Origin of the sequence: Microcoleus sp. D3_18a_C4 (genome assembly GCF_036702415.1) — a bacterium.
In the GTDB taxonomy this organism is placed as follows: domain Bacteria; phylum Cyanobacteriota; class Cyanobacteriia; order Cyanobacteriales; family Microcoleaceae; genus Microcoleus.
Window position 1 is genome coordinate 57,672 of record NZ_JAUBTI010000017.1, and the last position, 42,316, is coordinate 99,987.

36 protein-coding genes and 1 tRNA gene are annotated in these 42,316 nt (G+C 44.8%); 15 read left to right on the top strand and 22 right to left on the bottom strand.

All coding sequences use genetic code 11. The features are described from left to right. Positions 1-248 precede the first annotated feature (248 nt). Positions 249-554, bottom strand: coding sequence for a DUF3007 family protein (locus QUB16_RS11065; RefSeq protein ID WP_333104690.1), 306 nt, complete (start codon positions 552-554; stop codon positions 249-251). Then, positions 555-770, bottom strand: coding sequence for an NAD(P)H-quinone oxidoreductase subunit L (gene ndhL / locus QUB16_RS11070; RefSeq protein ID WP_193972727.1), 216 nt, complete (start codon positions 768-770; stop codon positions 555-557). A 197-nt stretch (positions 771-967) separates the two neighbouring features. Between ndhL and QUB16_RS11075 the strand changes: the two genes are divergently transcribed. Continuing rightward, positions 968-1,052 (top strand) — tRNA-Leu (locus tag QUB16_RS11075). A 282-nt stretch (positions 1,053-1,334) separates the two neighbouring features. Here the strand turns inward: QUB16_RS11075 and QUB16_RS11080 are convergent. The 4 genes from QUB16_RS11080 to QUB16_RS33560 form a co-directional block, all read right to left on the bottom strand. Then, complete coding sequence (locus tag QUB16_RS11080; protein WP_333315983.1) at positions 1,335-3,242, bottom strand: ATP-binding protein; 1,908 nt, start codon at positions 3,240-3,242, stop codon at positions 1,335-1,337. 146 nt (positions 3,243-3,388) lie between these two features. Next, positions 3,389-4,279 (bottom strand): phosphate/phosphite/phosphonate ABC transporter substrate-binding protein, encoded by an 891-nt coding sequence (locus QUB16_RS11085; RefSeq protein ID WP_333315984.1) that lies wholly within the window; start codon positions 4,277-4,279, stop codon positions 3,389-3,391. A gap of 134 nt (positions 4,280-4,413) precedes the next feature. After that, on the bottom strand, positions 4,414-4,647 hold the full coding sequence (locus QUB16_RS33555; protein WP_445251112.1) for a 7-cyano-7-deazaguanine synthase: 234 nt from the start codon (positions 4,645-4,647) through the stop codon (positions 4,414-4,416). Beyond that, a complete protein-coding gene (locus QUB16_RS33560; protein WP_445251113.1) occupies positions 4,607-4,804 on the bottom strand; it encodes a 7-cyano-7-deazaguanine synthase in 198 nt (65 codons plus the stop codon). Before QUB16_RS33560 ends, QUB16_RS33555 begins: the two co-directional genes overlap by 41 nt. A gap of 25 nt (positions 4,805-4,829) precedes the next feature. Here QUB16_RS33560 and QUB16_RS11095 point away from each other — a divergent pair, with 25 nt between their 5' ends. Next, positions 4,830-4,985 carry a hypothetical protein gene (locus QUB16_RS11095; RefSeq protein WP_333316009.1) on the top strand — a complete coding sequence of 52 codons (156 nt, stop codon included), beginning with the start codon at positions 4,830-4,832 and terminating at the stop codon, positions 4,983-4,985. A gap of 42 nt (positions 4,986-5,027) precedes the next feature. Here QUB16_RS11095 and QUB16_RS11100 read toward each other — a convergent pair whose 3' ends face one another. The 4 genes from QUB16_RS11100 to fmdA all read right to left on the bottom strand — a co-directional run bounded on the left by QUB16_RS11100 (position 5,028) and on the right by fmdA (position 9,483). Next, a complete protein-coding gene (locus tag QUB16_RS11100; RefSeq protein WP_333315985.1) occupies positions 5,028-6,803 on the bottom strand; it encodes an ATP-binding protein in 1,776 nt (591 codons plus the stop codon). Between the two features lie 250 nt (positions 6,804-7,053). Beyond that, positions 7,054-7,281, bottom strand: coding sequence for a hypothetical protein (locus QUB16_RS11105; protein WP_333315986.1), 228 nt, complete (start codon positions 7,279-7,281; stop codon positions 7,054-7,056). A 472-nt stretch (positions 7,282-7,753) separates the two neighbouring features. Further along, entirely contained in the window at positions 7,754-8,017 is a 264-nt protein-coding gene (locus tag QUB16_RS11110) for a zinc ribbon domain-containing protein (RefSeq protein ID WP_333204560.1), read from the bottom strand. A gap of 290 nt (positions 8,018-8,307) precedes the next feature. Next, positions 8,308-9,483 carry a formamidase gene (gene fmdA / locus QUB16_RS11115; RefSeq protein ID WP_333315987.1) on the bottom strand — a complete coding sequence of 392 codons (1,176 nt, stop codon included), beginning with the start codon at positions 9,481-9,483 and terminating at the stop codon, positions 8,308-8,310. Positions 9,484-9,686: 203 nt separating this feature from the next. Here fmdA and QUB16_RS11120 point away from each other — a divergent pair, with 203 nt between their 5' ends. From QUB16_RS11120 to ureC, 5 genes are all read left to right on the top strand, one after another. After that, positions 9,687-10,562 (top strand): urease accessory protein UreD, encoded by an 876-nt coding sequence (locus QUB16_RS11120; protein ID WP_333315988.1) that lies wholly within the window; start codon positions 9,687-9,689, stop codon positions 10,560-10,562. Between the two features lie 173 nt (positions 10,563-10,735). After that, on the top strand, positions 10,736-11,038 hold the full coding sequence (gene ureA / locus QUB16_RS11125; protein ID WP_015179363.1) for an urease subunit gamma: 303 nt from the start codon (positions 10,736-10,738) through the stop codon (positions 11,036-11,038). Between the two features lie 33 nt (positions 11,039-11,071). Continuing rightward, positions 11,072-11,383, top strand: coding sequence for an urease subunit beta (locus QUB16_RS11130; RefSeq protein WP_333315989.1), 312 nt, complete (start codon positions 11,072-11,074; stop codon positions 11,381-11,383). A gap of 67 nt (positions 11,384-11,450) precedes the next feature. Beyond that, positions 11,451-12,455 carry a DUF91 domain-containing protein gene (locus QUB16_RS11135; protein WP_333315990.1) on the top strand — a complete coding sequence of 335 codons (1,005 nt, stop codon included), beginning with the start codon at positions 11,451-11,453 and terminating at the stop codon, positions 12,453-12,455. Positions 12,456-12,460: 5 nt separating this feature from the next. Then, positions 12,461-14,251 (top strand): urease subunit alpha, encoded by a 1,791-nt coding sequence (gene ureC, locus QUB16_RS11140; RefSeq protein WP_333315991.1) that lies wholly within the window; start codon positions 12,461-12,463, stop codon positions 14,249-14,251. 232 nt (positions 14,252-14,483) lie between these two features. Here the strand turns inward: ureC and QUB16_RS11145 are convergent, their stop codons facing one another. The 9 genes from QUB16_RS11145 to QUB16_RS11185 all read right to left on the bottom strand — a co-directional run bounded on the left by QUB16_RS11145 (position 14,484) and on the right by QUB16_RS11185 (position 22,084). Continuing rightward, the gene (locus QUB16_RS11145; protein WP_333315992.1) at positions 14,484-14,762 is read right to left on the bottom strand and encodes a hypothetical protein; all 279 of its coding nucleotides are present in this window, start codon (positions 14,760-14,762) and stop codon (positions 14,484-14,486) included. A gap of 198 nt (positions 14,763-14,960) precedes the next feature. Next, complete coding sequence (crn3, locus tag QUB16_RS11150) at positions 14,961-15,293, bottom strand: CRISPR-associated ring nuclease Crn3/Csx3 (protein ID WP_190741266.1); 333 nt, start codon at positions 15,291-15,293, stop codon at positions 14,961-14,963. A 171-nt stretch (positions 15,294-15,464) separates the two neighbouring features. Then, positions 15,465-16,391 (bottom strand): DUF192 domain-containing protein, encoded by a 927-nt coding sequence (locus QUB16_RS11155; protein ID WP_333315993.1) that lies wholly within the window; start codon positions 16,389-16,391, stop codon positions 15,465-15,467. Positions 16,392-16,410: 19 nt separating this feature from the next. Next, entirely contained in the window at positions 16,411-18,267 is a 1,857-nt protein-coding gene (locus QUB16_RS11160) for an NAD+ synthase (protein ID WP_333315994.1), read from the bottom strand. Positions 18,268-18,354: 87 nt separating this feature from the next. Further along, on the bottom strand, positions 18,355-18,648 hold the full coding sequence (locus QUB16_RS11165; protein ID WP_333105335.1) for an isochorismate lyase: 294 nt from the start codon (positions 18,646-18,648) through the stop codon (positions 18,355-18,357). A gap of 70 nt (positions 18,649-18,718) precedes the next feature. After that, positions 18,719-19,468 carry an NrtR DNA-binding winged helix domain-containing protein gene (locus QUB16_RS11170; protein WP_333315995.1) on the bottom strand — a complete coding sequence of 250 codons (750 nt, stop codon included), beginning with the start codon at positions 19,466-19,468 and terminating at the stop codon, positions 18,719-18,721. Continuing rightward, entirely contained in the window at positions 19,429-20,028 is a 600-nt protein-coding gene (locus QUB16_RS11175) for a nicotinate-nucleotide adenylyltransferase (protein WP_333286505.1), read from the bottom strand. Before QUB16_RS11175 ends, QUB16_RS11170 begins: the two co-directional genes overlap by 40 nt. A gap of 280 nt (positions 20,029-20,308) precedes the next feature. Beyond that, positions 20,309-21,712 (bottom strand): nicotinate phosphoribosyltransferase, encoded by a 1,404-nt coding sequence (locus QUB16_RS11180; protein WP_333315996.1) that lies wholly within the window; start codon positions 21,710-21,712, stop codon positions 20,309-20,311. Between the two features lie 195 nt (positions 21,713-21,907). Next, positions 21,908-22,084 (bottom strand): hypothetical protein, encoded by a 177-nt coding sequence (locus QUB16_RS11185; RefSeq protein ID WP_333315997.1) that lies wholly within the window; start codon positions 22,082-22,084, stop codon positions 21,908-21,910. 126 nt (positions 22,085-22,210) lie between these two features. On the opposite strand from QUB16_RS11185, the gene QUB16_RS11190 reads away from it, so the two are divergent. The 4 genes from QUB16_RS11190 (at position 22,211) to QUB16_RS11205 (ending at position 30,996) form a co-directional block, all read left to right on the top strand. Next, complete coding sequence (locus QUB16_RS11190) at positions 22,211-22,360, top strand: isochorismate synthase (RefSeq protein ID WP_333143642.1); 150 nt, start codon at positions 22,211-22,213, stop codon at positions 22,358-22,360. Between the two features lie 1,017 nt (positions 22,361-23,377). Further along, entirely contained in the window at positions 23,378-25,165 is a 1,788-nt protein-coding gene (locus QUB16_RS11195; protein WP_333315998.1) for an NHLP bacteriocin system secretion protein, read from the top strand. A gap of 224 nt (positions 25,166-25,389) precedes the next feature. Then, positions 25,390-27,600, top strand: coding sequence for an NHLP family bacteriocin export ABC transporter peptidase/permease/ATPase subunit (locus QUB16_RS11200; RefSeq protein ID WP_333315999.1), 2,211 nt, complete (start codon positions 25,390-25,392; stop codon positions 27,598-27,600). 426 nt (positions 27,601-28,026) lie between these two features. Beyond that, positions 28,027-30,996 carry an NHLP bacteriocin export ABC transporter permease/ATPase subunit gene (locus QUB16_RS11205; protein ID WP_333316000.1) on the top strand — a complete coding sequence of 990 codons (2,970 nt, stop codon included), beginning with the start codon at positions 28,027-28,029 and terminating at the stop codon, positions 30,994-30,996. An 862-nt stretch (positions 30,997-31,858) separates the two neighbouring features. On the opposite strand, the gene QUB16_RS11210 is transcribed toward QUB16_RS11205, so the two are convergent. The 3 genes from QUB16_RS11210 to QUB16_RS11220 all read right to left on the bottom strand — a co-directional run bounded on the left by QUB16_RS11210 (position 31,859) and on the right by QUB16_RS11220 (position 32,831). Further along, entirely contained in the window at positions 31,859-32,086 is a 228-nt protein-coding gene (locus tag QUB16_RS11210; protein ID WP_333316001.1) for a hypothetical protein, read from the bottom strand. Between the two features lie 75 nt (positions 32,087-32,161). After that, positions 32,162-32,374 (bottom strand): hypothetical protein, encoded by a 213-nt coding sequence (locus QUB16_RS11215; RefSeq protein WP_333316002.1) that lies wholly within the window; start codon positions 32,372-32,374, stop codon positions 32,162-32,164. 46 nt (positions 32,375-32,420) lie between these two features. Then, the gene (locus QUB16_RS11220; RefSeq protein ID WP_333316003.1) at positions 32,421-32,831 is read right to left on the bottom strand and encodes a Nif11-like leader peptide family natural product precursor; all 411 of its coding nucleotides are present in this window, start codon (positions 32,829-32,831) and stop codon (positions 32,421-32,423) included. Between the two features lie 365 nt (positions 32,832-33,196). Between QUB16_RS11220 and QUB16_RS11225 the strand changes: the two genes are divergently transcribed. The 4 genes from QUB16_RS11225 (at position 33,197) to QUB16_RS11240 (ending at position 42,235) form a co-directional block, all read left to right on the top strand. Further along, entirely contained in the window at positions 33,197-33,820 is a 624-nt protein-coding gene (locus tag QUB16_RS11225) for a sulfotransferase (protein WP_333316004.1), read from the top strand. A 36-nt stretch (positions 33,821-33,856) separates the two neighbouring features. Then, positions 33,857-34,294, top strand: a complete 438-nt coding sequence (locus tag QUB16_RS11230; protein ID WP_333316005.1) for a hypothetical protein — start codon at positions 33,857-33,859, stop codon at positions 34,292-34,294. Between the two features lie 202 nt (positions 34,295-34,496). Next, positions 34,497-41,210: an AAA family ATPase gene (locus QUB16_RS11235; RefSeq protein ID WP_333316008.1), complete on the top strand. Its 6,714-nt coding sequence runs from the start codon at positions 34,497-34,499 to the stop codon at positions 41,208-41,210. Next, on the top strand, positions 41,207-42,235 hold the full coding sequence (locus QUB16_RS11240) for a response regulator (RefSeq protein WP_333316006.1): 1,029 nt from the start codon (positions 41,207-41,209) through the stop codon (positions 42,233-42,235). Before QUB16_RS11235 ends, QUB16_RS11240 begins: the two co-directional genes overlap by 4 nt. The last annotated feature ends 81 nt before the right edge of the window (positions 42,236-42,316 follow it).

Consider the following 42,316-nt stretch of genomic DNA (forward strand, 5'->3'; position numbering starts at 1 on the left):
AGCATCTCAGTTTTGTAAAAAGCATTTTTTTTATTGTAGTGCGAGCGTCCCCGCTCGCGTATTGTACAATACGCGAGCGGGGACGCTCGCACTGTAAATGCAAAACTGAGATGCTCCCATTAGTCATTAGTCAGCAATCATTACTTGGCGGTCTATATTCATCTTCCTTAGCTTTTAGTCGGCAGTCATTATTTCACCGTTTATTGCTAATAACTAATAACTAATGACTAATGACTAATGACTAATGACTAATTATCTTTTTCCTGCTCAATTTCGGCTTGAAGTTTGGCTAATTCTTCAGGAGTGAGTGCATCTAGCTGCTTCTGCAAGACAGCTTCTTTGTAGTCTTGCAATTGCTGGCTGTAGGTCATATTTTGAGTCAGTGCTCGAAATAAATAAGTCACCAGCCAGCCAATCAAGCCGGCGACCAAAAACAACTGACTCCAAATCCCTGCATTCATGCTGTCGAGTCCGGCAAATTGCAGTAGCAAGTAGACAAACCCACCTGCTACAAAAAAGCCGACACTGATTCCAATTACGTCAATACGTCGCATTTAGGCTTCTATCTGCCGCCGTTTGGGCCGAAAATTCAAAAATGGAGCTAGGAGAAACATACCTGGGAAGAAGAAGAACATCAAGAAGTACATGAAGCCGCGCTCAAAAGAGGTAGCGACGTACCAGCGGCTGTTCAGGTAAGCGTAGGTGGCGGCGGGTACTACCAGGAGGTAGGCTCCTGCCAAGACGGCGTAAAGCAGTAAGGTAATATACATAGATTTGCTTTAGGGGAATAATAACACGGGTAGTCGGTTGACACGCTCCGTTAGCTGGTTAACTATTGTACCGCTTGCGGAGATCCAGCGCGACTTTTGGGAATTTTTTGATTAGGGGTTGCGTAAATTGGGGTTTTGCCTGTAGAATAAAAGGCTGTTGCTGTTAGTGGCTCAAAACCACAGCAGCTTGACCAAAGGGGGGCGTGGCGGAATGGTAGACGCTACGGACTTAAAATCCGTTGACCCGAAACGGTCGTGTGGGTTCAAGTCCCTCCGCCCCCATCCATTTCAATCATTTGTGATTCAACGGTTTCAGATTTATTGTCCCAGCCAGAGTTCTGTTTTCCGCTCAATTTTCGCGCTAATGGTTTTTTACTATGTCCAAAAGCGCCTCTATATCTGCCCAGTTCGCCCCGGACTTTTTACGTCGGGTCTTCAACTGGTTGAGCAAGTCGGCTGTTTCTGGAAATTGGGCGGCTGTCGGAGCTGAGTTTAAATAGTCGAATAACAAATTATGTGTCGTCGTTAACACATTAATGTCCTCATAATAGACAATATTTAGCTTCAAGTTTGAGATGAGGCGGGGAGTGCGATCGCAAACTCTGCTCCCCCTCCCAAAGCTGAAATTACCTCTATTTTCCCCCGATGTTTTTCCACAATCTGGTAGCAAATTGCTAGTCCGATGCCAGTGCCTTTTCCCGGTGCTTTAGTTGTGAAAAATGGGTCAAAAAGCTTAGTGTGGATTGCGGGTGAAATGCCAGGGCCGTTATCGCAAATTCGCACCATAATTTGGCTACTGTCCAACTTTTGCGTCTGAATTAAAATCTGACGACTTTTACCTTTTTTAGAGTTATCCCATGACTCTTCTAGTGCATCTATCGCATTTAGTATAATATTCATAAATACTTGATTTAGCTGCGCTGGATAACACTCTATTGCGGGCAATTCTCCATAGTTTTTGACAACTTCAATTCCCTGCTTGAGCCGACTGTTCAAAATCAACAGTGTATTGTCAATGCCTTCATGGATATCAACTAATTTCATTTGAGCTTCATCTAAGCGAGAGAAGTTTCGCAAAGACAAAACTATTTGCCGGATGCGTTCTGAACCTATTTTCATAGATTCCAGCAGTTTTAGTAAATCTTCTCTGAGAAAGTCTAGTTCTATCTCTGCGATTTCTTCTGCGATCGCCTCTGTGGGTTGCGGGTATTCCTGCTGATAGAGACGAAGTAAATTCAGCAAGTCTATAATATACTCGTTGGCGTATTCTAGGTTGCCGTGAATAAAGTTAATAGGGTTGTTTATTTCATGGGCGACGCCTGCCACCATCTGCCCTAAACTGGACATTTTTTCGGTTTGGATTAACTGGGTTTGGGTGTGTTTAAGTTGGTGAAGCGCTGCTGTAAGTTCTTCTGTTCTTTCTTGTACTCGCTCTTCCAAAGTTTGGCGAGCCAGCTCTAATTCATCGGTGTATTCTGCTACCCATTGAACTAATTGATTGATGGATTTTGCTAAGGTTCCTACTTCATCTTCTGTGGTGACAGGTGCTTGCAAATCAAAATTTGCTTGTTGAGTAATAGTTTTAGCAACGCTGGTTACAGCTTGGATAGGAATGGCGATCGCGCGGCTGGTACAGATGGCTAGAAAAGTAGCGATCACAACTGACACTAACATACTCACTACGATGATTTGCACTCGCAATTTCTCAGCTATATTAAAATTAATGTAGGCTTGTGTTTGCTGTGCCTTAGCTACTTCTGTCATCAAGCTCAAACTCTCTGACAGCCGCTCAAACTTAACATCGAGCTTAACTGCTCTATCCCCTCTGATTAAATCCAATACCTGCTGCTGTGCCTCTTTAACTTCCTCTGGTTTTAGTGAGGAGGGAGCTATTTCTGGCCAAAAAGATTTGAGCAATTGAGAATACGAATCTGTCGCAGTTGCGTAACCGTTTAACAATTCCTTTAATTCAGCAGAATTTACTGCTAATTCTGGGGAATGTTCTTCCGTAAATAAAGCTAAATCAGCAATATTTTTTTTTACTACATCAACATGTTTCAAGAACTTAGCAGTTTCATATTCAAACCAGATTGAATCTCCCAAGACAGAGATTAGCCGTTTGGGATGTGACTGCACTGCCTGCACGGAATATTCTAAATCACTGAGCAAATGTTGTTGCTCGTCGGCCAAGGTTAAAGCTTGGAAAGCTTGCTTTTGGTAATAGTCTCCACAGATCATTCCCCCTGTGGTTCCTAGTACGGCTATGCCAATTGCTAGGGAGTAGCCCGAATTAATTTTTTGGGCAATGCTTAAGCGAGAAATGAAACGGTTAATTGCAGTTAAGGGAGTTTTTTTGAGAGGATTTTTGATGTCGCGAGATCCTTCAGTGACAGCGACATTATTTTTTCGTCTATTTAGGATAAGGTTGTTGAACCTCACAGCCCCATTCTCTCCCTGTTCAAACTTTTGCATACTGGCAACCTGAGCTAAATTTTAACAAGTTTATTAGTAAATGCACATAAATAAAGTCTCTGATTCGTAGTAGGCAATATTACCTAAATTTTATGAATTAAGGGCTAAAGCTCTACTACAAACTCAGCATTAGATAAAATTTAACCTTAAAAGACATTCCCCTGACCAATGGCTTTATAAACTTCACGAATCATGTTATAATCACTGTCGTTAGCTGGCACCAGTTTAGCTCCTTTATACTTGGCATTAACTTTGCCCACCACCAGCGCTTCAATCAGTTTATCTTGATTTTTTACGAGGCGATCGCGCATTTCTTCAACAACAACAATAGGCAGATTGCTACTAGCTACAAACAAATCATTAGGCAAGGGTTCCCCTGTGGCGATTAGCCGAAACTCACTTTCAGATAAACCCTCGCTCTTGAGCAAGTCTTTATATCTTGTATAACCGATGGCTAAGGCATCAACTTCACCCTTTTTGAGAGCTTGTAAACCTTTTTTACCCAACATTGAGATTTTTAATTCAGATTGGGGATTTAATCCAGCATCGAGGAGAATTTTAATCGGGCCTAGATGACCGCTAGTTGCACCTATTTTCCACATAGCTATTGTTTTACCTTTCAATTGTGCTGGTGACTTAATCTCACTATTGGCACGAACAAGAATAAGTGAGTGATACTCCGGGCGAGTGATGGCAATGATGGGAACAGCATTTGTCCGGGCCCGCATAATCACATATTCAGATGGCCCTGTTAGAGCTAATTTTAGCTGACCCGACTGGAGAGCTACGGCTGCTGCTATATAGTTATCTACTGGGAACAATTCAATTTTTTTCTCCAAAACTTCTCCCAACACAGTCCGAAAGGTTTGATAATTTTGCTGCAACTCTTCTGCCCCCTGAACATCAGTTACAGCAAATTCAAGCGTTTCTGGTTCACTTACTGCCAAATTGGAAGAAGTTCGATTAGATTGATTTACTGTTGTAGAACAGCTTGCTACAAACAATAGCGATAACCCAACAAAATGCCGCCGCTTCATGATTTTTAGGAGTTTTAGTGACGGTTGAAATTTGCATAACTATTATAAGCTATTTGGAATAAACTTTCATTAAAATAGATTATCCGTTGGTTAAGCTTCAGTGAACTGTTGTAGCCAAATTATTAAGAAAATTTTTAGCGCTCTGTTTTATGGTTGGGAGCATAAGGCAGCGGCTCTTGTAAACCGAACTCATTAAACGCTGCCAGCATTAACTCACAGGAATCGCAAACGCCGCCAGCAACTTCACCGCCGGCGTAACAAGACCAAGTTTTTTCGCAAGGCACTCCCCAATTATTGCCTAATTTAATGATTTTTGTCTTTTTTAGCTCACTCAGCGGTATTAAAATAGAGAGTGCATCGCGTTCTATCCCCTATTTTGCCCCTAGCCGAAATACTTCTTGCATGGCTTGAATTATAATGGGGGCGACAGTGCCGATAGCCGGAATAATCTAAAGCGTTGAGGCTAATGTAAACGCGATCGGCGTTGAGAGTTTCGGCCCCGGCGAGACCAAAACTTAGAAAAATTGTATTGCGATCGAGAACTTAGCTGATGGGGATGCTTTCGGACATTCGATCGAGGGTGCGATCGCGCTCAAGCGTCTGGCTATCCTGCAACGGCTTTGAAGGGAGCGATCGCCTCAACGGAGCTCGGATCGGGTACAATCCCGTATCACCAGCACGCCTCAAGAGGACTTTGATAGTCTAATTTTTGCAAGTCCAAACAAAAACGAAGTCGCCCCACGTAATATTACGCAGCAACTGGCAAAGTAATCACAAATTCCGTGCCCTGTCCTATTTGAGAATTTACCTCAATTTTGCCTTGATGCTTGGCAAGGATTTGATAGGAAATAGCCAATCCTAATCCAGTACCTTTGCCGATCGACTTTGTAGTAAAAAATGGGTCAAAAATCTGTTGGACGCTGGCGGAGGCAATTCCGGGCCCGTTATCCCGAATCTTGACGGTGACAGTATTGTCGGCCGTAATTTCCGTGCTAATCCAAATCGTTGGCGAATAGCCTTTGTCTTCCTTTTTCACCTCTTCGAGCGCATCTATTGCATTGCCGATCACGTTCATAAATACTTGATTGAGTTGGGCCAGATAGCACTCAACCGCAGGCAACTTGCCGTATTGTTTAATAACTTGAATACCTTGTTTGAGCCGATGATTGAGAATTACGAGGGTGCTATCAATTCCTTCGTGAATGTCGGCTGATTTCATTTTTCCGTCGTCGCATCGCGAAAAATTCCGCATGGATACGACAATTTCGCGAATGCGATCGGCTCCCATTTTCATCGAAGAGAGGGTTTTTGGTAAATCTTCTCTGAGAAATTCGAGTTCAATGTCTTCGATGCGATCTAGAATGGCATCTGGTGGGTTGGGATAATATTCTTGATAGAGAGTTACCAAATCTACCAAATCTTTGATGTATTGGTTGGCATAGTCAATGTTGCCCCCGATGAAGTTGACAGGATTGTTAATTTCGTGGGCTATCCCTGCAACCATTTGACCGAGAGATGACATTTTTTCGGTTTGAATTAATTGGGATTGAGTTTCTTTGAGTTCTTTTGTATACTCGCTAACTCGCTGAATTAATTGATTGAAAGAGACCGCTAAAACTCCGATTTCATCGTTGGTTGTGACTGGTACTTGCAGGTTAAAATTTGATTCGCGAGCAACTTGCTGAGCCACATTAGTAACGGTTTCTAGGGGTTGGGCGATCGCGCGGCTGGTTTTGTCCGCCAGTGCGACAGCGATGAGTGCGGAAATTAGCATACTTCCGAGAATAATTCGGTTTCGCAAATTTTCCGATTCTTCTAATGCTTGGGTTCCTTCCTGTCTGTGAATTTCTACTTTAGAAATTAGCTCAGTTAAACGTTGAGCAAGCTTATCTAGTACCATCGCCTCTTGGCCGCTGCTAGCCCTCAACATTTGTAGTTGTGCGGACTCCATGCTGTTGGGTGGCAAGTTCCCTACTTCCGCTTCTTTTAACTGCAATTTAATTAGCTGAGCGTAGTAATCAATGACGAGAGCAGATTTCTTCAAGAGAGCCTGCAATGCTGCCTCTTCTGTTGCTAGTCTATCATGATTTTCTAGTGCAAAAGATTCAATTTCTGAAATCAGGATTTTCGCCTGAGTGATTTGCCCGAAAAAGCGATCCTGTTCGTATTGCAGCAACACCGTGTTTCCCAAAACAGCCGGCAATCTCGCCGCGTGCGATCGGGCTTCAAATACTCTATTTTGCAAATTTTGCAGCATTTGCTGCTGCTGCCCAGCAACATTCACCTGAACTAAAGCTTGCTTGCGAAAGTAGTCTCCCAATCTCAGTCCCGCACCAGTTCCCAAAATCGCTATGCCGATAGCTAAAGCATAGCCATAGCTAATTTTTTGACCGATCCGCAAACGGTTGCATTCTGCCTTTAGCCCAGTTATATTAATAGTTGAAGTTGGTAACAAATGTTTTTGAGCATAGTGTTCTTGCTCTACCTTGCTATTCTTTGACTGACTCTGCTTAAATAATAACATTGGAAGTTCCTCCCAAACAAATCAGGAGTAATTGAGCGAAGAAAAGCAGAATGCACTTATGCTGAAGGTCGAAAGCAGTTTTGAGTGTTGAAGTTTGAATTTTGAAATGTTTCACTCACAACTCACCCCTCAATACTCAACGCTTCCCCTAGTATCTCTCTTTTTAGGCTAGAGTGTTTGTGATCTCTATCAACCATTTATGTGATTATACGCAAATTTACAAAACTTATGATTACAGCGAGTAGTATTTTTAGTCTGTTGGGACACAAGGCCCAACTACCGGTTCTCCCCGTTTTTCTTTTTCTGCCAGTTCTAGGTTTAATTCCAGCACTTTTGCTAAAATATCGTCGCTGTCAGTAAATCCGTAAGCTGCATTACATTCGCGATCGAGCTTAGCATGAAGTTTATAAAGTTGACTTGTTGGTTCTTCAAAAAATTTGTTGTAAAGTTGAGTAATTCCCCACTGCTTTGCTGACATTTGTTGAGTGCGGTACAGTGAAGTAGTAAGCTCGAAGCGGGTGCGTGTTTCTCATTCCTAAACGTTTTCCATTTTAATACTGTAGCAGGTTCAATATGACTGAAATTATTCAGTTTCCGATTATGTTATATTGACCAATAAATAAGTACAAAATACTTCCTTAGCCCGCCAGGGACTGAAGTCCCTGTCTAATAGCAAAAGTCGGTTGAAACTCACATCTTGCACCATTCTCAAGAACAGGCTTTTCGGCCTGTTCCACAAGAAAATCTACTCTTTGTGGAACAGGCCGAAAAGCCTGTTCCTAAAAGGCTAATTGAGAATGGTGCAAGATATAAGTTGAAACCGACTGAAATACAGGACTTACGCACAGCCAGCAAATACTAACTTTACAGTCCTCTTAAGAGGACTTTCGCTTTGAGGCAGGGAATTCATTCCCTGCCGGACTATCGGACTGTCGGAATATCAAACTGCATCAGTGACCGATCATCCAAGGTCGTCCCCCTCGGTGTTCGCGATTTCGCTGCGGTTTAGGTTCCTCAGAACGCTTAACTACCTCCGGTTCCCGATTTTCTTGACCTTTCAACCGCAGCTTTCCAGTTAAAATCATCGGCGGCGAAAAGATGCGTTTAGCAACAGTTTCGCAATTCGGGCAAAGCACCGGTGTATCTGCTTCTGCAAGAGGGCGCCACTTATCAAAAATGCCGCAAGTTTCACACTTAAAATCGTAAAGAGGCATATCAATTTTTGAGGGTAAATTTGGATGCAATGACTAGGGCGGGCCACACATTGTGTCAATTTAAGTTCAACTTAAGGTCAAAGTTAGTATCAGTCTGCTGTCTGAGTCACATTCCTCTAGATCCCCCCTAGCCCCCCTTAAAAAGGGGGGGACAAGAGCGCTCAAAGTCAACCCCTACTCCCCTTTTTAAGGGGGATTTAGGGGGATCTAGACTCGGATAAAAGCGAGAGATACAGAGGGCTTTAGTCTTAAGTTCACACCCCCTTGACTGGCCCGGCCCGCCCTACTAATTAAGATGGCAAAATATCCATCTGGAAAATTTCTGTCGGTAAAGCAATCGTGCAGCAAGCATTAGGAATATCCACAATGCCGCTGATGCGACCTTCAACCGGAGCACAACTTAACAGTAAATACGCTTGTTCTCCGGTAAAACCAAACTTTTTCAAATATTCGATCGCATTCAAACAAGCTCGGCGATAAGCAACGTGGGCATCCATATAATACTGCTGACCCGTAAATTCATCAACAGAAATCCCTTCAAAAACGAGGTACTCAGAATAGCGGGGTTCCACCGGCCCGGGTTTGAAAATCGGGTTGACCATCGCGTATTTATCCATGCCACCTTTGATAATATCAACGTGGAGGTCGATGTAACCCGACATTTCAATTGCCCCGCAGAATGAAATTTCCCCGTCTCCTTGAGAAAAGTGAATATCTCCCATCGAAAGTTTCGCGCCTTCGACATAAACTGGGAAATAAATTCTCGAACCCCGCGACAGGTTTTTAATGTCGCAATTGCCGCCGTGTTCGCGGGGAGGAACTGTGCGCGCCGCTTCTGCCGCAACTCGCTCGAATTCTGCCCCTTGCAGCGAGCCCAAAATTGCATTCTTGGGGTTCGGCAGCGCTGCTAAAGGCGGCACTCGATCGGGATTTGTTGCTACTAATTCCGCTTCCCGTTTGTTCCATTTATTCAACAATTCCTGAGAAGGAGCGCAGCCGATTAAACCCGGATGAGTAATCCCAGCAAACCTGACCTTTGGTATGTGTCGGGAAGCGGTATAAATTCCCTGAAAATCCCAAATTGCTTTAGCAGCAGTCGGAAAATGTTCGGTCAAGAAACCGCCGCCGTTTTCTTTAGCAAAAATTCCCGTAAAACCCCATTCGTCCCCTTGCAAAGCCCCGATATCGAGGATATCGACTACTAAAATATCCCCTGGCTGCGCGCCGTTAACGTAAATTGGCCCGCTCAAAACGTGAACTACTGTTAAGTCTACATCGCGAATGTCGTCGGGATTGTCGTCATTTTTAATTTGTCCGTCTGTCCAGTCTTTGCACTCGATGCGAAATACATCGCCGGGATTGACGGAAACTACTGCTGGAATATCTGGATGCCAGCGATTGTGACCGACTAATTCCTGTTCAGACATCGGTTTGGTCAAGTCAACTTTGAAGAGAACTTGAGGCATATTCTGCACTCCTCTAGTTACTGATTTTTACATGGTACGCGCATCTTCGCCGATCTGATGGTTGATAATTGTAAATTATTATACTAATAAGTGCAGAAACCAAAAATATTTTAGAGAACGATTATCATTATTTAACTAATTGCAGGGAAGCGCCGCAGTCGTGGTATGTTTTTGATTGGGAGTGTTTTTAAATTAAAAATTTAGTGACTGAAAATTTGACCAAACAACATATAGATCGAGTTGAAAATGGATGGCACGGCAGCCTGGATTTAGCCTATGCCAACAGATCCGGTGCAACTCAAATCATTCACAATCAAATGCAAGCGCCCCTCAAGGTGCAGCGCCCGTTTTATCCTGAAGGTAAAGAGATTTGTCACAGCGTCATCTTACACACGGCTGGGGGAGTTGTCGGGGGCGATCGACTTTCCAGCCATTTTCACCTCCAAGCCAACGCCAAAGCCTTGATTACCAGCGCCGCTGCTAGTAAAATCTATCGCAGCAGCGGAATAGAATCACAACAAAATATTGACATTCAGCTAGATACTGGTGCTAATTTAGAATGGCTGCCACAAGAAACAATAGTTTTTGACGGCGCAATATATCGGCAAAATTTGCGGGTAGAATTAGCACCAACAGCGAGGATTTTACTGTGGGAAATTACCCGATTTGGACGCAGTGCTAGGGGCGAAAAGTTCTTGTCTGGAGAATGGCGATCGCACACGGAAGTCTGGCAACAAAACAGCCCTTTATGGATTGACAGACAATTGCTCAAAGGTGGAGAAAAAATGCTCGAAAGTCCTCACGGCCTCGCAGGAAAACCCGTAGTCGCCACCCTCGCTTGGGTAGGCGAACCCGTTACAGCCGAAATCGTGGAAAAAGTGCGAGATTTGCCCTGTGAGGCAACAATTTATCCTGGTAATTCCACCGTCGGCGTGACTCGTATTCCTAACGGTTTGCTGTGCCGATATCGCGGTTCATCCACCGCTGCAGCTAGAGACTGGTTTGTCAACATTTGGCAGTTGCTGCGCTTGTCTTTTTCACAACGCCCTTGCTGTTTGCCCCGAGTTTGGATAAAATAGGATGATCTTTGAGTTTCAATGTATAGTTGCCCTCCTAACTAGATTATTCATCTCTCTCTTCTGGAGACTCTGCGCCCTCTGCGCCCTTTGCGGTTTAATCATTCTTAATCATTCAGCAACAACCGTAAACGATATCATAACCAAATAATGCGATCGCACTTACAAGAATAAAAATGCAACTCACCCCCCAAGAAAAAGACAAACTGCTGATTTTCACCGCCGCCCTGGTAGCAGAGCGCCGCAAACAAAGAGGTTTAAAATTAAACTATCCAGAAGCACTAGCCTACATTTCCGCCGCCATATTAGAAGGAGCAAGAGATGGTCTCACCGTCGCCGATTTAATGAGTTATGGAACAACTCTCCTGACGCGGGAAGATGTGATGGAAGGGATACCAGAAATGGTGCATGAAGTCCAGGTTGAGGCGACTTTTCCCGACGGAACTAAGTTGGTAACAGTGCACGATCCGATCCGTTAAAAAATAAACCACAGAGACTCAGAGGAGGAAAAGATGATTCCTGGAGAAATGATTGTTTTAGAAGGTGAAATAGAATTAAATGCCGATCGCCCAACGGTGCGGATGCTGGTAGGGAATACGGGCGATCGACCCATTCAAATTGGTTCACACTATCACTTTTATGAGGCAAACGAAGCCTTAGAATTTAATCGAGAACAAGCAAAAGGAATGCGGTTGGATATCCCCGCAGGTACAGCAGTCAGGTTTGAACCGGGAGATGAAAGGGAAGTTCAATTAGTGCCGTTTGTTGGTAGTCGTCAAGTCTACGGCTTTAATGGAAAAGTGAACGGTATGTTAGATGGATGAGGTTTTTAGAGGGACGAGACTTTTTGGCATAAATTAAAAAGAATAATTAGTAGGAGTATAATTCGATATGCCCGATCAAATTAGATTGTGGGAAATATCAAAGGATAAATTGAAGGAAATTACCCAATCTAAGTTAGACTTAGAATCTCGTTTAGAAACCTGGCTAGAGAATGATATTTCAATCCTAGCAGATGATCTCTTGGTAATTGGTCGGCAAGTGATTACTGATTATGGTGGACAACTTGACCTTTTATGTATAGATAGGAACGGAGATTTACTCATTGTTGAGTTAAAGAAGGACAAAACAGCAAGAGAAGTAACAGCACAAGCCTTGGATTACGCCTCATGGGTTAAGGATTTGTCAAACGAGAGAGTTAGAGAAATTGCCAATGCTTATTTACTGACTAAAAATGGCAGTAACTTAGAAAAGGCTTTCTGTGAGAAATTTAGCTCAGAATTCCCTGATATTTTGAATGCTCAGCACAACATTATAATTGTAGCTGCACAGATTGATAGTAGTTCGGAAAGGATTATTAAATACTTATTAGAAACTTATGGTGTGAGAATCAATGTCGCAACATTCCAGTATTTCTGTGACTCTAGTGGTAGAGAGTTACTAGCCAGAAAATTCTTGATTGAGGCTGAAATAAAACCTGTAAATATAATATCAAAAAGAAAGCCCAACTTGACCCTGGAAGAATTAGTTGAAATAGCAGATAGCAATGAAGTTGGAAAAGTGTATAGACTACTTTACAACGAAATCATACCACAAATATTTTGGATAAATACAACAACAAGAGGTCTGGCATTGAGAGGAACAAGTCAAAATAGCCAAGTTATCTTCAATCTTTTGTTAACTGAAAGCACGCCTAGGGAGGGTCTAAAGTTTAAGGTATACATAGATAGATTGTCAAACTATTTAAACATTGATGTAGAAGAGTTGGCTAATTTGTTACCTAACTATCAAGAAATAGCACAAGATGATTTTTTTGGTTCAATTGGTGAAGGATTCTTTAAAACAGAAGAACAGGTGAACCAGTTTGTGGGAAAATTAAATCAAGTAAGGAGCTAATTAATATGAGTTACAGAATGGATCGCCGCGCCTACGCGGAAACCTTCGGGCCGACTGTGGGCGATCGCGTCCGGTTAGCCGATACAGAATTATTCATAGAAGTTGAAAAAGACTTCACAACCTACGGCGATGAAGTTAAATTTGGCGGTGGCAAAGTCATTCGCGACGGCATGGGACAGTCGCCTATTTCTAATGCAGACGGCGCTCTTGACACGGTAATTACTAATGCTTTAATATTAGACTGGTGGGGAATTGTTAAAGCAGATGTTGGGATTAAAGACGGCAAAATTTACAAAATTGGTAAAGCCGGAAATCCTTACATTCAAGATAGGGTAGATATTATTATCGGGCCTGGTACTGAAGTAATTGCCGGTGAAGGAATGATTCTCACGGCTGGGGGAATTGACACTCACATTCACTTTATTTGTCCGCAGCAAATAGAAGTGGCGATCGCCTCTGGCATCACGACAATGATCGGCGGTGGCACAGGCCCCGCAACGGGTACAAACGCCACCACCTGCACTCCGGGGCCTTGGCATATGTACCGAATGCTGCAAGCAGCCGACGCTTTCCCGGTAAATCTAGGATTTTTAGGTAAAGGAAATAGCAGTCAACCTCAAGGATTAGTCGAACAAATTTTTGCCGGTGCAATGGGTTTGAAACTCCACGAAGATTGGGGAACTACACCAGCAACGATCGACACTTGTTTGAGTGTAGCTGACGAGTACGACGTGCAAGTTGCAATTCACACCGACACTCTCAATGAAGCGGGATTTGTGGAAGCTACAATTGCCGCATTTAAAAATCGCGCTATTCACACTTACCACACCGAAGGTGCTGGCGGCGGGCACGCACCGGATATTATTAAAGTGTGCGGACAAGCTAATGTTTTGCCCTCGTCAACTAACCCGACTCGCCCTTACACTGTCAATACTTTAGAAGAACATTTAGATATGTTGATGGTGTGTCACCATTTGGATCGAGGCATTCCTGAAGATGTGGCTTTTGCTGAATCGAGAATTAGAAGGGAAACTATTGCTGCTGAGGATATTTTGCACGATTTAGGTGCGTTTAGTATGATTTCTTCTGATTCTCAGGCGATGGGAAGAGTGGGAGAGGTGATTATTCGGACTTGGCAAACGGCACATAAAATGAAAGTTCAAAGGGGGAATTTGAACGGGCAAGATGCCCGTTCCACAGGGGGTTTGGGCGGGCAAGATGCCCGTTCCACAGGGGGTTTGGGCGGGCAAGATGCCCGTTCCACAGGAGGAGAAAATGACAATTTTCGGGTGAAGCGGTACATTGCGAAATATACAATTAATCCGGCGATTACTCACGGAATTAGTCAGTATGTCGGTTCGGTGGAAGAGGGGAAATTGGCGGATTTGTGTTTGTGGCGGCCGGCTTTTTTTGGGGTGAAACCGGAACTGGTAATTAAAGGAGGGGCGATCGCCTACGGGCAGATGGGAGATGCTAACGCCAGCATTCCGACGCCGCAACCGGTGCATATGCGGCCGATGTTTGGCAGTTTTGGCGGGGCGATTGGGGCGACTTGTCTGACGTTTGTTTCGCAGGCTGCGCGCGATCGAGATATTGCCGCACAGCTAGGTTTGCAAAAGCCCACTGTAGCAGTTTCCGGCACCAGACAAATTAGCAAAAGAGACATGAAACTCAACGATTATTTGCCACAAATGGAAGTCGATCCAGAAACTTATGAAGTGAGGGCAGATGGGGAATTGTTAACTTGCGAACCGGCAACTGTTTTGCCAATGGCGCAGCGGTACTTTTTGTTTTAACTGATATCTTGCACCAGTGTCAGCAACAGGCAAGATGCCTGTTCCACAAGAAAATTTATATGTTGTGGAACAGGCATCTTGCCTGTTCAGAAAAGGCTAATTGAGAATGGTACAACATAGGAGTTTTCACCGATTATACAATCATGTAGGGGCGGGTTTTACCAACAATATTTGCCAAAAACCGACAATCTCAAAAACCCGCCCCCACCCAACGGCAAATCTTCATCTTACTTCATTCGGGATTGGATTTCCTGTTAGAAAAATTGAGCGATCGCACTATCAAACCCTGACACAAAAACCAAAAATAAAGTGCAATATTAATCCCACTTAATAGCTTCGGTATTCCCTCCAGCAATATCGACACAATCTCGTTTTTTAACGGCAGCGCTTCTGCAAAAAAGGCAACAAATAACAAACCAACGCCACTCAGCATTAAAGCATAGGGAGTCGAGCGAATTTGTCTCCTAAAAGCTAATCCGTATGCAATTGCCACCCAGGGGTAAAATATCACAATTGTCACTTTGGGAAAACCCACACATCCCAGATGAACTTGGGTGCGAAAAACTTCATTGAACAGAAAGCACTGACGGGGTTGTCACCCCCTCAAGCCAAAACGCTCTAATTTAATCACCACTCTCCTGGATTTTAAGATTCCCCCACCACGGGAAGTTTTATTTTTATTTATTATCACCTAAAACTCAGGAGAGTCTTAATCGCTTGGTAAACTCAATTTTAATACCTGTCCAACAGATACCTCGTGCTTGTGCGTCGCTACTACCACCGCACCTTCTAATCGCGGATCGTAACATCCCACCCAAGCAGCAGGATGACATTCGTGTACTAAATACCCGTACAGCCAAATTGCTCCTCTACCTTCAATGACAATTCCTTGGCTCAATTGAACGTCTTGAGGAAGTTTCAAACCTTGTAAATCATCGGGTGTGATGATACCGTCTTGAGTGGTAATTCGCAAGCGCAAATGTTGGTAAGCTAAACCGTCTTGAGTTTGATTGGGGATTATTTTTAATTCAATAGGATTCATTGGATGCACAAATGTTGAATGCTGCGATAAAATCATATCATGTCTGGTAGTATGGGCGGGGGCGGGTTTATTATATTGTAGATTATGGGCAATTATTGTTGGCTCACGGGCCCCTACAAAATTTAATATCATACAAGTCCGAATCAAACAGACATGATATCATCTACCTTTTTAGGGTAAATTGGGAATCCGATCGCCAACTTTGAGTCCCAATTGGGCCGCCCTTCCGCCTCTGAGTTCAATAACTCCGTCAACGGGAACATCCGGGCCGTAGTTGGGGCAGGTTTCGCTCAAACACGGCGGTACGTTAGGAATTATCGCCTGCACGACGCCTTCCCGCAGAAAAACCATATCCAGCTCAATCAACACGTTTTTCATCCAAAAACGCACGTTTCGCGCGGGTTCGATGGGAAAAAGCATTCCCCTGTCGTCTGGCAATTCTGTGCGAAACATTAAGCCTGTCGCTTGTTCTTGGGGAGTTTGCGCCACTTCCAGTCCGATCGCGCGATCGGCTATAATCGTGTTAACCGAAATTGCCAAAAGCTGACCCATATCTATCCCGCCAAACAGCGACATAAAGTTGGATTCAGTCAGATTAGAATTTCCCGAAACAACTCCTAAATAATTACCAGACTTTTTATCTTTCATAATAGTTTGGTTATCGGAAACAGAAAGCTCTAAATCGCTAAACTTCAGACCTTCTGTCAAGACAATTTTATCATTGCCGTTGCCAAAATCTGTAATTATATCGGCTTCAGTAATAGTAGATGCGGCGCTTTTTTCCATCAGAAATAAATCCTCCCCCGCGCCTCCTGTTAAGATATCCCCGCCTTCGCCACCTATTAGCAAATCGTTACCCCGATCGCCAAAAATCCAATCCGACTCTTGTCCTCCATAGATTGTATCGCTTCCCTGCCCGCCAGACAGCGTATCAGCGCCTTCATTTCCTGCTAGCAAGTCATTTTCCCGATCGCCAAAAATTCGGTCATTTCCCCCCAAACCTTGAATAGTATCATTACCCGCAAATCCTTTAATCGTGTCGTTGCTGAGACTTCCAAGGAGAAAATCGAAGCCGAAAGTACCGTCGATGTTAACCATTTTGCGTTTAATGATGCGTTTAATAGAAGGAAGATTTGGCGATCGGCATCCGCCAACCGGTACCAAAAGCTCGATCGCTAATTTTCAAACCAGGGGCTGCTTGCCGCCGTTTAAACTCCGCTTGCCTGACTAATTTTACTACACGTTTAACCACGGCTTCATCGTGTCCGGCAGCGACAATTTGTTGGGCAGATTCGTGATGTTCTATCAACCGCTGCAAGATGTCATCCAAAACATCGTAATCCGGCAAAGAATCTTGGTCAATTTGGCCAGGTTTCAGTTCAGCACTCGGCGCTTTATTAATAATATTAACCGGAATAATTTCCTTTTCCAGGGGCGGGCATGGGGGTGGGTATGGAGAGGGCGGGCACGGGGGCACCGCCCCTACATATCCGCCAGAATTCAGCCACAGACAAAGCGAATAAACGCGAGTTTTCGGCACATCGGAAATCACCGCCAATCCCCCATTCATATCGCCGTAGAGAGTGCAGTAACCCACTGCCATTTCCGACTTATTGCCCGTCGAAAGTAGCAAATGTCCGAACTTGTTAGAAATTGCCATCAACAGATTGCCTCGAATCCGCGATTGAATATTTTCCTCAGCAATCCCGAAAGTTGTGTTGACAAACAAATTGGCGAGAGTGCGATCGTAAGTTTCCATCAAATCGCCGATCGGCAATTGTTCGATCGCGATGCCCAGATTTCGGGCTAATTCCACAGCATCATTAACCGAATGATCCGAACTGTAAGGAGAAGGCATCAACACCCCTAGAACATTTTCGGGCCCGATCGCGCAACTGGCGATCGCCGCCACCAAAGCCGAATCTATCCCGCCGCTTAAACCGAGTACAACCTTAGAAAAACCGCACTTGCGAACATAATCTCGTACTCCCAAAACCAAAGCCGCCCAAATTTCGGCATCTCCTTCTGCCGGATGAAAACTCAAATCAGTTGTGGAACCGGCATCTTGCCCGTTCCCGCCGCTGCCAACTCCACTGCCGATCGAACCTAGTTTTTGTCGTCCTTCACATAATCCCAAATCAGTTGTGGAACGGGCATCTTGCCCGTTCCCGCCGCTGCCAACTAAATCTTGTTTAGCTGCGTCATATTCCAGCAGCGCAAAATCCGTTTCAAAAGAAGCTAATAGCTGAATTAAATCACCCTTTCGATTCACAGCAAAACTGCTGCCGTCAAAAATAATATCGTCATTTCCGCCTACCTGATTAGCGTAAATAATCGGTTTCCCGCAGCGGATGACGCTGTGCTGCAACATCGCCGATCGCACTCCCCGCTTCCCCGCAGAATAAGGCGATGCCGACAAATTCACCACTAAATCTACACCCAATTTTGCCAAATCGGAAATAGGATCGCCCGCGTAACTGCGTTTACCCCAAAACTCCTCATTGTTCCACAAATCTTCACAAATTGTTACGCCGATTTTGAGTTCGCCAATAGTAAAATAATTGCTGTTTTCTCCCGGTTCAAAATATCTATCTTCATCAAATACATCATAAGTAGGCAACAAGCGTTTATGAAAAACTTGTTTGACCGCGCCATTTTGCAACAAAACAGCGCTATTAAACAATGATTTTCCGCCGAGTTTAACAGCATTAGCATTAGGTAAGGCAGTGCCGACTATGACTGCCAACTCCGGCGGCAAAGCTTGCGCTAGTTGCAGCAACTGTGCACCTGCATCTGCAATGAAACTCGGATTGATTAACAAATCGCGCGGCGGATAACCGATCAGGGAAAGTTCCGGTGTTAGCAATAAGTTTGCGCCCTCAACATCAGCTTTTTTCGCAGCCTCCAGAATTAGGTGGGAGTTGCCAAAGATATCACCAATAGTAGGGTTGAGTTGTGCGATCGCAATTTTCATCTCACCAAATCACTTAATAAATATTGCTAACAGTCCGCCCGCGCGGACTTACTTTCCTATAGTCCTAGATTTGAATGTAGCGAAATATTACTTGGATTTGTAATGTTTCAACTCTTCCTCAATATAATAATTTACCAAATCCCGGTAAATATTTTCAACCACATCAGGATTCAAACCCGATTCTTGAGCCCACTCGCGCCGCTGCTGTAACATATCGTGAAAGCGATCGAACGATTTAACGCTAGCTTCACTCGTTTTGAACCTTGCAGCCGCGATGACGTATTGAAATCTCTTGCTCAAAGCCTCGATCACTTCTCGATCGATGATATCAATTTCCTCCCGAACTTCGTGAATATTAGCGCATTCATCAGGGTCTTTCATCGTCTGCACTCCTTAATAGCTTCTATTCTAATGTTACTAAATTGATCCCAGAATGTCATCTAAGTAACAGCTAGATAAACACCAGCGGCTTATTTTTTAAAGGAGCAAAAGCGGCCGCATCAAAGCGGTACAAACTAGCAGGGCGGCCAGCCCCCCGCGAAACCTTAACACCGGTATCGCACAAAAAACCCAATTTTAACAATCGAGATCTAAAATTAGAATAATCCGAAAAACTTTCCCCCAAAATAGTTGTATAAAGCTGATACAAATCGCTCAAAGTAAAAAGTTCCGGCAAAACTTCAAAAGCTACCGGGCTGTATTCAAGTTTGTTACGCAGCCGCCGATATCCGTATTCGAGAATTTGAGTGTGATCGAAGGCCAGCTTTGGAACTTGTTGCACGGGATACCAAGCAATGCCGCCGACGCGGTGGCCCACGCCCGCCACTACACTCCCAGCAATTAACTCAGCTTCCTCAAAGCGAACCAAAGCAAAATAACTAACCGAAAGATAACGATCGCCCCTGGTAAATTCCCGAGGATCGCGCCCCGGTTCTCCGAAAGTATACAATTGCTCCAGATACAAATTTTTTACCCGAATTTTCTCAGACAAAATTCGGTAAGCCGCATTTTCTAGAGACTCGCCCTGACGCACCAAAGTACCGGGAAGACTCCAAGAATCGATAAACGGTTCGTCTTGCCGCATTACCAACAGTACCAACAAGCGGTTCTGCACGGTATCGACGGAAAAAATAACATTATCTACTCCTACTTTAAAGTCAGCTAATGAGCAACCTTCGCCCTTTTTCGTGCCTCGTGCCATGCGTACAAATGCTCCCTATTGATGTAATCTTCGATGGTCGGAGTCAGGGCTTGGGTGTCTCCTGTTTCCCGATAGAAGGTAGAAGAAACATTGGGACCATTCAAAGATGCGATCGCCACCTCTGCACCCATGCGCCTCAACTGCCACAAATCTAATTGTTCTGACGGATAACCCGGTCGCGGTACTATCAGCAAGTCCACTTGTTTTAACAATTGTTCAAATTTGTACCAGCGAGACAGTTGCCCCACCAAGTCCGAACCTATTACCAGCGTCAAATCTGCATTCGGCCACAGCAATCTTGCTTGTTCCACAGTTTCCACCGTCCTCGGACTGCTGAGTTCTGGATGCAAGCAAAGATTGTGTCTGGGCGAATTAATTTCTTGAATCATTAACAGCAGCATTGCCGATCGGTGTTCTAGAGAAGTCTGGTGCGACTTAAAAGGATTGTCCGACGCCCAAACTGCTACCCAATCAAAATGTTGCGAAAGCCAACTCAGAATTGTTTTGTGTCCCGCTGTGGGCGGATCGGCACTGGTTCCAAAAAGAGCAATCTTCTGCATAGGGAATCGGTAATTGTTGACTGTTGACTGTTGACTGTTGACGGTTGATTGATGACTGTTGATTGTTGACTGTTGACTGTTGACTGTTGACTGTTGACTGTTGATTGATGATTGATGATATCATGTCCGATCGATTGACCATAATATCCCGGCCGGGCGGGTTTTTGAGATTGTCAATTATTGGCAGATATTATTGGTGAACCCGCCCCTACCTGATGAAGGCTAATCGACCGGACATGATATGACTAATGACTAATGACTAATGACTAATGACTACTGACTAATGATTCTTTTTCGTTTTTTGGGTGAGACTCTGCAAATCTGTAGAAATTTCCACCTGTGGCGAAATCGGGTTGTCAAGTTGGCGAGTTTCGGGTCGAAGACTGGCGACCGAAGCAGCAGTTCGTTTGGCGATATCGTCCAAACTTTCCGGCTTCTGCACTCGTGTTCCGTCCTTTACAACCAACTCCATTAATGGTAAGTAAGAATCGCAATTGTGAATAGTTTCTCCCGACAATCCCAAACAATCTCCGAGAATTTGCCCATTTTCAATATGTCTAAAAATTTGCTTTCTTCCGGGATATGTTACCTTGCCGCTTGCCTCTTTCATCACCGGAATTCCGTCAATTTCCACCAACTTATAAACACCGTTCACAGGGGAACCGCTGACCAACTTGGTTCCCAAACCGTAACCGTCAATGCAAGCACCGCTACTTTTTAATTTAGCAATTTCTCGATCGTCCAAATCGCCACTAGCAAAAATTGGAACCCCAGGCAGGATCGATCGAACTTCCCGAGACAGCACCGCCAAATCGCCCGAATCCAGCCGCACGCCTTCCAACAGCATTTCACCGCTGTTTACTCGATCGGCCAACATCCGCGCCGCCGCCACAGTATCATAAGTATCGATCAGCAGCGGCGCCCCCGGAAAATAGCGGTGAAAAGCTGCAAACGCCTGATTCTCGCTGCCTTCGAGAGCGGCAACAGCCATCACCAAAGCATGAGCCATAGTACCTAGAGGTTTGCGGCCCAACTTCAAAGCAGCCAAAACATTAGAAGTTCCATCGAACCCCGCAGCCAGGGCAGCCCTAGCCGCCCATACAGCAGCTTGAGGCCCAAAAGCCCTGCGCGTCCCGAATTCCAGCAACTTAGCCTCCGGGCCCGCCACATCCCGCAGTCTGGCCGCCCGCGTCGCAATCAAAGTTTGATAATTTATCGCATTCAATAAATAAGTTTCCACTAACTGAGCCTGCCACAGAGGAGCCTCAATTCGCAGCAGAGGCTCATTGGCAAACACCGCCGTCCCCTCCGGCACCGCCCAAACATCTCCAGTAAAGCGGGCTGTGGCGAGTAAAGTCCAAAATCGCTCTCCTGCGCCGGCAAAAATCCCAGTGGACTGCAAAGCCTCAATTTGCGCCGGCGAAAACCGAAATTTCTCCAAATAATCGATAACTTGCGCCAAACCCATCGCGATCGCGTAGCCAAAACCCTCTGGCAGCCTGCGCGCGAACAATTCAAAACTCGCGGCCCGCCCGTCGATCCCTTCCCCGACGTAACAAGCGGCCATCGTTAGCTGGTAGAGATCGGTCAAAAGGCTGTAATCTGCTGAAGAAACCGTCAGTTCCCGGTCTTCTAAGATTTCTTCAAAACCTGTGAGCGGCAGGCTTTCTGTAGTAGTTTTCATAAAAAAACCCCGGACAAACTTCTTTTTCTTAATTATAGTGACAAACACCATATCTTTTTGTAAATCTTTGATAAAGATTGCAGATATTTGTCGGAAAATTCGCTTATAATGCCGTTTTAGAGCGGATTTCGGTGGATTTGTAGATTAATATTATGGTAAAATCCATATAAAGACTGAATTTAACAAACTCAGGAATTAACCACAAACACTCAAGCGTTCCGGGTTTTTTGCGAAAATATTTCCTTGCAGCCTTTGAATAGAGTTAGACAACTCGGTTTCTGAGCGTCGGGAGGGCGATCGCGACTGCTTGAGTTGAGCAAGGAAAAATCTACCACCAAAAGGTCGATCGTCCAAAAATGCGTAATTTCTCAAAGCTTCAGCTTGCTTCGATGTTGCAGACTAATAAGTAATTCAAATAAATATTGCTAAAGTCATCCACCGCCCAAAAATCCGAGTAATATTAAAAGTATCAGAACCCAGACAAGAGAGGCAGATTCTATGAATCTTTCTAAATCTTTGGCAAACGCGATGCGTTACGTTTCGGAAGCAGCGGTGCGGATTTTTAGCCCCAGCGATGACAACTATCCAAATAGTGGAGTTCAACCTTTTGAGGGTAAGCTCTCCAAAAGTTCTAAATCGAAAGAATGAACCGCCATTCCGGCAGTTTCTAGCGAGTTCGGCACAGGCATTCAGTTTAACAGTCAACGGTTAACAATTAACTGTTGACTGTTAACTTTTGACTTTTGATTTTGACAATCAAGCATCCAGGATACCCGCCACGTGATTCATTCCTTCGCAGACTCAGGACGGAGAAATCAAAAACCTGTATCCGATGAAGCTTGCCGAACGTATTTATCTCGCGCAAGTCAATGCTTCAATCTAAAATCTAAAATCTAAAATCTAAAATCGATTGACTGTTAATAGTAATTGTAGGTGGGGTTTCTCTTCGTTCTACCCAACCTACAATTACCAATCACCAATTACACTGAACTTCTCCAATAGACAAAAGGTATATTCAGTGTAGAGTAAGCTTTTTAAAGAAAGATTCGGGCGCCCGGTTTACTGCGTATAAGTTAGAGAAACACAAGCAAAACTAGAACCTTATGTTGCACTAGGGTTGGTTCAGTAATCTTATCAAAAATCCAACTATAAGCTGTTGTGCATCTAAATCGTGTTTTTTGTGCGGGCGAGACGCCCAACCCCTACTCCCCACAAGAACTTTATCAAATTTTAGTTCACAGTTTAAATGTGCAACAGCTTATAGCAATCCTTAGCAGCACATTTTAAGTTGCTACTTCGATATCTTAGAGTAATTCTACTCTTTGACAAAAGTGTTTTTAGCTTAACTGGTGACCAATGTGTAGGCACTGGCTGCGGGCGATACCTAGCCGAAAGTTCAGGTCATTCCCCCGTCTGAAGACTGGCTGTAAGCTGGTCTTTTTGTTAGCTGAAAACTCTACTGTTAGTTAGGTCTTACGAGGGTTAATTGTCGTAAAGTGATTTTACAGGCAAGCTGCAAACAGGAGTGAGAACATTCAAGTAATTGTAGGGAAGCTTTGAACGTTTGTTGGGAAATTGTTTGTGCCTCAATTGACTTGCAAGGAATTTCCCTTTCAAATACACCCCTGCTTACAGCCGCGATCGCACTCTCGAAAGGACTAGCTGATGCAGGTAAAACAAAACAAACTTTTCACTACCGAAGCGATCGATCGCTTATCTTCACCGGAACGCCTCGACGAAATGATGCAGGTGGTTAGTCCTCGATCGTGGCTGCCACTAACTGCAATTGGCTGTTTAGTTGCTGCTGCGGGGGTTTGGAGTGCGATCGGGCGAATTCCGCTGACTGTTTCCGGTCAAGGCGTGTTGCTTCTGCCCCGCAGAGTCGTGCAATTTCAAGCTGCTAGTTCCGGTCAATTGGTAAAGCTAAATATCAAGCCGGGAGATGTTGTTAAACGGGGTCAGGAAATCGGTAGAATTGATAAACTCGACCTCAAGCAGCAGTTAGAGCAAGAAAAAGCGAAATTAGCCCAACTGCAAGGGCAAAAACAAGATACTAATAAGCTGCAAAAACAGCAAATTGCCCTGGAATTAAAAACCCTAGAACAGCAGCAAAAAGACCTTCAACAAAGCTTGAATAGGGAGTCAGTTGCACCGATATTGCACCAGCAAAGTATGGCGGCATTAGAGCAAAAACGCCAAAGTTTGGAAGAAAGTTTGCGCCGCGAACAAATTGCGCCGGTACTGCGGCAGCAAACTCTGGCAGCATTAGCAGAAAAACGCCAAAGTTTGGAAGAAAGTTTGCGCCGGGAACAAGTGGCACCGATATTGCGGCAGCAAACTCTGGCCGCGATCGCCAAAAAACAGGACAGTCTTTTGCAGCGAAAGCAGCACATCACTTCTTTGGTGGAAACTTTACAGCAGCGGTTTGAAACTCGCCGCGTTCTTTACGAACAAGAGAGGGCGATCAGCGAGGATGTAATGCTGCAAGCGAGACAGGAATTCGCGGACTCTCAGATGCAACTGGCGGATATTGAAACGCAGTTAAAGGAACTCGACGTTCAGAAAACCAATAGCGATCGCGAATTCCTGCAAAATCTCAATAAAATTGACGACCTCAAAAACAGCCGGCAGCAACTCAAGGTAGAAGCTACCAATACCGAACGGGAGTACCTGCAAAATCTCAACCGCCTTAACGAAATTAAAAACAACCTCCAAGAACTTAAAGTTCAGAAAAGTAACACCGAACGGGAGTACCTGCAAAACCTGAATAAAATTGACGAAATCAAAACTAAGATTAAAGACATGGAAACCCAAGCGGTCAAACTAGCTCAACAAGACTTAGAAAAATCGATCGCCCAAACAAATCAAATTCAGGAAGTTAAACGCAAGATTGCCCACTTGCAGAATCAGTTGACGGCCGACAGCAAAATTACCAGCCAATACGACGGCCGCGTTTTAGAAGTTAGCGCCGTTGCAGGTCAAATGCTGAACATCGGTACAAGGATCGGGACAGTTGAATCTAAAAATTCTCGCGAAAAAATGGTCAGTCTTGTTTATTTTGCTGACAGAGACGGCAAGCAAATTAAACCGGGAATGACCGTACAAGTTACCCCTAGCGTCGTCAAGCGGGAACGCTACGGCGGCATTGTCGGCAAAGTAACCCAAGTTTCTCCTTTTCCGGTTACTAATCAAGATATGTCGTCAATTATCGGCAATGAAAATTTGGCTGACAGCATCGCAAAAAACATAGCTGGTGGCGGTGCTCCCGTGCAAATTTTTGTGGAATTGCAGGAAGATCCGAACACTTTCAGCGGTTACAAATGGTCTTCCTCGAACGGGCCTCCTCTCAAGATTTCCCCCGGTACTACGGCGCTAGTTCGGGTTCAAATCGGGCAGTTAGCGCCGATTTCTTACGTGATTCCTATTTTTCGTTCTTTGACTGGCGTTTACTAACCGTTATTAGTCAGTTTTTTTTCTTCCCCAGGGATAGATAATTGCTGACAAGAAATACGTTACACCGACCGTTTCTCTTGTTTATATCGAAGTCTAGATCCCCCCTAACCCCCCTTAAGAAGGGGGGGACAAGAGCAGTCAAAGTCCCCCTTCTTAAGGGGGATTTAGGGGGATCTAGACTCGAATACCAGCAAAATTTATTATGGGTTTCAGCCTTATAGCCGATGAAAATACCCGATATTAACAACTTTTTTACGCCGCGCAACTTAAGGCGAGTTCGTACTCCCACACTGCTACAAATGGAAGCAGTAGAATGCGGTGCTGCTGCTTTAGGAATTATTTTGAGTTACTGGCAACACCCGGTACCTTTAGCTCAATTGCGGAGCGAGTGCGGCGTTTCTCGCGATGGCAGTAAAGCTTCTAATATCCTCAAAGCAGCCCGAATTTACGGCTTAGATGCTAAAGGGTTTAAAAAAACTGTCGAAGAGTTGAAAATTGTACCGCCGCCTTTTATTGTTTTTTGGAATTTCAATCACTTTTTGGTGGTTGAGGGGATTAAGAAAAAGCGCGTTTACCTCAACGATCCCGCATCGGGGCCGAGGACTGTTTCCCTAGAAGAATTTAAGTCTGCTTATACTGGCGTTGTTTTGACTTTTGAGCCTGGGCCTGAGTTTAAAAAGGGCGGGAAAAAACCCAGTATTGCCAGTGCTTTAGATTCCCGATTGCAAAGTTCCCGTTGGGCGATCGCATTTTGTTTAATTGCTGGTTTATTACTGACTGTTCCCCGTTTGGCTGGCGCGGCATTTACCCAAATTTTTGTAGATGAAATTCTCGTCGAAAACCGTCACGATTGGCTGCGACCTTTAATATTGGGAATGTTGTTTGCCGCTGCTATTCAAGGGCTGCTAGCGCGGATGCGGCTTTTCTATTTGCGGCGGCTGGCTAACAAACTTTCGATTTCGATGTCGGGACAGTTTCTCTGGCATACTTTGCGCTTGCCTGTGGGATTTTACGCGCAGCGGTTTGCCGGTGAAATTAGCAGCCGCTGCCAAGTTAATGACAAGGTTGCTGAAATTTTATCGGGGAAACTTGCTGCAACTGCGATCGACGCCGTGATGATGGTTTTCTATGCAATAATTATGGTTATGTACGACTGGGTATTGACCAGTGTTGCCGCTGTTTTTGCAGCCTTAAACTTTTTGGCACTGCAATCTTTATCCCGCAGCCGCGTCGATGCTAACACCAGATTAGCTCAGGAAACAGGTAAGGTTGGCGGTGCTGCGATCGCAGGCATTCAATCTATTGAAACTGTCAAAGCTAGCGGTTTAGAATTCGATTTGTTTTCTAAGTTTGCCGGGTACTATGCCAAAATGAGCAACGCCCAGCAAGAATTGGCTTTGCCCACTCAAATATTGTCAATATTACCAGCATTTTTAACGGCATTAGCTGCAACTGCTATCTTAGTTGTCGGGGGCTTGCGGGTGATGAACGGGGGTTTGAGTATCGGGATGTTAATTGCCTATCAAAGTCTCACTCAACAATTCCTCCGACCCGTCAACAATCTGGTCAATTTTGGCAGCACTCTGCAAGAATTAGAAGCCGATTTAAGCCGACTTGATGACGTTCTGCAAAACCCGATCGATCCAGAAGCAGACCGCGATTCTTCTAATAGTGGAAACAGCCGCGCCGCCCTTGCACCAGATTCTTTTCATTTGCAGGGCTCGATTGAATTGCGCGGTGTCAGTTTTGGCTACAGCCGCTTGGAAGCGCCGCTAATTGAAAACTTGAACTTAACCGTAAAACCCGGTCAGCGGGTAGCGTTAGTGGGGGGCAGCGGTTCTGGCAAATCTACTATTGCCAAACTTGTGACCGGCCTTTACGAACCAATGAATGGCGAAATTTTATTTGACGGGGTTCCCCGCAATTTGATTCCGCGTTCTATCCTAGCAAATTCGCTGGCAATGGTCGAACAAGAGATATTTCTATTTGCCGGCACTGTTCGCGAAAATCTCACGCTTTGGGACCCGACAGTACCGGAAGCAGATTTAGTGCAAGCGTGCATTGATGCGGCAATTCACGAACTTATTTTGAATATGCCGGGAGGATACGATGCTCAACTCAATGAAGGGGGGACAAATATGAGCGGCGGACAGCGGCAGCGCTTGGAAATTGCCAGGGCATTAGTGAGGAATCCAGCGGTGTTGGTGCTGGATGAAGCAACAAGTGCTCTGGATGCTGAAACAGAGTTAATTATCGATCGCAATTTGAGGCGTCGCGGTACTTCTTGTATTGTGGTTGCTCACCGTTTGAGTACGATTCGAGATTGCGATGAAATTATTATGCTAGCAGGGGGGAAAGTAGTTCAAAGAGGCACTCATGAGGAGTTGCAAAAGCTGGGAGGATCTTATGCTCTTTTGGTTGGGAATGAAGAATAAATAGCAGAAATACAGTAGCCAACCCGACAGTCCGCCAGGGAATGAATTCCCTGTCTAATAGCTAAAGTCCTCTGAAGAGGACTGAAATGAATGATGGTTTGATTTGGCTATTCAGTCTTATACCAATTTTTTATGAGGCTGTATAGAATACGATCCCCCCTAACCCCCCTTAATAAGGGGGGGACAATTATCCGATATTTCGTCCTCCTTATTAAGGGGGATTTAGGGGGAGCAAAATATGTGCAACGACCCATTAAATTGTTATTAGCTATTGAGTCGGTTTTAACCGACTTTAGCTATGAGACGGGGATTTTAATCCCCGGCGGATCTGTGGATTAGCCCGATCGATTCCATCGAACTTTCTTCTTTGAGGCAAGGCTTTAAACCCCTGCCCGACTTGATATTACTAATCGCCAATTACTAGCTATGCTCGATCTAAATCCTGTTAAGAAACTGCACCGAATTAAAGGAAATGAACCGCTGCTGCTGAATGACCCGCATCAGGTATGGATTGTTCGATCGGGCGCGATCGCAGTCTTTGCAGCCCCGATACAAAGTGAGAAGCCTGCGGGAAACCGCCATTATCTGTTCGGCGTCGGTGCCGGCGAGGCTTTGTTCGGCGCTGCTACCCCCCCCAACCAGGGCGGGCACGGGGGCACCGCCCCTACAAGGGGGGGAGAAAATTTAAAAGCTGGCTGGGGACTTCTGGCGATCGCGATCGCCGAAACGGAACTGGAACCGATCGCGATCGCAGATTGTGCCGCTTTAGTTGCTGCTGGTGACGGCAAAACGCGATCGCTTGTGGAAGGGTGGATACAGCATTTGGGAGAACGTGCGATTCCCTACGGGATAGACCCGCCGCGCGTGGCGGAGGAAATAGTTTCCCTAGAAACTGTAGTTTTAGCAGAATCCTCGCAGCAGATATCGCTGCAAAAAGGTCAAATTCTGCGATCGCCTCCGGGAACAGTTGTCTGGGTGCGCGTCTCGTCGGGCGATGCGAGTGTCGGGGAATTGCAGTTAAATTCCGCTTCCCCAGCGTTTCCCCTGGCTGGGAATATTTTGCTGGTGGCATCCGGGGAAGTTGAGGTGCAAATTTTCTCAACAGCAGAGGTGGAAAATGCCGACTGGCTGCCCGCGAGTTTAGCTTTGCTGCACGAGTATTTTTGCTGCTGCTTGAACTTGCTGGTTTCCCAGCAAAAAGCAGAGGAATTTCGGCGCTTTCAGGAACGCGAACAGCTAAACCGCCAAGTAACTCAGACAGCTTTGGGAGATTTAACCGAGGTTTTGCATCCCCGGAAAACTGCCTTGTCTGAGGAAGGAACACCGCTGTTAATCGCTGCTGGGGCTGTAGGTAAGGCACAAAGTATAACCGTCAATCCCCCGGCGGGTTCCGAAGATTTGAGTCGAGTTAAAGATCCGATCGAGGCGATCGCGCGATCGTCCCAATTTCGCACCCGCCGCGTGTTGCTGGTTGGAGATTGGTGGCGGCAGAACTGCGGCCCGCTATTGGCTTATACAAAGTCCGACGATCGACCTGTAGCTTTGTTGCCCGGTAAGGGATCTCGTTATACTTTGTTCGATCCGATCGATCGCACTCGCAAACGGGTAACTAAAGCAATCGCCCAAGAGTTGTCGTCAGAAACTCTCATGTTTTACCGGCCGCTGCCGCTATTAGTTCGCAACGCTGCGGAACTGTTTCGCTTCGGGACGAAGGGCTACGAAAAAGACACGATCGCTGCTTTCGGGCTGGGGATATTGGGAACGCTGCTGGGGATGGTGACGCCGCAAGCTACCTCGATTTTGGTCAATGATGCTATTCCTGACAGCGATCGTTTGTTACTGTGGCAGTTAGGGCTGGTATTGTTAGTTGCCGCGATCGGACGGGCTGTATTTAGCATGGCCCAAACAATTCTGACGCTGCGGATCGAAAATGCTGCCAGCGGCACTCTCCAGCCGGCAGTTTGGGATCGATTGCTGAGATTAAAACCGGCATTTTTTCGCAGCTATTCATCTGGGGACTTGCTAACTCGCTTATTAGCAGTTAATCAAATTCGCGCCCAACTCAGCGGCGCGACGCAGCGGACACTTTTGAGCGCGATATTTTCCCTGCTGAATTTGGGGCTGATGTTTATTTACAGCCTGCCGCTGACTTTAGTCGGAATTGGTTTAACTCTTATCGCGGTTATAGTAACAGTCACATCCAGCTTGCTCTTAATCCCAAAAGAGCGGCAGATGGAAACAGGAGAGGGCGACATTAACGGGCTGACAGTAGAACTAATTAACGGAGTCTCAAAGCTGCGGGTAGCGGCCGCCGAAGGGCGAGCTTTTGCAGCTTGGGCGAAAAAATACAGCCAACAAATTAAACTAAGAACGGGAATTAAACGAATTGACGACAGCGTTTCTGTATTTAACGAAGCGCTGCCGTTAGTCAGTTCTATTCTGATGTTTTGGTTTGCAATTCAATTTATGCAAACCTCTCAAACAGGAGGTGACGGACTGAATATGGGCACATTTCTCGCTTTTAATTCCGCCTTCGGCACCTTTCTTTCTGGCGTCACAGATTTGAGCAATACCCTAACTGATATTTTAGGAATTGTACCGCTGTGGGAGCGCGCCAAACCGATCGTCCAGGGAATCCCGGAATCTGACCCGACAAAAGCCGATCCCGGCCGCTTGAAAGGTCAAATTACTGTCGATCGCGCAACTTTCCGCTACCGCGATGACGGCCCCCCAATTTTAGATGATGTCAGCATCAATATTCAACCGGGGGAATTTATCGCGATCGTCGGGCCGTCTGGTAGCGGCAAATCAACATTATTTCGGCTGTTATTGGGATTTGAAATAGCACAAAGCGGCACTGTTTATTACGACAATCAAGATTTAGCAGGCCTCGACGTTCAAGCTGTGCGGCGGCAGTTAGGAGTAGTGCTGCAAAACGGCAGAATTAATGCTGGTTCGATGTTTGACAATATTACCTGCGGGGCGATGGTAACGCAGGAGGAAGCTTGGGAAGCGGCGCAAATGGCCGGTTTGGCGATCGATATCGAACAAATGCCGATGGGAATGCACACGGTTGTCAGCGAGGGCGGCACGAATCTTTCGGGAGGACAGCGGCAGAGATTGTTAATTGCGCGCGCGATGGTTGTCAAACCAAAGGTTATCCTGATGGATGAAGCTACGAGTGCTTTGGACAACCGCACGCAGGCGATCGTTACTGAGAGTTTGGATAAGTTGAATGTGACGCGAGTTGTCATCGCCCACCGCCTGAGTACGATTCGCAATGCCGATCGCATTTATGTAATTGAAGCCGGCCGTTTGGTGGAATTCGGTTCGTTTGAGGAATTGGTAAAACAGGGAGGATTATTTGCTAGATTAGTGGCGCGGCAATTAGAGTAATGTAAACGCGATTTCACAAACCCGTAGGGGCGGGTTCACCAACAATCTCTGGCAAAAATATACAATTTCGTAAACCCGCCCTACCCACCAACAATACAAATGTACCGCTAATTTACGGGGTAAAATGTTGATGTAAATCCAACCCGTAGGGGCGGGTTCACCAACAATATCTGGCAAAAATCGACAATCTCGTAAACCCGCCCCCACCCCACCAACAATACCAATGTACCGCTAATTTATTGGGAAAATGTTGATGTAAATCAAGGCGGGGGAGGGCGGGTTTATGGGATTGTTCGATCGGTCCGAGAGATTTCGGTGAACCCGCCCCTACAGCCATCACTATGAATCGAGCCAAATTAGGCTTATTCTTTTGTTACCAAATCGGGCAACCACAACAAAATTAGCAATAGCAAGCAGGCGATAACTAAGCCAACGCTAAATATTGTAGTGTTACTCATATCGGGGGCTTGCTGCATGAGGTATACTGGCTGTATTGCATCCATAATAAATTACAGGTATTTTGTAGGAACTGAGGCTTGACTTTTCGTCCTTTTAACTTAAGATTTATGCCACAGTCCGACAGGGAATTAATTCCCTGTCTCATAGCGAAAGTCCTCTCAAAGAGGACTGAATAATATTAGATTCGGTCGCTCGACCGCAATAAGATTCGATCGCTCGTGCGGACAACAGTCCGCAAAATGCTGCGTACTGTTGTCCGCACTACAAACCTTTTTAGATCGCCCTCGAATCGACCGGATCTGATATAACTTATTAGTCCTCTTTGAGAGGACTTATGCTATGAGGCAGGGGTTTAAACCCCTGCCGGACTGCCGGACTGCGGGTGTAACGTTTTTAACTTGTGTTATGAACCCAAAAGTTCCAACATCTTCGTAGGGATTGTCAAGCGCAGTTTTGGAGGCGGTTGGTTGATTGTGAGAACAGGGATACCAGCAGCCCGAGCTTGCTCCGCAGCATCGGAACAGCCACCCGCGATCGCATCTAATTCCAATTCGTCCAATTCTTGATTAGTTGAATTTTCTTGTTGGGATTCGGACGGTACTTCTTGGGAAAATTTATTGTTGCTTTCCATTGAGGTTTTCTCCTTGCACAATTAGTGAAATTTGTTTCCAAAAGCGATTGAACCAACTCCTAGCAAAGTTGCCTGCTATCCCACTTTTTTACCCGCAAATGCGTCATAAGTTCTCGGAGAGAAGCGGGGGATATTATGCCAATCTTGAAACATAAAACCCAAACCGCCTGCGATCGCATCTAATTCCGTATCGTTCAATTCTTCAGCAACAGAATTGGCTGGCGACTGTTGCTGTTGTACGGCCGAATCTTGCTCAAGTTCTCGGGAAAACTGATTAGTGCTGTCCATCTGATTGCTCCTTTTGATTTCGGTGTTGGATTCAACAAAAGATTACCTATGCTCCAGGAGTAAGGAGACCGGCGACACCCCCAGCAACAGCTCCTTCTAGCATTTTCTCACCGATCTCATCGAATTTTCCTGTGACAAGAGCGCTGAAAAATCCAGCTATAGCACCTCCCGCGGCTCCTATAGCACCTCCAACAGGTCCAGCGCCAGCAACAGCCTCCAATTCACTGTCAGACAACTCGCCTGAAGTATCTGACTGACTCTGATGCTGGGGCGTCATCGACTCCAGCCACTCAGAAACCTCTGTTGAGGAGAAATTGTAGCTTTTTTCTTTGCCCAGGGCTACCGCTTTATCCACTAAGCTTTCCCGATCCGTTACGGATTGGAACTGTAGCTGGAGTTCTGGATCTTGTGATACTTCTTGAAAAAAATGATTGACGCTTTCAAATTCAAAAGACATGAGATTTGCTCCTGATTTAATTGTTAAGGAAGTTACTCCTTAATTGATTTTTTCCGGCTAGGCTATGGCTGGCCTTTGCGTAAATTTAGTTTAGAAAATTTCCTGCCTAAAGTAGCTAGCTCAAAGTAGAGTTTTGAACCTATAAAAACAACTTAGCTTTAACTCACCTTTAGTTGAGAAGATTACCTGAACTTTTGGCTAGGTATCGCAGATCGCATACAACTATATACTGGTAACACTCTCTTGCAATAACTAAAGCCTGCGTCCCATTCCTGAGTTTCTCCAAGCGATCGCCCCAACGCCCAACACCAACTACTCATCCCACTACAACAAAAAAACTTTAACCTCATACGGAAGCTTAAAATATGCCAGCCAGACAAATCAACAATATCCCAGATGAACCCTACCTTCACTTGCTAGAGAAAGTCGATTTTACTCCAATTTTTATTATGGGAGATCATCGTTCGGGAACGACGGTACTATATCAAATATTGGCTGCAACTGAGTGCTTTAACTACCTCAAGGCTGCTCACATCATCAAATATGATGAAATCTTGGATAACCATATAAATGGAAGCCAAGAGCAAACTCGTCAAGAGTTGGAAAATTTGTTTGAATCCTTGGAAATCAGCGATCGCCTGTTCGATAAAGTCAAGCCTACTCCCGATTTACCAGAAGAGTATGGATTTATTCTCAGAAATGCTGGCTATGACTCTTACTTGAACCCTGAAAACCTGCTTTTGTTTGTGCAACTCTGTCATAAAATTCAATTTGCTTCCAATTCAGACAAATCTCTCTTGCTCAAAAATCCCTGGTGTTTTCCCCACTTTATGTATATCAAGAGTGTTTTACCTAAAGCTAAGTTTGTGTTTATTCACCGACATCCAATGGGAGCATCTCAGTTTTGTAAAAAGCATTTTTTTTATTGTAGTGCGAGCGTCCCCGCTCGCGTATTGTACAATACGCGAGCGGGGACGCTCGCACTGTAAATGCAAAACTGAGATGCTCCCCATCCAATCCATGTGATGAATTCTAAGTTAAAAGCGGCGCGCTTGATGCTTTCTGTTAAAAGTCCCTACACGCAGCTAATTTCTAAGCGGTATCGCAAGATATTTGACAACCCCCTGCGGCGTTTGCTTTTTCGGATTAAGTATTCGAGTTTATTTGGCTTGGGGATACGTCAAGTGACTCAAACATCTATGCTAGCTACGACTTATTTTTGGGAAAATATTCGAGCGCTGCCAACAACCGATTATATATCTATTAAGTATGAGGATTTATGTCAATCCCCAGAGTCAACTATCCTGAAGGTATTGGAGTTTCTACAACTAGAAACAAAAACTACTGTAGACTATGAAAGATCGATCGCTCCTCGTCCCGTGAAGTTATTGCCAGAAGTGGAAAATAGCTATGATGAAATCTGCCGGAAACTCCAACCGTATCTCGTCCATTGCGGTTATTAGGAACTACGCATTAAGCCAAAGAAACCGGGTTTTTTGCTGAATCTGCGGGCTGCGATGAAGGATTTTGGTAAAAAACCCGGTTTCTGACAGCCCGTGCGTAAGTCGCAATCTAAAATCTAAAATCGACTGATGGCTCACGCACATCTGGTGTGAGGAGCAAATTTATGCTATGTTCGACGGCAAAGTTGACCGCAGGCTGAATATGCTCACTTTTCCTGGCGTTGAAGTCACAGAGCTTATCTACGAAAGCGCAAACTCCCTGGTTTACCGAGGATTCCGACAACCCGACTGTCTCCCCGTCGTGCTCAAAGTCCTTAAAGAAAATTATCCCACACCCCAAGAACTCGCCCGCTATCGCACAGAGTATAAAATTACACAATCTCTGAACCTGAGCGGCTGTATAAAAGCCTATGATTTGCAGCCATATCAAAACACGCTGGTGATGTTTGTCGAGGATTTTGGCGGCGAATCCTTGAAAATTTGGATGCAGCAGCAAAAATTTAGTATTGCAGAATTCTTGCGAATTGCGATCGCCACTACAGAAAGTTTACAACAAATTCACAGCGCCCACATCATTCACAAAGACATTAACCCTTCAAATATTGTCTTCAATCCAGCTAGCGGCGAACTCAAAATTATCGATTTTGGCATTTCCACGCAGTTGACGCGCGAGAATTACACCATCAAAAATCCCAACTTTTTAGAGGGAACTCTTGCTTATATGTCGCCGGAACAAACCGGCAGAATGAATCGAAGTTTAGATTACCGCACGGATTTTTATTCCCTGGGCGCTACCTTTTACGAACTGCTGACATACCAACTGCCTTTTGACACTCAGGATGTGCTGGAATTGGTACACAGTCATCTCGCTAAACAGCCGTTATCTCCATCTCAGGTGAATCCCGAAATTCCGCAAATTCTTTCCGATATTGTGATGAAGTTGATGGGGAAAAATGCTGAGGAGCGCTATCAAAGTGCGATCGGAATTAAAGTCGATTTAGAAGAATGTTTAAATCAACTGCACAGCCCTAACAATATATCAGGTTTTACTCTAGGGAGTAAAGATATTTCTGAGCGGTTTCAAATTCCGCAAAAACTTTATGGCAGAGAGCGAGAAATTGATAGTTTACTAACAGCTTTTGAAACAGTCAGCAGTCACAGGCAAGATGCCTGTGCCACAAGTGGACATGGGGAAGATGCCTGTGCCACAAGCAGTCACAGGCAAGATGCCTGTGCCACAAGCAGTCACAGGCAAGATGCCTGTGCCACAAGCTCAATGATGCTAATTTCGGGATATTCTGGTATCGGCAAATCAGCTTTGGTGCAAGAATTATACAAACCGATTACTCAACAGCGCGGTTATTTTATCTCCGGTAAATTTGACCAATATCAGCGCAATATTCCCTACAGCGCCATTGTCAATGCTTTTCAGGATTTAGCCAAACAACTGTTAGCAGAAAGCGAAGCAAATCTCAAAACATGGCGGGAAAAACTATTAGAAGTATTGGGAATTAACGGTCAAGTGATTGTTGACGTAATTCCTGAAATTGAATTAATTATCGGCAAGCAACCTGCGCCGCCAGAATTGGGTGCGGCAGAAGCGGAAAATCGCTTTAATTTTGTGTTTCAAAACTTCATTAAAGTTTTTACCAAACCCGAACATCCACTGACAATATTTATCGATGATTTGCAGTGGGCTGACGGGGCATCCCTGAAGCTGATGCAACTGCTGATGAATGCTTCGCCAGCGGGACTGTTTTTAATTGGGGCTTATCGGGATAACGAAGTTTCTGCTGCTCATCCGTTAATGCTAACAATTGAAGAGATTGTCAAAAATGGGGCAAAAGTCGATCGCATTTTCCTGTCACCTTTGGATTTATCCTCTGTTACTCAACTGATTGCCGATGCCCTGAATTGCCCGGAAGCAAGAGTCAACTCCCTTGCCGAATTAGTGTTTCTCAAGACGGGCGGAAATCCTTTCTTTATGAATGAATTTCTCAAATCGCTTTATACAGAAGGACTCTTACAATTTGACTTTACCTCCAGGGCTGTTTCGGGGCAACCACGGGGGGATTGCCCCTACGGAAAACCAGGGTTTTGTAGGGGCGGTGCCCACGTGGCCGCCCAGCCCATAGACGATGGGGTAGGGGTTTCAGATATCGGGGCAACGACGGGGGGATTGCCGCTACAAGAGAATGAAGCAGCCCAGCGTTACCAAGAGGGGAGACAGGGGAGTTGGCAGTGGAATTTAGAAGAAATTCAAGCGAGAAATTTCACTGATAATGTTGTCGAATTGATGGCTGGCAAAATTCAACAACAGTCACAGAATACGCAGGAAACGTTAAAGATAGCAGCCTGCATTGGCAATCAATTCGATCTGAAAACCCTCGCCTCACTTTGCAAAAAATCTGTGGAACAAACTGCGGATGATTTGTACGCAGCCGTAGCAGAAAATTTAGTCGTGTTGCTGGGGAATATGGGAGATGTGGAATTAGAAATTGCAGGTAAATTACCTAGTACCCAATCCATCGAATACAAGTTTGTTCATGACAGAATTCAGCAAGCCACTTATTCCCTGATTTCCGAAGAAGATAAGCCAGCGGTTCACCATCAAATAGGAAAACTGCTGCTGCAAAATACCCTCGCCGATGACAGGCAAGATGCCTGTCCCACAGAAGAACAAATTTTTGACATTGTTAATCAACTCAATTTCGGCTGCGAGCTAATTTTCCATCAAACAGAAAGAGATGAACTGGCTCAGTTAAATCTGAGGGCGGGCAAAAAAGCAAAGGCATCGGCAGCTTATCAGTCAGCTTTCAACTATCTGCAAACGGGGATAAATTTGCTGACAGAAAACAGTTGGGTGGTGCAATACCAGCTAAGTTTGCAACTGCATCAAGAAGCCGCAGAGCTAGCTTACATATTGGGCGATTTTGAGCAGATGGAAAGTTTAGGCAACCTCGTACTAACTAATGCTAAAACAGTGCTCGATCGCGTCAAAACGATCGAGGTAAAAATGGGTACTCATGCTGCCCAAAATCAACTAGATATGGCAATTAATCTGGGGCTAAAAATTCTGAGGCAGTTGGGAGTCAAACTGCCCGCAAAGCCTAACAATCTAGATAGCATAATCGGATTGCTGGAAGTTAAGTTAACCCTAGCTGGGAAACGCATTGAGGATTTAGCCAATCTACCTCAAGGAAGCGATCCTTCTAAACAAGCCGCACTGCGTATCTTGTCATTTATGACTACTGTCGCCTATGGCGTGGCCCCTAAACTCATGCCTTTAATTGTGTTTAAGCAGGTGATTTTATCTGTAAAGTATGGCAACTATCCTGAGTCTCTCCATGCTTATGCAGTTTATGGATTAATTTTGTGCGGAGTGGTGGGAGATATTGAAGGTGGTTATAAATTTGGTCAGCTAGCATTGAGGATGTTGGATCAATTTGGCAAGCCAGAATTAAAAACTAAAGTCCTGCTTCCATTTAATGACTTCATCCGTCATTGGAAAGCGCCAGCTAAAGAAACGTTGCCATCTTTGTTGGAGGCTTACAAAAGCGGATTGGAAACAGGACAAGTGGAAGAACGTGCTTGTGCGTCTCAAACTTACTGCGGTTATTCGTACCTCTTCGGCGCTGAATTGTCAGGGCTGGAAGGCGATATTGCTACTTATGGCGAGGCAATAGAACAATCAAAATATGACCCGATTATTTGGCAGATTAAACCTTTACAGCAGTCGGTTTTTAATTTATTAGGTAAGTCGGAAAATCCCTGCTATTTAATTGGGGATGCCTATGATGAGCGGACTGCGCTATCACTGTTAACGGAAGCTAACGATCGCACTTCGATTTTTGCCCTGCATTTTTATAAAATGATTCTCTGTTATTTATTTGGGCAATATGCTGAAGCTGTATCAAATGCAGCTTCCACAATGCAGTATGTAGAGAGTGCTGCTGGAACTCTTCAAGTATCATACTGCTATTTTTATGAGTCGCTGGCTCAGCTTTCGTTTTATTCTAATGCTTCTCAAAACGAGAAAAAGCACTGTTTAAAAAAAGTCACGGCTAATCAGAAAAAAATGAAAAAATGGGCGTATCACGCCCCGATGAATCACTCGCACAAATTTAATTTAGTTGAGGCAGAAAGATATCGGGTTATTGGTAAAGATGCACGGGCGATCGACTGTTACGATCGCGCAATTTCCCTTGCCAAAGAAAACGAGTACATCCACGAAGTCGCCCTCGCTTACGAACTCGCTGCCAAGTTCTATTTATCCAGGGGTAAAGAATTAACAGCCAAAGCTTATATGCAGGAAGCTCGTTACTGCTATCAACTCTGGGGTGCCGTGGCTAAAGTTAAAGATTTAGAAACGCGATATCCGCAATTATTTACGCTCGATCTACCTACAAATAAAAACATTTCAACCACTACCTCAACTACGGGCAGCCGTTCTACTTCTTCCTTAGATATCGCTACAGTCATGAAAGCTTCCGAGGCAATTGCGGGGGAAATTGTACAGGATAAATTACTCTCGCGATTGATGAAAAATTTGATTGAAAATGTCGGCGCTCAAAAAGGATATTTGATTGTAGAAACCCAGGGAAAATTGCTGATTGAAGCTGAAGGTGCAATTAATGATGAACGGATAAGAGTGTTGCAATCTGAACCAGTAGAAAATTGCCCGGAACTTTCCGAAGCTATTATCAATTATGTCGCTCGAACCCAAGAAAATTTAGTGTTAAATGATGCCACTCGTGAAGGTAACTTTACGAATGACCCTTACATCAAAGCACGTCAGCCCAAGTCTATTTTGTGTGCTGCTTTGATGAATCAAGGTCAACTGGCTGCTATTGTTTATCTCGAAAATAACCTTACCGCACAAGCTTTTACTCCCGATCGCCTGGAAGTTTTGCAATTGCTATCGGGACAAGCGGCGATCGCACTTACTAACGCTAAACTCTACACAGAAGTAAAAGAACGCGAAAACCGGCTTACTCAATTTATCAATGCGATGCCGATAGGAGTAACAGTAATTGACAGCGCAGGACAAATTTCCTACGCAAATCCCACAGCTTCCCAACTCAGCGGCATCAATTATATACCCGAATTAAATGCCGCTCAATTTGCCGAAATCGGTCAAGCTTATTTAGCAGGAACTAACGAGTTATATCCCACCGCACAAATGCCAATTATGCGTTCTTTGGGGGGTGAAACGGTCAAAGTAGACGATATGGAACTGCACCGACACGATCGGATTGTTTCCTTGGAAGTCTCCAGCACACCAATTGTCGATGACACGGGTAAAATTAATTATGCGATCGCCACATTTCAAGACATCACCGATCGCAAACAAGCCGAAAAAGTTTTAGCCGACTACAACCGCACTTTAGAACAGCAAGTGAGCGATCGCACTCTCGAACTCCAGCGAGAAATCATCGAACGACAACGAGCCGAAGACGCAGCACAAGAAGCCAACCGAGCAAAAAGTACATTCCTCGCAAATATGAGTCACGAATTGCGGACTCCCCTCAATGCAATTCTCGGATTTTCCCAATTAATGAATCGCGGTTCTAACCTATTGCAGGAACAGCAAGAACACCTGAGTATTATCACCCGCAGCGGAGAACATTTGCTCGAACTGATTAACCAAGTATTAGATTTGTCCAAAATAGAAGCGGGACGCACGACTCTCAACGAGACCAATTTTGACCTCCACCGCCTGCTGGACGACATCGAAAATATGTTCAAACTTCCGGCACAAAATAAGGGATTGCAGTTATTAGTAGAGCGGATGCCCGACGTGCCACAATATGTGCGAACTGATGAAATAAAATTGCGCCAAATTTTGATTAACCTGCTTTCTAACGCGATTAAATTCACCTCGGAAGGCAGCATTCATGTGAAAATTAAAAATCACGATTTTGCTCAGCAAATCTGCTTTGAGATTGAAGACACAGGAGATGGGATTGAGGCTAGTGAATTAGACAAGATATTTGAAGCTTTTGTTCAAACCAAAACCGGGGAAGAATCGCAACAAGGAACAGGATTAGGTTTAACGATCGCACGTTCTTTTGTACAGTTAATGGGAGGTGAAATGACAGTCTGTTCTCGTGCGGGAGGCGGTACTATTTTCAAATTTGACATTAAAGTTAATGCAGTTGAAAGTGCCGATCGCCAACGGGAACAGCCAACCAGACGAGTTATTGCGATCGCACCCAATCAACCCCGCTATCGAATTCTCGTTGCAGACGACGCTTTTGACAACCGCCAACTGCTAGTTAAACTGCTTTCCGCGATCGGTTTTGAAGTCTACGAAGCCCAAAATGGGAGAGAAGCAATAGAAAAGTGGGAGCAATATTCACCGCACTTAATCTTTATGGATATGCGGATGCCGGTGATGGATGGGTATGAAGCAACCAAACAAATTAAAGAGGGCAACCACAGGGGGATTGCCCCTACGGAAAACGAGGATTTTGTAGGGGTAGTGCCCCCGTGCCTACCCCAGACAGCAATTGTTGCCATAACAGCAAGTAGTTTTGAGGAAGAGAAAGCCGTTATCCTTTCTACCGGCTGCGATGATTTTGTTCGCAAACCATTTAGAGAAGCAAACATATTTGATATTCTGCACAAACATATCGGGGTACAATTCGTTTTTGAAGAACTAAATGCTGCCCCCAGTTTCACAGAAAATGAAGTAAATGTATTGACAAAAAGCGCTTTTTCTGAATTGCCTCCTGAGTTAGTAGCCAATCTTCAGCAAGCTATTAGCAATCTCGATTTGGAACAGATGCAAACAGTCATCAGTCAAATTCGCGAAATCAATCAGCCCTTAGCTAGGGCGAGCGCCGCTTGCATTAAAAATTTTCAGTACGAACAGTTGCTAAATTTAATACACACATTAAGGGATGAAACATGAACAAAAACCTCAGTTTTACCCGCGAAGAAAGTATTTTAGTTATTGATGATTGTCCTGAGAATTTAAAACTTTTAAGCGGGATACTATCTGTCGCTGGGTATAAAGTTCACCTAGCTCCCAGTGGGAAATTAGCTCTAAACTTTATCAATGCCAACTTACCCGACTTAATTTTACTCGATATTATGATGCCTCACATGGATGGCTATGAAGTCTGCGCTCAGCTCAAAGCTACTCCGAAAACTCAAGATATTCCAATAATTTTTATCAGCGCTTTGCAAGAAGTTTTCGATAAGGTAAAAGCCTTCTCTGTGGGCGGAATAGACTACATTACAAAACCTTTTCAACAACAAGAAATTTTAGTGCGCGTGGAAAATCAATTGCGTCTGAGAAGGCTGTCTAAACAACTCATAGACCAAAATATTTTAGAAGAGCGCAACCGCATGGCCCGGGAAATTCACGACACTTTAGCGCAAACTTTTACAGGCATCATCATACATTTGGGAGCCGCCGAACGGGTAATAGCAGCGAATCCCGAACAAGCACAAGCACACATGAAAACAGTCTGCGAATTGGCTCGCTCTGGACTTGCTGAAGCACGGCGATCCGTAGAATCTTTACGCCCGCAACTGTTAGAAGATGGCGACTTGTATAGCGCTCTCAACCAAATTGCCAAACAAATGTCATCAGATACTGATACGCACACTATTTTTGAAGTGGTTGGCACGGCATATTCCCTACCATTAGAGGTAGAAAATAACCTGTTGCGGATCGGGCAGGAAGCATTAACAAATATTTTCAAATATGCACAAGCTACAGCGATCAAAATTCAGTTGGTTTACGAAACATCCAAGTTTATTTTGCGGGTGAAAGACAACGGAGAGGGATTTGATACAGAAAGTATCTGTTTTAGGAATGGCTTTGGTTTATTGGGCATGAGAGAACGCGCCGATCGCATTAACGCGCAGCTAACAGTAAACAGCCACCCCGGAAACGGAACAGAAGTTATAGTTTCAGTTAATCGCTAGTAAACTAAGGAATGAGAATTAAATAACTTCCACAAGTTTGTGGGATGGGCGTCCCGCCCGTCCAAAAAGGACGGGCGGGAC

Excerpts from the sequence above, each read along its gene's own strand:
- QUB16_RS11190 (WP_333143642.1), top strand. The coding sequence starts at position 22,211 with ATGAATCTTTCTAAATCTTTGGCAAACGCGATGCGTTACGTTTCGGAA.
- ureA (WP_015179363.1), top strand. The coding sequence starts at position 10,736 with ATGCAACTCACCCCCCAAGAAAAAGACAAACTGCTGATTTTCACCGCC.
- QUB16_RS11110 (WP_333204560.1), bottom strand. The coding sequence starts at position 8,017 with ATGCCTCTTTACGATTTTAAGTGTGAAACTTGCGGCATTTTTGATAAG.
- QUB16_RS11225 (WP_333316004.1), top strand. The coding sequence starts at position 33,197 with ATGCCAGCCAGACAAATCAACAATATCCCAGATGAACCCTACCTTCAC.
- ureC (WP_333315991.1), top strand. The coding sequence starts at position 12,461 with ATGAGTTACAGAATGGATCGCCGCGCCTACGCGGAAACCTTCGGGCCG.
- QUB16_RS11155 (WP_333315993.1), bottom strand. The coding sequence starts at position 16,391 with ATGGTTAACATCGACGGTACTTTCGGCTTCGATTTTCTCCTTGGAAGT.
- QUB16_RS11095 (WP_333316009.1), top strand. The coding sequence starts at position 4,830 with ATGGGGATGCTTTCGGACATTCGATCGAGGGTGCGATCGCGCTCAAGC.
- QUB16_RS11135 (WP_333315990.1), top strand. The coding sequence starts at position 11,451 with ATGCCCGATCAAATTAGATTGTGGGAAATATCAAAGGATAAATTGAAG.
- QUB16_RS11200 (WP_333315999.1), top strand. The coding sequence starts at position 25,390 with ATGAAAATACCCGATATTAACAACTTTTTTACGCCGCGCAACTTAAGG.
- QUB16_RS11205 (WP_333316000.1), top strand. The coding sequence starts at position 28,027 with ATGCTCGATCTAAATCCTGTTAAGAAACTGCACCGAATTAAAGGAAAT.
- QUB16_RS11180 (WP_333315996.1), bottom strand. The coding sequence starts at position 21,712 with ATGAAAACTACTACAGAAAGCCTGCCGCTCACAGGTTTTGAAGAAATC.
- QUB16_RS11105 (WP_333315986.1), bottom strand. The coding sequence starts at position 7,281 with ATGTCAGCAAAGCAGTGGGGAATTACTCAACTTTACAACAAATTTTTT.
- QUB16_RS11235 (WP_333316008.1), top strand. The coding sequence starts at position 34,497 with ATGCTCACTTTTCCTGGCGTTGAAGTCACAGAGCTTATCTACGAAAGC.
- QUB16_RS11215 (WP_333316002.1), bottom strand. The coding sequence starts at position 32,374 with ATGGACAGCACTAATCAGTTTTCCCGAGAACTTGAGCAAGATTCGGCC.
- QUB16_RS11220 (WP_333316003.1), bottom strand. The coding sequence starts at position 32,831 with ATGTCTTTTGAATTTGAAAGCGTCAATCATTTTTTTCAAGAAGTATCA.
- QUB16_RS11065 (WP_333104690.1), bottom strand. The coding sequence starts at position 554 with ATGCGACGTATTGACGTAATTGGAATCAGTGTCGGCTTTTTTGTAGCA.
- QUB16_RS11170 (WP_333315995.1), bottom strand. The coding sequence starts at position 19,468 with ATGGCACGAGGCACGAAAAAGGGCGAAGGTTGCTCATTAGCTGACTTT.
- QUB16_RS11080 (WP_333315983.1), bottom strand. The coding sequence starts at position 3,242 with ATGCAAAAGTTTGAACAGGGAGAGAATGGGGCTGTGAGGTTCAACAAC.
- QUB16_RS11100 (WP_333315985.1), bottom strand. The coding sequence starts at position 6,803 with ATGTTATTATTTAAGCAGAGTCAGTCAAAGAATAGCAAGGTAGAGCAA.
- QUB16_RS11195 (WP_333315998.1), top strand. The coding sequence starts at position 23,378 with ATGCAGGTAAAACAAAACAAACTTTTCACTACCGAAGCGATCGATCGC.
- QUB16_RS11130 (WP_333315989.1), top strand. The coding sequence starts at position 11,072 with ATGATTCCTGGAGAAATGATTGTTTTAGAAGGTGAAATAGAATTAAAT.
- fmdA (WP_333315987.1), bottom strand. The coding sequence starts at position 9,483 with ATGCCTCAAGTTCTCTTCAAAGTTGACTTGACCAAACCGATGTCTGAA.
- crn3 (WP_190741266.1), bottom strand. The coding sequence starts at position 15,293 with ATGAATCCTATTGAATTAAAAATAATCCCCAATCAAACTCAAGACGGT.
- QUB16_RS11240 (WP_333316006.1), top strand. The coding sequence starts at position 41,207 with ATGAACAAAAACCTCAGTTTTACCCGCGAAGAAAGTATTTTAGTTATT.
- QUB16_RS11230 (WP_333316005.1), top strand. The coding sequence starts at position 33,857 with ATGAATTCTAAGTTAAAAGCGGCGCGCTTGATGCTTTCTGTTAAAAGT.
- QUB16_RS11085 (WP_333315984.1), bottom strand. The coding sequence starts at position 4,279 with ATGAAGCGGCGGCATTTTGTTGGGTTATCGCTATTGTTTGTAGCAAGC.
- QUB16_RS11175 (WP_333286505.1), bottom strand. The coding sequence starts at position 20,028 with ATGCAGAAGATTGCTCTTTTTGGAACCAGTGCCGATCCGCCCACAGCG.
- QUB16_RS11210 (WP_333316001.1), bottom strand. The coding sequence starts at position 32,086 with ATGGAAAGCAACAATAAATTTTCCCAAGAAGTACCGTCCGAATCCCAA.
- QUB16_RS11165 (WP_333105335.1), bottom strand. The coding sequence starts at position 18,648 with ATGAAAGACCCTGATGAATGCGCTAATATTCACGAAGTTCGGGAGGAA.
- QUB16_RS11160 (WP_333315994.1), bottom strand. The coding sequence starts at position 18,267 with ATGAAAATTGCGATCGCACAACTCAACCCTACTATTGGTGATATCTTT.
- ndhL (WP_193972727.1), bottom strand. The coding sequence starts at position 770 with ATGTATATTACCTTACTGCTTTACGCCGTCTTGGCAGGAGCCTACCTC.